Source organism: Streptomyces sp. NBC_00028, from assembly GCF_045041065.1.
GTDB lineage: Bacteria > Actinomycetota > Actinomycetes > Streptomycetales > Streptomycetaceae > Streptomyces.
Window position 1 is genome coordinate 2695646 of sequence record NZ_CP108293.1, and the last position, 57671, is coordinate 2753316.

Consider the following 57671-nt stretch of genomic DNA (forward strand, 5'->3'; position numbering starts at 1 on the left):
TCATCTTCGCGGTCGGCGCCGACCTCAAGGGTGTCGAGCTCCTCAAGGAGCACAAGGACGCGCTGGCCATCGGCAAGGGCGGCCACGAGGTCTTCAAGCGCCTCGCCGGCATCGCGGTCCCGACCTTCGCGTACTACAACGGTGCCGCCATGGGCGGCGGCGTCGAGGTGGGTCTGCACTGCGAGTACCGGACCGTCTCGAAGGCGCTCCCGGCGTTCTCGCTGCCCGAGGTCTTCCTGGGCCTGGTCCCGGGCTGGGGCGGCTGCACGATCCTGCCGAACCTGATCGGTGCCGACAAGGCCGTCTCGGTGATCATCGAGAACAGCCTGAACCAGAACAAGCAGCTCAAGGGCCAGCAGGTCTTCGACCTGGGCATCGCCGACGCTCTCTTCGAGGGCGCGGACTTCCTGGAGCAGTCGCTGATCTGGACGGCGAACGTCCTCAAGGGCGACGTCAAGGTCGAGCGTCCGGTCATCGACCGCGGTGAGGCCTGGGACCAGGCCGTCGCGCGCGGCCGGTTCATCGCCGACTCCAAGGTGCACGGCGCGGCCCCAGCCGCCTACCGCGCCCTGGACATCATCGCCGCCGCCAAGAACGGCGACCTCCAGCAGGGCTACGACGCCGAGGACATCGCCCTCGCCGACCTGATCATGGGTGGCGAACTGCGCTCCGGCATCTACGCCTTCAACCTGGTGCAGAAGCGCGGCAAGCGTCCCGCCGGTGCGCCGGACAAGTCGCTGGCGCGTCCGGTCACCAAGGTGGGCGTCGTGGGCGCCGGCCTCATGGCCTCGCAGCTCGCGCTGCTCTTCCTGCGCCGCCTCGAGGTCCCGGTCGTCCTGACGGACATCGACCAGGAGCGCGTCGACAAGGGTGTGGGCTACGTCCACGCCGAGATCGAGAAGCTGCTCGGCAAGGGCCGTATCAACCAGGACAAGGCCAACCGCCTCAAGGCCCTGGTCACCGGTGTGCTGGACAAGGCCGAGGGCTTCTCCGACGCCGACTTCATCATCGAGGCCGTGTTCGAGGAGATCGGCGTCAAGCAGACGGTGTTCGCGGAGGTCGAGGCGGTCGCCCCGGCGCACGCGATCCTCGCCACGAACACCTCCTCGCTGTCGGTGACCGAGATGGCGTCGAAGCTCAAGAACCCCGAGCGGGTCGTGGGCTTCCACTTCTTCAACCCGGTCGCGATCCTGCCGCTCCTGGAGATCGTGCGCGGCGAGCAGACCGACGACGCCTCGCTGGCGACCGCCTTCGCGGTGGCCAAGAAGCTGAAGAAGACCGCGGTGCTGGTGAAGGACGCTCCGGCGTTCGTCGTGAACCGCATCCTCACCCGCTTCATGGGCGAGATCCAGAACGTCATCGACGAGGGCACGCCGGTCGAGGTCGCGGAGAAGGCGGTCGAGCCGCTGGGTCTGCCGATGTCGCCGCTGGTGCTGCTTGAGCTGGTCGGTCCCGCGATCGGTCTGCATGTCTCGGAGACCCTCAACCGGGCCTTCCCGGACCGCTTCACGGTCTCCCCGAACCTCGCCGCCGTCGTCAAGGCCGGCAAGCGCGGCTTCTACGTCTACGACTCCGGCAAGCCGGAGCTGGACCCGGAGGTCGCCGCGCTCCTCAAGCAGGGCGACTCCGTCCTCACCGAGGAGCAGGTCCGCGACCGTGTCCTCGACGCGGTGGCGCAGGAGATCGGGCTCATGCTCGACGAGGGTGTCGTCGCCGAGGCGCAGGACATCGACCTCTGCCTGATCACGGGCGCGGGCTGGCCCTTCCACCTGGGCGGCATCACGCCGTACCTGGACCGCGAGGGTGTCTCCGAGCGCGTGAACGGCAAGAAGTTCCTGGCGCCGGGCGTGGCGAGCGTCCCGGCGTAACGCTCAGCTGTGAACGGCGGTGCCCCGCAGGCCGGTTGGCTTGCGGGGCACTCGCGTGTCAGCGGGAGGGCCTGCTGGGTTGCCTCAGCGGGCGTCCTCCACATGCACGACCTGGAGGTCCGTGCCGTCGCGGTGGCGCTTGCTGCGGCCGTGGAGGCCGACGGCGAGGTTCGACGGGTCGGCGGGCTCGTCGGAGCCGACGTAGGTGACGACGTCCGGGTGATGGCCGGTCACCAGCCAGCCGGTGCCGTCCTTGAGCGTCTGGGTGCCGAAGTCACCGGCGGGGCCGCCTGCGCGCACCGGGCCGTACTGCCGGAGGATCCCCACGGCCTGCCCGGCGAGTTCGCCGTCGGGCTCCTTCAGCAGCACGCACGTGCCGTTCTCGAACAGCACCCAGGAGACCCCGGAGGGCGCCAGGATGCGCTGCCAGACCTCGACGAGATGTTCGGTGTTCACCCGGTCATGTTCCCGCAGCCGGCCTTGAACGGTCCTCCCATTTACGCCGGTTCACGTCTCCCGCCAGGCCTCCAGCGCGAGCCCCGGTTCGTCCTTGCGCCGGGTGAGCAGGAGTTGACCGGTCGACGGGGACAACGTTGCCGCCGCGACCCGGCCGTCCTCGTCGGTCGCGAGTGACACCAGGGCGTCCGCCGGGAGTTGGGGTCCCGACTCCGTCCACCACGCCCCCGCGGCCTCCTGTTCCGTCGGGTACGCGGCGAAGGCGACCCGGCCGCTCGACGAACGCTGGGCGAGCAACGTGCAGTCGTGGCCGTCGAGTTCGCAGCGGACCGCGGAGACCGGGCCGGGGCCGGCCGAGGCCAGGAGGGCGACGGGTTTGCCTCCCGCGCGCCAGGCACACAGGTCGCCGGAGTCGTCGGTGTAGAAGAGCGTGGTGCGGTCGGCGGAGGTGGCCAGGGCGCGGAGGGTGCCCGGACGTACGGGGGTCTCGACCGCCTCCTCCAGGACCGGCTGGGCGCCGGGATTCTGCTGGCGCCAGTGCAGCAGGCCGCCGGGGACGGCGGCGTACAGCTCCACACGCCCCGACTCGCCCGTCACCGCGGCCAAGTCCGCTGCCACGTCAGTCCCCTTGAGGTCCCGCCACGGCTCCCAGCCGCCCTTCTCCTTCTGCGCGACCATGCTCACGCCGCCGCCCTTGTTGCGGACGAAGACATGGGCCCGCCCCTGGGCATCGACGGCGACGGCCGGGGCGCCGGTGCGGTCGCCGGTCTTGTCGGGGTGGCCGACCGGGGCCCAGTCGAGGGCGGCGAGCCGGGGGCGGAAGTGCGTGGAGTGCACGAGCCCGGCCTCGCCGGGTTTGGTGGGCCGCCAGGAGACCAGATGGGCGTAGTGGTCGGGGCCCTGGCCGAGTGCCAGATCGGCACGGGGCATGTCGTCAGCGCTCTGGCCGAGCGCCGGGCCGGGGCGAAGGTTCAGGTCCGCGCCCTGGCCGGGCGCCGGGCCGGGCCGGAGTTTCTGATCGCCGCCCACCTTGCGCGGGGGCGACTCCCAGGGGCCGCCGGGACCGAGCTCGGCCCGGCACAGGACGGCGTCGCCGGAGGGCAGATAGACACTGAGCCGGCCGTCACGGCCGCGGAGAAGCCAGTCGCCGTTCACCGGTTCACTCTAAGCGGCGCCTTTCGCGACCCGCCCCCTCACCCCCCGCGTCTACCGTGGAGGACATGACAGACAAGCTCACCGTCACCGTCCTGGGCACCGGCATCATGGGCGCCGCCATGGCCCGCAACATCGCCGGCGCCGGGCACACCGTGCGCGCCTGGAACCGGACCCGCGCCAAGGCCGAGCCCCTCACCGCCGACGGCATCCGGGTCGCCGACTCCCCCGCCGAGGCGGTGGAGGGCACCGACGTCGTGCTGACCATGCTGTACGACGGTCCCGCCGCCCTGGCGGTGATGGAGGAGGCGCTGCCCGCGCTGCGGCCGGGCGTGGTGTGGGCGCAGTCGACGACGGCCGGCCTGGAGGGGCTCGCCGAACTCGCCGCCTTCGCCGCCGCGCACGGACTGGTCTTCTACGACGCCCCGGTGCTCGGCACCCGGCAGCCCGCGGAGGCCGGTCAGCTCACCGTGTTGGCGGGCGGGCCCGAGGCCCACCGCTACTCCGTGGCCCCCGTCTTCGACGCGGTGGGGGCGCGGACCGTATGGACCGGGGAGGCGGGCAGCGCGACCCGGCTGAAGCTGGTCGCCAACAGCTGGGTACTGGCCGCGACCGCGGCGACCGGGGAGGTGCTGGCGCTGTCCGAGGCGCTCGGGGTGGACCCGCAGGACTTCTTCGCGCTGATCGAGGGCGGTCCGCTGGACATGGGCTATCTGCACGCCAAGGCGGGGCTGGTGCTCGACGGGAAGCTGTCCCCGGCCCAGTTCGCTGTCGAGACCGCCGCGAAGGACGCCCGCCTCATCGTCCAGGCGGGTGCGGAGAACGGCGTACGTCTGGACGTGGCCGCGGCGAGCGCGGCGCGGCTGGAACGGGCTGCCGCGCAGGGGCATGGGGACGAGGACATGGCGGCGGCGTATTACGCGAGCTTCGAGGAGAAGGCCGAAGGCTGACGGAGTGCGTGAAGTCCGGAACCCCGGGAGCTGACACCCTGGGCTTATGAACGCCGCAGCCCCTCTTCTCGTAATAGTCGATGCCGCCAACGTCGTCGGGTCCGTGCCCGACGGCTGGTGGCGTGACCGGCACGGGGCCGCGGAGCGGCTGCGGGACCGGTTGGCGGCGGACGGGGTGCCGGGGCACGAGGGCCCCGTGGAGCTCGTCCTCGTCGTGGAGGGCGCGGCGCGGGGTGTGGAGTCCGTGCCGGAGGTCAGGGTCGAGGCGGCGCGAGGGAGCGGGGACGATCGGATGGTGGAACTGGTGGCCGGGGCGGTCGGGCGTGATGTCCTGGTCATCACGGCGGATCGGGAACTCCGCCGACGGGTGACAGAGCTGGGGGCGGACGTCGCGGGGCCGCGGACGGTGCGTGGCTAGAAGGCGTCTGGAGGCCACCTGGAGACCGGAGCGCAATGACCTACTTGTCCCGATATAGCAGCCACCCAAGCTCGGCCGAATCAGGGAAATAGGCATAAGCTAGCCGGGTTCGGTCATGATTTCGACATTCTGGTCGCTTTCCCGTGACGGAATGACGCCGACGCGAGACGCTGGCTCGGTGGTGCCCGTCGTTCTGATCTGAGAGGATTCCGGCACCCTTGACGGCCGGTGGACGGGAGGCAGGAGTGGCGCGTGCCGCTCACAGCAGAGACGGGCGCGAGCTCGTGTTCGATTCATGGGGTGATCCTCAAGGGCATCCCGTTTTTCTGCTGCACGGAACTCCTGGCAGTCATCAAGGGCCACGCCCGCGGTCGATGGTGCTCTATCAGCTCGGCATCCATCTGATCGCCTACGACCGCCCCGGGTACGGCGGTTCGACCCGCAAACGGGGCCGCACGGTGGTCGACGCCGCCGAGGACGTCGAGGACATCGCCGACGAGCTCGGACTCGACGAGTTCTCCGTCGTCGGCCGGTCCGGCGGCGGTCCGCACGCGCTCGCCTGCGCCGCGAAGCTGCCGAAGCGGGTGCAGAGCGCGGCCGTGCTGGTGAGCCTCGCCCCGTGGGACGCGGAGGGGCTGGACTGGTTCGAGGGGATGACGGAGTCCAACGTCCGCGAGTACCGCAACGCCCGCGAGAACCAGCAGGTGCTGCAGAGCACCCTCGTACAGAACGCGGACGCCATGCGGGACAACCCGATGGCCGTACTGAACGACCTCGACGACGAGATGCCCGAGGTGGACCGGCAGATCGTGGCCGACGCCGGCATCCGCCGGATGCTGCACAAGAACTTCGAGGCCGCGATCGAGAAGACCGCGTACGGCTGGATCGACGACGCCCTCGCCTTCAGCAGGGGCTGGGGCTTCGACCCGAAGGAGATCACCGTGCCCACCCTGCTCTGGCACGGAGAGAAGGACGTGTTCTCCCCCGTCGAGCACTTCAACTGGCTCGCACGCAGGATCAAGGACGCCACCGTGGTGCTCCAGCCGTCGGCGGCGCATTTCGCGGCCGTCCCGGTGCTGCCCCAGGTGCTCGGCTGGCTGCGGGACCAGACGGAGGCCGACGCCGCCGCGACCACGACGGCGTGACCTCGGCTCCCGCCTCCGTCAGATCGGGTGCGGGTCGAGCTCCAGTCCCACCCTCCGGCCGTTGCGGAGCCTGACCACCTTCGAGTGCTTCGCGCCGAGCTTGGCGCCGAGCACGTCGAGAGACTCCCGGGCCAACTGCTCGGCCTCCGCCGTCCGGCCCATCTCCTTCAGCAGGACCGAGAGGTTGCCCCGGCAGGTGAGGGCGGTCGGATGGTCGGAGCCGAGCCGGTCGCACAACTCCCGGTACGCCTGGCGGTAGTTGTGCTCCGCCTGGGTCGCCTCACCGAGGGCCGCCTCGGCGTTCGCCAGGTTCATCTGGCAGTTCATGCTGAAGGGGTGTTCCGGGCCGAGTGTGGTGCGCAGCGCGGACCGGGCCTCCTCGCACACGTCGCGAGCTTCTGCGAACCTCTCCGTCGACAGCAGGTTGATGCCGTGGTTGACCGCGCACGCGAGCGTGTTCGGGTGGCTCTCCCCGAGCGCGGTGCGGAACCGCTCCAACAGGTCGGCGGTCTCCTCGCAGGCGTCCTCGTGGCGCTCGGCTGCCGCGAGATGACCGGCGTGGCCGAGCCGCACCACCAGCGTCTCCGGCGAGTCCTCGCCCAACCGCCGACGGCAGATGTCCAGCACCTGCCGGCTGATGTCCATGGCCTCGTCCAGCCGGTCGAGCCGACGCAGTGTGATGGCGAGCGCCTTGGCCGCCTCCAGTGCGGGCGGTTGCTCCGGTCCGAGCTCCACGGCCGTCTCGTAGACACCCCGCAGCGTCGCCTCCGAGGCCTCGTACTCACCACAGGAGCGCTGGTCGCGGCCAAGGTTGATCTGGGAGAACAGGGTGTAGGGGTGACTGGGCCCCAGGGTCTGCGCGCGCTGCTCGCAGTTCTCCTTGTCGACGCTCTGCGCCTCGTAGCAGTCCCCGGCCATCCGCATCGACACGGCCAGGTTGTTCGCCGCGAACAGGGTCCGGGCATGGTCCTCACCGAGGAGGTCGACGGACCGCTCGTAGGTCTCCCGGTCGATCTCCAGGGCCCTGCCGACCTGTCCGACGGCCCGCAGGTCCGCGGTGAGGCCGCCCGCCGTCATCAGAGCGTGGTCGTCGTCGTCCCCCAGGGCCTCGCGCTGCCGCTCGTACACGTCCTGGTCGATCTCCAGCGCTCTGCTGTACCAGCCCTGGAAACGCAGCACGTTGGCCATCTCGAAGCGCAGATGCAGAGTCCAGCGGTCGTTGGGGCCCGCCTCCTTCTGCCAGATGACCAGCAGCTCCTCGGCGAGCGACATGGCCTCCGCGTACTCGCCGCGGGCCCGCAGGTACCGCAGCCACTCCGTCATCAGCTTACGGATCCGGTCGTCCAGCGAGTACCTGGTCCACGGGGTCTTGAGGTGAGGCCAAATGGTGTTGTAGCGCTCCCAGTTCTCCGGCCGTTCCACGTCGCCCTCGGACGGGCGGGCTCCGGAGAGCACATTGCGGACGGCGCGCAGGGCCGACTCCTGCTCGTCGGTGGACATCGACGAACGCACCGCGGCCTGCACCAGACGGTGCACCTGGATGCTCTTGGTCTTGCGGTCGACCTTGGCCAGGGAGTAGCGGTGCAGCTGCTGGATGGCCCGGGAGACCAGCGCCGTGCCACCGCTGCTCGGGTGGACCTCGCGCAGGGCCTCGCCCATCTCCTTGCCGTGCACCAGGTCGAAGGAGATGGGGTCGGCGCCGAAATGCGCACACAGCTCCAACAACCGCCGGGCGACGGGCGAGTTGAGTTGCTGGATGGAGATGTCCCAGGTCGCGGCGACCTGGCGCGGGTACTCCGGGGCATCGGAGACGGCCTTGAGCGTCGCCAACTTCGTTTGCAACAGCTCCAGATAGTCGGCGGCGTCCTGGCCCGTCTCGTTGAGCCAGGCGGCGGCGTGGTCGACCGCGAGCGGCAGGTCACCGAGGGCGTTCGCGACCCGGTCGGCGTCCTCCGTGCTGATGGCGGAGACGCGGCGCAGCAGGTGTTCGACGCTCTCGTTGCGGTCGAACACGTCGACCTCGACCCTCTCGCCGACCTGGGACCAGCCCTCGTTGCGGGTGGTGATCAGGACGTGGCCGGTGGGGCTGTTGACCAGCAGCCGCTCGATGGACTCCGGGGTGGTGGCGTTGTCGAAGACCAGCAGCCACCGGTCGTACTGGGTGCCCCGGCGCAGGGCGTCCCGGACCCCCTCGGCCGTGGCGGTGATGCTGTCCCGCTCCTCCACGCCCAGGTGTGGGGCGAGTTCGGAGTACTGGCGCAGGGCGAGGTCACCGAACTCCGCCTCGATCCACCAGACGACGTCGTAGTTGCCCCGGTACCGGTGCGCGTACTCGGTCGCCAGCTGGGTCTTGCCGACGCCGCCCATACCGTGGAGCAGTGTGGCGGTGCCGGTGTCCGTGAGCCGCTCCCGCAGGTCCTCCAGCAGTTCGGAGCGTCCGGTGAAGGCCGCGTTGCGTCCGGGCACGGACCACACGGGAGGTTCCGCGCCGGGGAAGCGGGGTCCGCCGGCGCCGGCGTCCGCGGGATGCTCGCCCTGCACCGACTGGGCGTCCAGGGCCCGCAGAAGGGCGCTCTTGGCCTGGGTCTCGTTCATACCGCTCAGATGGACGGGCATCCGGTCCGAGAACGGGTGGGCCAGCCGTGCGTCACTGACCCGTACCGGAACGAGGGTCCGACGCGAGCCCATCGGGTCGGCGGCGGCCACGGCCTCCCAGACCGCCCTGGCCTCCGGGGACTTCTGGTAGTCGGCGGAGAGCACGGCCACGGTGCGGGCGGCGCCCCGCACCTTGCTGTCGGTGTCGTCGCGCAGCGGGACGCCCGCCGCGGAGCCGTCCTCGGAGCGGGCGTCGGCCACGGTGAAGCCGGCCTCGCCGAGGACCCGTCCGATCCACTCGGCCCACATCCGGTCCTGGTGGACGTAGCTGAGGAACACATGGGTGGGGTCCGGCGGCCTGCGACGGACGACGGCCTTGAGGTAGTTCTGGCGCTCCTCGTCGGTCATGGGGACGAGGGACCTCACCTCGCCCTCGGTGATGAAAGAGGTCAGCCGTTCGCAGGCGGCGAGCAGTGAGGCGGGGGTCTCCGGCTCGTCGCGGAAGGTCGCCAGCATCTCCTCGTACGCGTAAGGGGACTTGAACGGCACCTCGACGCTGCCCCAATAGCTGCGCGGATCGATGTTCCGGGTGCGGACCAGCAACTGGTCGAAGGAGAGCCGGACCTTGGCGCGCGCCGCCTCCAGCCGGTCGGCCTCGGAGTCCACGACCCGCATGGGCACCGGCAGGATACGGATGCGCCGCTGGCCCCTGGTGTCCTGCACCCGGCGGGCGACGGCCGCCGCGCCCTCGATGCTCTGGTCGTTGTGGGTGAAGCAGTTCACCAGCACATCGGGGAAGTGCAGGGTGCAGATGTCGGAGATGTCGCTGAGGCCGGTGCGGCTGTCGACGAGGACGTAGTCGTAGCCCTGCCGGAACTGGTCGCACAGGGCGTCCAGGAACTGGCCGCCGTACTGCTCGTCGTAGAAGCGGTTCCAGTTGAACTGGGAGAAGATCGAGGAGTAGTTGCGGTCCTGGCGGCCCGCCGAGATGAAGTCCAGCCGACCGTCGCCGCGGAAGTTCCACTGCAACGCGTTCACCGCGCGGCCGATGTCGGCCTGTTCGACGATCCAGTCGGCCTTGATCTTGGTGTCCTGCAGATGGTCGACCTTCAGGACGTAGTCGTTGATGAGTTCCAGTACTCCGGGGCGGTCCCGTAAGGCGCTGGGCTCCAGGAACGGGTGGAGGAAGCGGTCGAGGCCGGGTGCTTCCAGGTCCCAGTCGACGACCAGGACCCGGCGGCCCTGGGAGGCCATGATCCAGGCGGTGTTGGCCAGCGCCATGGTGCGACCGCTGCCGCCCTTGTAGCTGTAGAACGTGACGATCTTGCCGCCGTCGGGGCGGGATTGCACGCCGGTCACGGTTGGGCCTCCTGGTCACCCTGCGAATCGGCCGACGCCGAGGGGCTGGTCGAGGATCGTAGCGGACGGTTGAGATACTGCTGGGCCGCGCTGTCGGCCAGTTCGACGAAGCGGGAGTTGAACGCCTCGGAGTGGTCGAGACCGGCGACCGCCCAGCGCTGGATGGCCCGGCCGCGGCTGAGCCGCCGGGGCAGCGCCGACTGGAGCAGCTCGCCGAGCTTCTCGCGGGACCGCCGGGTCTGCGGGTCGTCGGCGAACGCGGTCAGCACCGTCACCCACGGCAGGTCCTGTGCGTCGAAGGCCCGCAGCCGCTCCACGGCACCGCGGTCGTGCAGGGTCCAGGGGTCGATGATGAGGACCCAGGGGCTGTCGGCGTCGCTCCGGCCGAGGAAGACGTCCTCGGCCTCGTCGTAGGTGCGGATCTCGGGAGCGAAGCCCAGATTGCGGGCGAGTTCGGCGGTGCGTTCGACCAGCGGGATGCTCAGGCCGTCGCTGAAAGGCTGCCAGTCCCGGGGCTCATGACCGTACTTGGTGTCGCTGCGGCCGGGTGGCAGGTGGTGGATGTCCGGGGCGAGCACCGCGATACCGAGCCTGTGCCAGGAGGTGGTGGCGAACGCGTCCGGCACGTCGAGCTCGGCGAACTCGGCCTCGCCCGGAGCGGGTTCGGGTGACCGATGGGCGGCCTGCACGATGCACTGGGCGATCCTGCGGACGCACTGGTCGTAGTAGTCCGAGCCACCGGGGTACTGCCGCAGGCCGTACAGACCGCCCTCGGTGTAGCGGCGCAGCGCCTCGGCCTCGACCTGCATCGGTGCCACCGGTCGGCCGGGTGCCGGCAGGTCCAGGTCGACGGGGAGCGGGAGCGCGGTGGTGGGGACGGGTGTCCACAGCACCGGGATGCGGGCGCCGCGGCGGGAGCGGGTCTCGAAGGCGGTCCACTGGCGGCCGCAGTAGCCGTCGGTGAAGTAGCGGGGGGTGATCAGCGGCACGAAGCAGTGGCTGCGTTGCAGGGCCCGGGCCATGGCGGGGCCGCCGCGGTCGGTGGCGTCGAGGTAGCCGAGGGAGGGGGGCGCGAGGGAACCGCTCAGCCCCGCGACCGCCCTGATCAGATCGGAGTGGAACTCCTCCACGTCCTTGTCCGGCTCAAGCTCCTCGGCCTCCGTGTCGCCGTTCGTCACGGGTGCGGGGGCATAACTCAGGAAGAAGTAGGGCGCCTTGCCGCGCACGCGTCGTGCGGAACGGCTGTCATGCATCGTGTTCCTCCCCAGCCGAGCCGTTCATGGAGTCGAAGAGGTCGTCGAAGAGGCCAGGGTCGCAGGGTTCCAGCCGGGCCATGACCGCTACGCGGGCGATTGTCTGCGCCAGTTGGAAAGCGATCCCGTTGGCGGTCGTGTGCCGGCCGAGGCTGTACAGGCCGAGCAACCCCAGTTTCTGGTAGTCGGCGTGGAAGTCCTGGTGTGTGTACTGCATCTCGGAGTAGGGCGGGGGGATCTCGTCGGGCCGCAGCGGAGCCCACAGGACCGGGACGATGGCGTCGCGGATGAACGTCCCGCGGTCACGCTGGAGTTGCTGTCTGCGTTCGAAGCACTCCCATTCCAGGGCGCACCACTTGCTGCTGAACAACCGTGGGGACAGGGCCGGTACGAGGACCTGGCAGCGGGCGAGCCGGTCCTTCAGTACGTCCTTCCACGCGCTGCCGACCGGGATCTCCTTGTCGAGGTAGACCGCGTCGATGCCCGCGCGCAGGTCGGTGAGCTCCCTCAGATGCCTGGACAGTCGGCCGCGGAAGCGCACCAGCAGCTCGTCCGGCGGCTCGTAGCTCTCCGGTGACTCGGGGTTGCGGCCGTAACTCAGGAAGCCGTAGGGCTCCTGGACCATGGCGCGGGGCGTGTAGTCAGGCACGGTCGGCCTCCGCGGGGAGGTTCCCGCACCGGGAGCGGTGCTCGGCCAGCCAGTCACCGGCCGCGTCCACCGCCCACCGCAGCGGGAACAGCCTGCTGTCCGCGGTGCCGATCCGCCCCCGGACGATCGCGGCGTCCGCGTCGGCCTCCAGGTCACGACCGAGCACACCGAAGTCGCTGTCGTCCAGGTCGACGTCGACATAGCCCCGCCAGCGCGGGCCGTCGTCCGTCAGCACCCGGCAGTCGTAGCGCCGACGGGGCGGGCGGGGTCGGCGGTACTCGGCGAGATGGAAGGCCGAGCAGGTCTCGTAGCCGACGCCCAGCAGCAGGACGTACGCCTCCTCCTCGTAGAGCCTGGCCAGCGGGGAGCGCTCGCCGAGCAGACAGTCCAGGGCGTGGCCGCTCGTGATCCGGGCGGACCCGGGTCCGAGCGCGGCGAAGGACGCCTGCGGGTGTGTGCTGCGCATGGCTCCCGGAGTGACCCGCACCTCCTCCGCCAGCCGTCCCATGCCTTGCGAGGGCGTAGAAGCCGCGCAGAAGGGCTCCATGTGTTCACGGTAGGACAGAAGTTGATGTCGTGTCAGGTCTCGCGTCATGTGGAGATAAGCCCGTGATGTCAGCGAATTTCCCTCGGTGAACGTGGGCACCACCAGCGTGCCCTCGGGGCCGAGCGCGTCCAGGAGGGCGCGCAGTACCGTAGGGCCGCCGCCGCGCACCGGCCCTACGGACCGCAGGGAGGCGTGCAGCAGCAGCGTCATGCCCTTCTCGACGCCTAGTTCACGGAGTTCGGCACTGAGCAGTGAGGCTGTGGTCATCCGCCGTCAGCCGCGCAGCCGAGCGGCCATCCGGCGGCCGGCCGCGGTGAGGCCGTCGTGCGGGATCGCCCGGGCCGGGAGGCGGTCCAGGTACGCGGACCGCAGCCCCTCCTTGGTCTCGTCGTCGCCGGCGAGGTCGAAGAGGTCCGACAGGGCGTTGAACTTCATCTGCTGCACTCCCTCCACGATGAGGCCGGCCAGCGCCACGGCGGTGTCCGGCAGCGCCACTCCGAGGGCTCCGAAGGCGTGCGGGTCGGCGGCCACCTGTCCGTGGGGGCCGCTGCTCCGTAACGGGGTGCACGCGGTGAACAGGGCGCGCACTCCGGGGCCCCGGCCCGCGTTGCGGGCGCGCAGATGCACGGCGGCCTCGGTGAACAGGCGGAGCCAGCGGGCGTGTTCGGCATCGTCGAGCGCGGGTGCGGGTGCGGGGGTGGGGGAGGCGGGCAGGCCGTCACCGTCCAGACCGCCGCGGAAGCCGTCACGGTAACGGTCGGTGTCCTCGACGAGGACGGTGAACTCCCTGGTGGCCAGGCGTCGTACCGGGCGCCAGACGTAGCCGGAGTCGGCCGCTTCGGTGAGGGGGCGGGGCGGTTCGTCCGGCCGGGCGGCGACGAGGAGGCCGCCGGCGCGTGCGAGCAGGGCGACCGGTCCGGGGGTGTCGGCCGGGAAGGTCAGGTGTCCGGTCCCCGGCAGGTGGGCCTGGTCGGCCTCCTCCGGCAGGTCGACGCTCAGTTCGATGCCGGCCCTGAGCGCCGCCGCCAGGGCGATCTCGCCGAGCCGCTGCCGTACGGCGGCCGTCGGCAGCCGCCCTTCGATGCCGAGCACCGCCCAGGTACCGAGATAGGGGTGGCGGACGGTCCGCGCGGTCTGTCGGGGCCACTGCCGGTCGAGGTGGGCCAGGGCGCTCGCCTCGGGGCCGGGATACCGGGCGCACAGGGCGGTGAGAAGCAGCCGGCGGACGCTGGCCTCGGCGTCGGTGAGGGCGCGCAGGGCGGCGGTGTCGCCGTCGCCCGCCGCGAGGGAGTCGAAGCCGTGGGCGGTCAGCGTGTGCGTCCGACGCGTCGGCCGGGGGCGGGGGGCGTTCAGCACATGGCCGATCAGCCGGAAGAGGTCCTCGCAGTAGACGGAGGGGTTGTCGAAGCCGTTGGCGGCGCGGTGGCGGTGCCCGTACAGTCCGCCTCCGCAGATCCGGACCACGGAGCACTCCCGGCACTGGTGGCTCAGCGCCTCCGCTCCCCCGCCCTGGGCCAGGAAGCCGGGGTGTGCGGCGGCCTCGTCGAAGGAGTTGCGCAGCACGTGGAACCCGGTGGCGGGCGCTCCGGGTCCCGCGGTCTTGAGCCAGTCGGCCTGTTCGATCTCGCCGTCGGTCTCGACGACGACCAGGTCCGGGCTGCCGAGCCCGAGCGCCTCGGTGAAGGACTCCCGGCCGTCCCGGCCGGCCTCGATCGAGTCGAAGAGACGGACCGGGAAGGGCCTGCCGTCGGCGGTCCAGCGGTCGTGGACGGCAATCAGCCAACGAGCGTGGGCGAGGCCTCCCGGCGGTGGCCGGTCCCAGGTGGCGTGCGGAAGCAGGAAGTCCACCCGAGGCGGATCCAGCGCGGCGAGGGCCTCGTACACGGCGGCCGGATCGTTCTGTACGTCGATGGTGCACAGCAGCCCGGCGAAGGCACTGCGGTGCTCGGGCGAGCCGAGGAGGCGCACGGCCCTGACGACGGAGTCGTACGACCCGGTGCCGTTCGCCCGCTTGCGGTGGCGGTCGTTGGACGCGCGGTCGCCGTCGAGGGAGATGCCGGTGCTGATCCGCTCGCGCACCAGCATGCGGCACGTCGCCTCGTCCAGCAGCAGGCCGTTGGTCTGCATGCGCAGGTCCAGGTCGCACACACCGTCCAGTGCGGCGCGCAGGTCCTGTGCCGTGCGGGCCAGTCGGTCGGCTCCGGCGAGCAGGGGTTCGCCGCCGTGCAGGATGACGTGCACGCGCGGGAGTTCGGGGTGGGCCCTGGCGTGTTCGGCGATGCGTGTCACCATCGCCGCCGCCACCTCGTCCGGGACGACCTGCGGCCGGCGCCGCCAACTCTGGTCGGCGTGGCGGTAGACGTAGCAGTGATCGCAGGCCAGGTCGCATCTGCTGTGCATCTTCAGGACGAACTGGCGGAATGCTCTTGTCCCTGCGGTCATCGGCCTTTGGTGTCCGTGACGGTCAGATACTGGAGTTGAAACCGGAGTCCGACTGCCCGCCGGACGGCAGCAGCCTGTTCAGCAGGTGCCGGTCGATCTCACCGGAGTCGTCCAGGGCGACGTCGCCCCAGTCGGGGACCTCCGTGGCCAGCGGCGGGGTCACCGCTCCTAACTCGTCCAGAAGTGCGCCGGACGCCTCTGCGCCGTTCGTCATTGCGGTCTCCTTCGCCGGTCCGCGCATCGCGCCGGTCGGATCGTCACCGAGTGGAATTCGCACTGAGCAGTCGCGAGGTGGCTCGTCGTCACCACTCCCCCATCATCGTGGCCGCTTCCGGTCGGACACAAGGGCGGTAAAGGTACCTTACGAGCCAGCTTCTCCACGGCAAGAGTCAATTCCGGTCAGCCTGGGGCGGGTTGCGAACAGGGCGCGGCCCCGCGCAACGCGCCGAAGCACATCGCACAGGGCCGGGACACGCGGTTACTCCACGCCTCCGTTCGGCGGCTTCGCCGCCGAGCCCGACCCCGCCTTCTCCCCCTGCGCCAGCCGGCTGTGCGAGCGGCCGTACAGGAAGTACACGACGAAGCCGAGGACCATCCAGATCGCGAACCGCAGCCAGGTCTCCGTCGGCAGGTTCAGCATCAGCCACAGGGAGGCGAGGACCGACAGGATCGGGAGGACAGGGACCCACGGGGTACGGAAGGAGCGGGGCAGGTCGGGGCGGGTGCGGCGGAGGATGATGACGCCGATCGCGACGACCACGAACGCGAACAGGGTGCCGATGTTGACCAGTTCGGCGAGTTCGCTGAGCGGGGTGAAGCCGGCGACGATCGCGATGATCACGCCGAGCAGGATGGTTGGGCGGTGCGGGGTCTTGAAGCGGGGGTGGACCTGGGAGAAGAAGCGGGGCAGCAGACCGTCGCGGCTCATGGCGAAGAAGACACGGGTCTGGCCCAGCAGGAGGATCATGCAGACCGTGGTCAGGCCGACCGCCGCGCCGAAGCTGATGAAGCCCGCGTACCAGGGGTGTCCGATGGCCTTGAAGGCGTCGGCGAGGGGGGCCGTGACGGACAGTTCGGTGTAGTGCTGCATGCCGGTGACGACGATCGACACGGCCACGTAGAGCGTCGTGCAGATCAGGAGCGAGCCGAGGATGCCTCGTGGCATGTCCCGTTGCGGGTTCTTGGTCTCCTCGGCCGCCGTCGCCACCACGTCGAAGCCGATGAAGGCGAAGAACACCACGGACGCCGCCGTGAAGATGCCCATGACGCCGAAGTTGGAGGGCGCCCAGCCGAACATCAGCTGGATGAGCGGCGCTTGGAGGTCACCGCCCGCGTCCACCGGCTGGGACTTGGGGATGAACGGGTCGTAGTTGTCGCCCTTGATGAAGAAGGCGCCCGCGATGATCACGACAAGGACGACGGTCACCTTGATGGCCACGACGATCGACGTCACGCGCGCGGACAGCTTGGTGCCGAGGACCAGGATGCCGGTCAGGACCAGGACGAGGGCGGCGGCGAGGATGTCGAAGCCGAAGCCGTCGGCCCCGTCCCGGCCGCTGAGCGCCTCCGGCAGATGCCAGCCCGCGTTGTCGAGGAGCGAGGCGATGTACCCGGACCAGCCGACGGCGACCACCGCCGTGCCGAGCGCGAACTCCAGGACCAGGTCCCAGCCGATGATCCAGGCGGGCAGTTCACCGAGCGAGGCGTACGAGAAGGTGTACGCCGAGCCGGCCACCGGGACGGTGGAGGCGAACTCGGCGTAGCAGAGCGCGGCGAGCGCGCAGACGACCCCGGCGACGACGAAGGCCAGGGCGACCGCCGGTCCGGCGTTGTTCTTGGCGACCGTTCCGGTCAGGACGAAGATGCCGGTGCCGATGATGACACCGACGCCGAAGACGGTCAGATCCAGCGCGGAGAGGGATTTCTTCAGCGCGTGCTCTGGCTCCTCGGTATCGAGGATGGACTGCTCGACTCTCTTCGTCCGGAAGAGTGTGCTGCTCACGGGCGTACCTCCCACGCTGTGTCGTCCTCGACATGATCGAGAGGGGGCGTACTGCGTATGCCCCGGCGCGTGGGGATTCACGCAAATGGGCCGGTCCTACCACCCTTCACGGTGGTACGACCGGCCCATTCAGGCGTGTCAGTCGCGCGCGGGCTCCGGCTCCTCGGCCGCCGCGGCGCTGCTGTACTTCCCGTCCAGCTTGGAGACCAGACCGGTGACCTGCCGGGCGATGTCCGGCGCGGTCAGCCCGATCTCCGCCATCACCTCGGCGCGCGAGGCGTGGTCGAGGAAGCGCGGCGGGATGCCGAAGTCGCGCAGGGGTACGTCGACGCCGGCGTCGCGCAGGGCCTGGGCGACCGCGGAGCCGACGCCGCCGACACGGGAGTTGTCCTCGACGGTGACGACCACGCGGTGCCGCTCGGCGAGCGGGGCCATCGCCTCGTCCACCGGCTTGACCCAGCGCGGGTCGACGACGGTGGTGGTGATGCCCTGCTTGTCGAGGAGCGAGGCGATCTCCAGGCACATGGGGGCGAGGGCACCCACGGAGACCAGGAGCACGTCCGGGGTGTCCGTGCCGGGCTCGCGCAGCACGTCCATGCCGCCGACGCGTCCCACGGCGGGTACCGCGGGGCCCACGGCGCCCTTCGAGAACCGTACGACCGTCGGCGCGTCGTCGACCTGGACGGCCTCGCGGAGCTGCGCGCGGACCTGGTCGGCGTCGCGCGGGGCGGCGAGGCGCAGGCCCGGGACGACCTGGAGGATCGACATGTCCCACATGCCGTTGTGGGAGGCGCCGTCGGTGCCGGTGACGCCGGCCCGGTCCAGGACGAAGGTCACGCCGCACTTGTGCAGGGCGACGTCCATCAGGACCTGGTCGAAGGCTCGGTTGAGGAACGTGGCGTACACCGCGAAGACGGGGTGCAGTCCGCCGGTCGCCAGGCCCGCGGCCGACACCGCGCCGTGCTGCTCGGCGATGCCGACGTCGTAGATCCGGTCCGGGAAGGTGTCCGCGAACTTCTTCAGGCCGACCGGCTGGAGCATGGCCGCGGTGATGGCCACGATGTCCTGGCGCTCCTTGCCGAGCCGCACCATCTCGTCGCCGAAGACGGAGGTCCAGTCGGCGCCCGAGGCCTTGACCGGCAGACCGGTGTCGGGGTGGATGGGGCCGATGCCGTGGAAGCGGTCGGCCTCGTCCTGGAGGGCGGGCTGGTAGCCGCGGCCCTTCTCGGTGAGGACGTGGACGATCACCGGGCCGCCGAAGCGCTTGGCGCGGGCCAGCGCGGACTCCATGGCCTCGATGTCGTGGCCGTCGATGGGGCCGACGTACTTCAGGCCGAGGTCCTCGAACATGCCCTGCGGGGCGATGAAGTCCTTGAGGCCCTTCTTGGCGCCGTGGAGGGTCTCGTAGAGCGGCTTGCCGACGACCGGGGTGCGCTCCAGGAGGTCCTTGCCGCGGGCCAGGAAGCGCTCGTAGCCGTCCGTGGTGCGCAGGGTCGCCAGGTGGTTGGCGAGGCCGCCGATGGTCGGCGCGTAGGAGCGCTCGTTGTCGTTGACGACGATGACCAGCGGGCGGTCCTTGGCGTCGGCGATGTTGTTCAGCGCCTCCCAGGCCATACCGCCGGTGAGGGCGCCGTCACCGATCACGGCGACCACGTGGTCGTCGCGTTTCTGGATCTGGTTGGCCTTCGCGAGGCCGTCGGCCCAGCCGAGGACCGTGGACGCGTGGCTGTTCTCGATGACGTCGTGCTCGGACTCGGCCTGCGAGGGGTAGCCGGACAGGCCGCCCTTCATCTTCAGCCGGGAGAAGTCCTGGCGGCCGGTGAGCAGCTTGTGGACGTAGGACTGGTGTCCGGTGTCCCAGAGCACCTTGTCCTTCGGTGAGTCGAAGACACGGTGCAGGGCGATGGTGAGCTCGACCACGCCGAGGTTCGGGCCGAGGTGGCCGCCGGTCTTGGAGACGGCGTCGACGAGGAAGGTCCGGATCTCCTCTGCCAGCTGGTCCAGCTGCTCCAGGCTGAGCCGGTCCAGATCACGCGGTCCCCTGATGCGGGTCAGCAGCGGCACCCGTGCCTCCTTGCAGTAGAGCTGTTGCCGGGCTTGTCGAGTCTAATGTTCCGCCTTTGCGGACGGCGCCCGGGAGGTGCGTCATACATCACGCGATCGGCTGTACCCACGATCCGTCGTTCGTACGACATGAGAACGGCCCGGCGCTGAGTTCTCAGCGCCGGGCCGTTCTCGGACGTGCTAGCCGCGACCCGCGGCCTTCTGGGACTTGCGCGACACCGAGTCGATGACCACGGCGCCGAGAAGGACGCCACCGGTGATCATGTACTGGATCGACGTGTTCATGTTCAGCAGGTCGAGACCGGTCTGGATGGACTGGATGACCAGCATGCCCAGCAGGGCCGACCACACGTTGCCGCGACCGCCGAACAGCGACGTACCACCGATGACGGCCGCCGCGATGGCGAGCATCAGCGTGTTGCCGCCACCGGCGTTCAGCGTCGCCGACGCCGTCTGACCGGCGAAGAACATACCGCCGATGGCCGCGAAGCCACCGGAGATCGCGAAGACGCTGATCCGGACCATCGGCACGTTGATACCGGCACGACGGGCCGCCTCGATGCCGCCGCCGACCGCGAAGACCTTGCGGCCGTACGTCGTACGACGCAGCACGAAGTCCACGATCACCAGCGAGGCGAGGAAGATCACCAGCGCGTTGGAGACACCGGCGGCGTTGTTCAGCACGACCGCCGCGGCGAAGGCCGCGACCGCGAGGGCTCCGACGCGGATCAGGATCTCGCTGGTCGGCCGGAAGGGCACACCCGCGGCCTTGCGGCGGCGCTGGTCCATCAGGGAGCCGATCAGCATGGACGCGACGGCGAGGCCGGCCAGGAGGTAGGCGCCGACGATGGCCTGGTCCATGAAGAACGAGCTCTGGCCGAGCAGCTGGATCGGGCCGCTGTCCGACGGGATGTTGATCGTGCCGCTGTCGCCCAGCAGCCACAGCATCAGACCGTTCCAGCCGAGGAAGCCGGCCAGGGTCACGACGAACGCCGGGACACCGATCTTGGCGAAGAACCAGCCGTGCAGGGCGCCGATGGCGATACCGGTCAGCACGGCGAGGATCAGGGCCAGCCACTGGCCCATGCCGTGGTTGACCACGAACACCGCGAAGATCGTGGACGCCAGACCGCTGACCGAGCCGACCGACAGGTCGATCTCACCGAGCAGCAGCACGAACACCAGGCCGATGGAGAGCATGCCGGTGGCGGCCATGAAGTAGCTGATGTTGGACAGGTTGTCCGCGCTCAGGAACAGGTCGTTCTTCAGCTGGAAGATCGTCCAGATGACGATGAGGCCGACCACGACCGGCAGCGAGCCCAGCTCGCCGCCCTTGACCTTGCGCTTGAACTCGGTCCAGTAGCCCTTGAGACCCTCTTCACGGATCAGCAGGCGCGGGTCGACGACGGTGACCGGGGCGGCCGTGGGGTCGTCGGCGGGGGCCACGGTGGACTGGTCCGCCACGACGCCGTCCGTCTTCTCTACCTTCGACGTGTCGCTCACTTTGCCGCCTCCGTGCTGCGACGCCCCGCACGACGGGTCACGGCGTTGTCCGTGGCGCCCGTGATGGCGGCGATGATCTCTTCGTGGGTGGTGTCCTTCACGGAGAAGGAACCGTTGTTCTTACCCAGGCGCAGCACGGCGACGGTGTCGGCGACAGCCTTCACGTCGGCCATGTTGTGGCTGATGAGGATGACACCGAGGTTGCGCTCGCGCAGCCGCTCGACGAGGTCGAGGACCTGCGCGGTCTGCTCGACGCCGAGCGCGGCGGTGGGCTCGTCCAGGATGACGACCTTGGGGTCACCGATCAGGGCGCGCGCGATGGCGACGACCTGGCGCTGGCCACCGGAGAGGCTCGCGATCGGGATGCGGACGCTCGGGATGCGGATGGAGAGCGTGGACAGCAGCTCTCGGGCCTTCTGCTCCATCATGACCTCGTCGATGACGCCGCGGTGCAGCAGCTCGCGTCCGAGGTAGAGGTTGCCGACGACATCGAGGTTGTCGCACAGCGCGAGGTCCTGGTAGACCGTCGCGACGCCGAGTCCCTGGGCGTCGTGCGGCTTGTTGATGCTGACCGGCTTGCCGTCCCACTCGATGACGCCCTCATCGATGGGGTGGACACCGGCGATCGTCTTGACCAGCGTGGACTTTCCTGCGCCGTTGTCGCCGACCAGGGCGACCACTTCTCCGGCGTGGACCTCCAACTCGACGTCGGTGAGTGCCTGCACCGCACCGAATCGCTTGGAGACTCCGCGCAACGCCAGCACGGGCGTAGCGGACACGTGAACCATCTCCTTCGCCGCCTGACCGGCGGGGATGCCGCGCTTGGGGTAGGCGCGGAGGGTTGTGCTCAGAGCACGATTTACCAGATGAACTTGCGCGCAGCCCGGCCCAGTTGGCAACGGGCGCGTACGCGATGCTTCCGTCCGGCGCCCACCCCGCAGCGGGGTATGTGGGCGAGGCGGGCGCCGGAGGGGCTTGGATACCTGCCGACGGGGCGTGCCGTGACTCAGGCACGCCCCCGAAGGCGGGTGGTTACTGCAGACCGGCCTTCTTGCACGCGGCGGCGTAGGCCGAGGTGCAGATCTGGTCGACGGTGTACAGCTTGTCCTTGATCACCGTGTCCTTGATGTTGTCGACGGTGACGGAGACCGGGGTCAGCAGCTGCGACGGGACCTTGTTGCCGGAGCCGTTGGTCATGGTCGTGGTGGCGAGGTCGTCGATGCTCTTGCCCTCGACCAGGTTGACCGCGAGCTGGGCGGCGGCGTCGGCCTCGGGCTTGAAGGCCTTGTAGACCGTGCTGGACTGGGTGCCGGCGACGATGCGCTGGATACCGGCGAGCTCGGCGTCCTGGCCCGTCAGCGGGATGCCGGAGATGCCGGAGCCCTTGAGGGTGTTGGCGATACCGCCGGCCATGCCGTCGTTGGCGGCGTAGACGCCCGCGATGTTCTTGGCGCCCAGCTGGGTGATGGCCGCCTTCATCTTCTGCGCGGCGACCGAGTCCTTCCACAGGCCGGACTGCTCGTAGGCGATCTTGACCTTGCCGTCGAGGACGCTGTGGGCGCCCTTCTTGAACAGCGCGGCGTTCGGGTCGGCGTCGTCACCGTTGATCATGACGACGTTGGCCTTGGGGGTCGCCTTGGAGCCGAGCGAGTCGAGCAGGGCCTGGCCCTGGAGCTGGCCGACCTTCTCGTTGTCGAAGGAGACGTACGCGGAGACCGGGCCCTGGGCCAGACGGTCGTACGCGATGACCTTGACGCCCTTCTTGACCGCTGCCTCGATCGAGGACTTGATGGCGGCCGAGTCCTGGGCGGAGACCGCGATGACCTTGACGCCCTTGGTGACCATGGTGCTGACCTGCTGGGCCTGCTTGGCGGCGTCGGCTCCGGCGTTGGCGTAGGAGACGGTGCAGTCGCTGCACAGCTCCTTGACCTTGGCCTCGAACAGCGGCTTGTCGAACTGCTCGTACCGCGTGGTGACGCTGTCGGGCAGGAGCAGGCCGATCGACTTGTTGCCCGAGCCGGCGCTGCTGCCGCTGTCGGAGTCGTTGTCGTCGCCGGCCTTGCCGCACGCGGCGGCCGTGAGGGCGAGGGCCGAGACCAGAACGGGTACAGCCGCACGACGCATAAGCGTGTTCACTTCAGAAACCTCCCTGACGAGGCCGCGTCGTTGCGGCCGAGGTGGCTGGAAGTCAACTCGGCCACACGTGCGACGTCAAGAAGTAAATACTTAACGGGTTGGCAACGGCGGGTTTCGTTCTCTAAGTGAAGGCAGGAGCCGCTGAGTGCAGCGTGCCGTCCAAAAGGGTCGAATCGCCCATCTCGCTGAGTGCGAGGGCAAGCGCTCCGAGGACCTCCGCACGGCCTCCAAGTGCCCCTGGGAGAACGGTGAGTTGACGTGCCGCGCTGGGAATGGCGTAGCGGCTGACGGACTCCCTTATGGGGCCAAGGACCAGCTCGCCGGCCTCCGCGAGATCACCGCCGAGGACCACCCTGCTCGGGTTCAGGAGATTGCAGAGATTGGCGACTCCACTGCCGATGTGTCGGCCGACGTCGGCGATCACCCGACGGCAGCCAGGGTCTCCGTCCCTGGCCAGCCGCACGACGCCTTCCATCGTCAGGTCCGTGCCGTGACTGGACTGGAGCAGCGGCAGCACATAGCGCGCGGCCGCGAAGGTCTCCAGGCAGCCCCGGTTTCCACAGCGGCAGACCGGTCCGGATTCATCAAGAGTAATATGCCCGATTTCTCCCGCTGTGCCACCCGGGCCCCGGTAGATCTTGCCGTTGATGACCAGGCCGGCGCCCACACCGCTGGCGACCTTGATGTACGCCAGGTCCCTGACGCCCCTGCCGCTGCCCCAGACCATCTCGCCGAGGGCGCCCAGGTTGGCGTCGTTGTCGACGTGCACGGGGACGCCCAGACGGCCTCCCAGCTCCTCGGCGGGCTTGGTGCCGATCCACCCCGGCAGGATCGCGGAGGAGCCCAGGGAGCCGGATTCCAGGTCGATCGGGCCGGGAACGCCTAGACCCACTCCGGCGATCTTCGAACGGTCCACGCCGGTTGCCTCGATCAGGCGGTTGACCAGCTCTTCCGCCCGGTCGAAGCCCTGTGTGGAGGAGGCGTCCACGTCCAGTGGCTCGGACTCCTCGGCCAGCACCTGGTGGGCCAGGTTGCCGACCGCCACCCGCAGGTGCGTATGGCCGAAGTCGACGCCGATCACGATGCCGGCGTCGCCGCTGAGCGAGACGCTGCGGGCCCTGCGGCCACCGGCCGACGTGGGCGTGACCTCGACGGTTCCGCCGTCCTTCAGCTCCCGGACGATGTTGGAGACGGTGGCCGCGGACAGACCCGTGGTCCGTGCGATCTCCGCCTGGGTGAGCGACCCGGCCAGCCGGACGGCCCGGACGACCCGTTCCAGGTTGGCTCGGTGCAGCGACGACTGCGACCCCGGAGTCTCCACGACGACCTCCTGCGCGCGGGACCGCATCGACGAGGCCCCGTTCATGTCCAACTAGTGAACTCTAAGCTGAGCCGTTCGGGTCGCCTCCCGTCAAGAGGTTGAACAGTATCCGGGACTCCGCGCACGCCTCGGCGCACCGTCACCAGGGGCGGGGACGGTGCGCTCACGGGCGCTCTCGGAGCGCTACTTCAAGGTCGCGGACGTAAGGCCCGCCTGCACCTGGCGCTGGAAGGACAGATAGACGACCAGCATCGGGATCATCGCGATAGTCACCCCCGCGAAGAGCACCGGGAGGTCGGAGGCGTACCCCTGTTGCTGCTGGAGCTGGATGAGCCCCTGGGTGAGGACGTAGCGCTCGGGATCGTCACCGCTCTGCGGCTGCATGAGGACCGTCGGCAGGATGAACTGGTTCCACTGGCCGAGGGTGTTGAAGATGCCGACGCTGACCAGTCCGGGCTTCGCCATCGGCAGCATCACCTGGAAGAAGGTGCGGCTGTGCGAGGCCCCGTCGAGGATCGCCGCCTCGAAGACCGCCGTGGGCAGGGTCCGGAAGAAGGCGTGCATGAAGAAGACGGTGAACGGCATCGAGTAGGCGACGTACACCAGGATCAGCCCCTGGTAGGTGTTCAGCATGTCCAGCCGCTTGACCATGAAGAACAGCGGGACCAGGGCCAGGAACACCGGGAACATCGCGCCGGCCACGAAGAAGTAGTACAGGAAACGGTTGCCCAAGAACTCGTAGCGGGCCAGCACGTACGCCGCCATCGAGCCGAACAGCATCGTCAGCGGTACCGAGAAGACCAGCACGATGACGGTGTTCAGGAAGTAGTCGCCGATGCCCTTGTCCCAGGCCCGGCCGAAGACGTCCAGCGACCAGTTCTGCGGCCAGCCGAACGCCGAGCCGCCGATCTGGCCGTCGGTCTTGAAGGAGCTCAGGACCAGCCAGAGCAGGGGCAGGATGATCAGCAGGGCCCACAGGGCGAGGAAGCCGTGCGAGAAGACGTTCAGCACGACGCCTTCGCTGCGGTCGTCGCCGGGGCGGACCGGGGTCTTGGCCACGGGGCGCCGCACGGGGGCGTCCGCGGTCTCCTTGATGGGGGCGCTCATCGTCGTATCTCTCCCGCTCAGAACTCGACGCGGTCGCGGCGGGTGGCACGCAGCATGACCACGGACAGGACCAGGGTGAGCAGCAGCATGACGACGCCCATCGCGCAGGCGTATCCGCTCTTGCCGAAGTACTGGAAGTTGCGCATCATCACGGTCGACATCACGTCGCTCTTGTGATCGGGACCGCCGCCGTAGGCGCCCATGTTCTGGGTCATCGAGGAGACGAGGACGAACATGTCCATCGCGACGATGCCCAGGTACACCCAGGCGGTCTGCACGCTCTCCCAGAGCAGCGGCAGGGTGATGCGGAAGAAGGACTGGTTGCGGCCGGCGCCGTCGATCAGGGCGGCCTCGTAGATGTCCTTGGGGATGGACTGCATGGCGGCCGAGAACAGCACCAGATAGAAGCCGACGCCGTGCCAGACCACGGCGATCATCAGCATCCACAGCACCAGGTTCGGCTCGTTCAGCCATTCCATCGGATTCTGGGCGTCGACCAGTCCGAGTTTGATCAGGAAGCCGTTGAGGAGACCGCCGCCGTCACTGCGGTACACCGCGTTGAAGAGGACGGCGACGATCGCCAGTGACAGCACCTGCGGAAAGAAGTAGACGATTTTGTAGAACGACGATCCGGCGACGCCCGAGACCCCGCCGGCCCGGCTGCGTCCGCCCGCGTTGAGCATGAACGCGAAGAACAGGGCGAGCAGGATCGTGATGGCCGGGATGAAGATCAGGAACAGGATGTTGTGCCAGATGGCCTGCATGAAGACGTCGTCGTCGAAGAGCGCCTTGTAGTTGTCCAGGCCGACGAACTTGAAGGTCTGCGACTGTCCCTTCCAGTCGGTCAGCGAATAGCCGAACGTCTGGATGTACGGCCAGATCACGAAGATCAGATAGAGCGCCACGGGAACGAACAGAAATCCCGCGACGAACCGGTGCTGCCCTTTACGCATTGGCGTTCCCTGCCCCTGGTGTCCTTCCCCGGGCCGGATCTCTCCGGCCCGGGAAACGGCGTGGTGGTTCAGTTCCGGAGGTTCAGTCCCGGTGGTTCTTCTTGGAGTTCGGGTCCTTGGCCTGCTTGTCGACCGCGGCCTGGGCGCGCTTCAGCCACTCCTTGGGCTGGATGCGCTTGGCCATCAGCTCGTTGGACGCGGCCTCGATGGCCGCCCCCATCTCGCTGTACCAGTCGACGTACAGGTAGCGGAAGGTGTTGTCACCGGCCGCCTTGGACGCCTCCACCGTGGACTGGGTCCCGGGGCGCAGCTGGACGCCGCTGTCGACGCCGTCCTTGAGGATGGTGAGCGAGTTCGCCTCCTTGGCGAACTGCGTGGACCACTCCTTGGAGAGCATGCGGCGCATGAACTCCTTGGCCCCGGCGAGGTTCTTCGCCTTCACCGGGATGATGAAGGGCTCGCCGGCGCCGGCCCGGATCGCCTCGAAGGGCAGCTTGCTGTCGGGCAGCACCGGCATCGGCAGGAACTTCATGTCGAAGTCCGCCGGTGTCGTCTTGAGCTGCTCGTTCTCCAGCCAGGAGCCGCTGGTGATGAACGCGGCCTTGTACTGGTTCCAGCGGGTCTGCGACTCGGTGTGGGTCAGGCCGTTGGTGCCGGGCATCAACAGGCCCTTCTCCACGACCTCGTAGATCGCCTCGACGCCCGCCTGGGCGGCGTCGGAGCCGACGAACGCCTTGGGGTCGAGGTTGTCGATCGCCTTCATGGCGTCCAGGCCACCGGTCTTGGCGATCAGGTCCATGATGGCGACGTTGATGTAGTACGGGTACTTGCCCTGGTGGGCGAGGCCCCCGATGCCCTGCTTCTTGGCGTCCGTGCAGATGGCGAGGAAGTCGTCCCAGGTCTTGGGCGCCTCCCAGCCCTTCTCCTTGAAGAGCTTGCCCGAGTACCACAGGCCCCAGACCGTGTAGATGTAGTTGAGGGCGACGACCTTGCCCTCGAAGGTGCCCGGGTCGAGGGTGCCGGCGATGAGGGTGTCGCGGACCTTCTTGGAGGGGTCGTCGACCGACGGAGCGTCCAGCACCTCGGCGAGATCGAGGAGCTGGCCGTTCTTGTTGAGGACGTCGACCTTGATCTGCTGGGCGCCGGAGTCGTCCACGATGTCCGGCGGGTTGCCCGCGTTGAAGCGGGGCTGGAGCTTGCCGGTGATCTCCTGGGTGCCGGTGTGGGTGGAGGTGATGCCGAGCTTCTTCTGGAAGTCGGCCTCCCACACCTTGGCGTAGTTGTCGCCGTAGCCGCCCTTGAAGATGACGACGTCGAGCTTGCTGCCCTTCTCGGCGCCGAAGGGGTTCTCCTTGGTCGTCTTGCCCTTGGGGGTGTCGTTGCCGGAGTCGTCGTCCCCGCCACCGCTGGCACACGCGGACAGGAAACTCATCGTGGGTACGGTGATCAGACCGAGTGCGGCGGACCGCTTGATCACATCACGGCGGCCGACGGAGCCTTTGTCGTTCTCGGCGGAAGTGGATCCCATGCTCAAGTCCTCGCCTTCTCCAGGACTCAGGCGGTGAACCGGATCCTCGCCGGCACCGCGATCGGGTCACGCTGGGTCGTGCAGGAAGTGCGAACGTGCGGTTGAACGGATCGGTGAATCGCCGACAGGTATAGTCCACTTCCCGCCAGCGGAGCAAGATCGAATGCAAGGTTGGCCATGGGTCTTTTCCGAGTTGAGACCTCCCGGAAATATGTGCGGCCTGTGTACCGGCGGACGGAAATATGCCCGCCATTACCCCCGAATGCCACACCCAACACCCTTGACATCACTGTGCACTTGGGCCCCTACTGATCCTTGCGCATCGAAGCTGACAACGTTGTCCGCGATGGCAGGGAGGCACTGCTGCATGTGGCTCAGGACTCGGCACAGACATGGTCCGACGGTCGTCCTGACGGCCGCCTTCGCGTTGGCGGTGGCCTCCCAGGGGGCCGCGGTCGCCCTGCCGGAGGCGCCCGCCGCCGACCGGGAGTTCGCGTCCTCCTTCGAGACGGACGACCCCGCGCCCGACTGGCTGAGCACCCCCGAGCGCGCCTCGGGCGTCGACGGCGGCTACAGCAGCGGCATCCCGGGCACTGTCACCGACCATGTCACAGACGTCCGCGCGAGCGCCGAGAACACGGCCGGCGGCGAGGTGAAGGAGAACCTCGCGGACGGCGAGGCCGGCACCAAGTGGCTGGCCTTCGCGGCCACCGGCTGGGCCGAGTTCGACCTGGACAAGCCCTACCGAATCACCACATATGCCCTCACCTCGGCCAACGACTACGCCGAGCGTGACCCCAAGGACTGGACGCTCCAGGGCTCGACCGACGGAAAGGACTGGAAGACCCTCGACACCCGCTCCGGTGAGACGTTCGACGAACGGTTCCGGACAAAGTCGTACGACATCGCGGAGCCGGCCGAGTACCAGCACTTCCGCCTCGACGTGAGCGCGAACAACGGCGCAGAGGGCATCCTCCAGCTAGCCGACGTGCAGCTCTCCACGGGCGGCGGCGGTGGCCCGGTCCCCGCGGACATGCTGTCGCTGGTCGACCGCGGCCCGAGCGGCTCGCCGACCGCGAAGGCCCGCGCCGGGTTCACCGGCAAGCGGGCGCTGCGGTACGCCGGACGGCACACGGCGGACGGGCGGGCGTACTCGTACAACAAGGTCTACGACGTGGATCTCGCCGTCGGCCGGGACACACGGCTGTCCTATCGCGTCTTCCCGGCGATGGCGGACGGCGACCGGGACTACGACGCCACGAACGTGGCGGTCGACCTGGCCTTCACCGACGGCACCTATCTGAGCGACCTCGGGGCGAGGGACCAGCACGGGTTCGGGCTGTCGCCGCGGGACCAGGGGGCCGCGAAGGTGCTGTACGTCAACCAGTGGAACAGCGTGGCCTCGCGGATCGGCACGGTGGCGGCCGGGAAGACGGTGGACCGGATCCTGGTGGCCTACGACTCCCCGCGCGGCCCGGCGCGATTCCGTGGCTGGCTGGACGACGTGCGCATCGAGACCGTCGCGCCGGAGAAGCCGAAGGCCCATCTGTCCGACTACGCGCTGACGACCCGCGGCACCAACTCCAGCAGCGGCTTCTCGCGCGGCAACAACTTCCCGGCGACGGCCGTGCCGCATGGCTTCAACTTCTGGACGCCGGTGACCAACGCGGGCTCGCTGAGCTGGCTGTACGACTACGCGCGGGGCAACAACGACGACAACCTGCCGACGATCCAGGCGTTCAGCGCGAGCCATGAACCGAGCCCCTGGATGGGCGACCGGCAGACCTTCCAGGTGATGCCGTCGGCGGCCTCCGGCGTCCCGGACACCGGTCGCGAGGCGCGGGAGCTGGCCTTCCGGCACGAGAACGAGACCGCGAAGCCCTACTACTACGGCGTCCGGTTCGAGAACGGCGTGAAGGCGGAGATGGCGCCGACCGACCATGCGGCGATGCTCCGCTTCAGCTACCCGGGCGACGACGCGAGCGTCCTGTTCGACAACGTGACGGATCAGGCGGGGCTGACCCTCGACAAGGCGGCGGGGGTGATCACCGGCTACTCGGACGTGAAGTCCGGGCTGTCGACGGGGGCGACGCGGCTCTTCGTCTACGGCGTCTTCGACCGGCCGGTGACGGAGGGAGCCTCGGAGGGGGTCAAGGGATACCTCCGCTTCGACGCCCCGACGGTCACCCTGCGCCTGGCGACCTCGCTGATCAGCCTCGACCAGGCGAAGGACAACCTGCGCCAGGAGATCCCGGACGGCACGGGCTTCGACACCGTACGGGGCCGCGCCCAGCGCCAGTGGGACCGGCTGCTCGGCAAGGTCGAGGTCGAGGGAGCGACACCGGACCAGCTGACGACCCTGTACTCCAGCCTGTACCGGCTGTATCTGTATCCCAACTCCGGCTTCGAGAAGGTGGGTTCGAAGTACAAGTACGCGTCCCCCTTCTCCCCCATGCCCGGCCCCGACACCCCGACGCACACCGGCGCGAAGATCGTCGACGGCAAGGTGTACGTCAACAACGGCTTCTGGGACACCTATCGGACCACGTGGCCGGCGTACTCGCTGCTGACGCCCGGTCAGGCGGGTGAGCTGGTGGACGGTTTCGTGCAGCAGTACAAGGACGGCGGCTGGACCTCGCGCTGGTCCTCCCCCGGCTACGCCGACCTGATGACCGGCACCTCCTCGGACGTCGCCTTCGCCGACGCCTATGTCAAGGGCGTCGACTTCGACGCCGGGGCGGCGTACGACGCGGCCGTGAAGAACGCGACGGTCGTCCCGCCGATGTCGGGCGTGGGCCGCAAGGGCATGGAGACCTCGCCCTTCCGCGGCTACACGAGCACCGAGACCCACGAGGGCCTGTCGTGGGCGCTGGAGGGCTACCTCAACGACTACGGCATCGCGCGGATGGGGCGGGCGCTCTACGAGAAGACGGGTGAGAAGAGGTACGCGGAGGAGTCCGCGTACTTCCTCAACCGGGCCCGGGGGTACGTGAACCTGTTCGACCCGAAGGCGGGCTTCTTCCAGGGCCGGAACCTGGCCGGTGACTGGCGGGTGGAGTCCTCGGCGTACGACCCGCGGGTCTGGGGGTACGACTACACCGAGACCAACGGCTGGGGGTACGCGTTCACCGCCCCGCAGGACTCGCGCGGCCTCGCCAACCTGTACGGCGGCCGGGCAGGGCTGGCGGAGAAGCTCGACACGTACTTCGCCACACCGGAGACCGCCTCCCCCGACCTCGTCGGCTCCTACGGCGGGGTCATCCACGAGATGACCGAGGCCCGGGATGTGCGGATGGGCATGTACGGGCACTCCAACCAGGTCGCCCACCATGTGAACTACATGTACGACGCGGCCGGTCAGCCGTGGAAGACACAGCGGGGTGTCCGCGAGGTGCTGTCCCGGCTGTACGTCGGCAGCGACATCGGGCAGGGCTACCACGGCGACGAGGACAACGGCGAGCAGTCGGCCTGGTACCTGTTCTCCGCGCTGGGCTTCTATCCGCTGGTGATGGGGAGCGGTGAGTACGCCGTCGGTTCCCCCCTGTTCACCAAGGCGACCGTGCATCTGGAGAACGGCAAGGAGCTGGTCGTCCGGGCGCCGAAGAACAGCTCCCGCAATGTGTACGTCCAGGGACTGAAGGTCAACGGCCGTTCCTGGCAGTCGACTTCGCTCCCCCACTCGCTGCTCGCGAAGGGTGCGGTACTGGACTTCGACATGGGTCCGCGGCGGTCGGCCTGGGGCGCCGGCTCGGCGCCCGTGTCGATCACCCAGGACGACAAGGTGCCGAGCCCGCGCGGCGACGTACTGAAGGGTACGGGGGCGTTGTTCGACGACACCTCGGCGACGGATGCCTCCGTGACCTCGGTGGATCTTCCGGTGTCCGGGCCGGTCAAGGGTGTTCAGTACACGGTGACTTCGGCCGGGGACCGCGCGAAGGCGCCGACGGGCTGGACGCTCCAGGGATCGGCGGACGACGGGACCACCTGGGAGACCCTCGACCGGCGCTCCGGGGAGTCGTTCGCCTGGGACCGGCAGACACGGGCGTTCACCGTGGGGTCTCCGGGTACGTACGGGAGGTACCGCCTGGTGATCGACGGCGAGGCGGTGGTCTCGGAACTCGAACTGCTCGGCTGAGCAGGGGTGATGGAGGGGTCTCATGCGAGGTGTCGATCCGGCCTGGCTGCCGGACGAGGTGTTCCGGCCGATCGGCACCCGGCGGACGCTGGTCCGCGGCTCGGGTCCCCTGGTGGAGACGGTCTACGGGGAGGTGGCGGCGGCCTGCGCACGGTACGGGGGCGGTGTCTCGCGGGAACCCGGCTCGCACGACCTGCTGTTGGAGCTGACCGCTGACGACGGCTCCGAGTCGTTCACCTACGCACGCGGGGACGGCCTGACGACCGTCACCGCGTCCGGCGCCCGCGGGCTGCTGTACGGCTTCTTCCATGTCGTCCGGCTCGGTGAGGACGCGTTCCTCCCCGAGCCGACGCGGGAGACACATGAACCGGCCGTGGGGCTGCGCATGCTGGACCACTGGGACAACGTGGCCGTGCACCCGGTCATGGGCCAGGTGGAACGGGGTTACGCGGGCGGCTCGTTGTTCTGGCAGGACGGGCGGGCTCGCGGGGATCTGGAGCGGGTGGCGGCGTACGGCAGGCTGCTGGCGTCCTGCGGGATCAACGCGGTCGCCGTGAACAACGTCAACGTGCACGTGGCGGAGGCGCGGCTGCTGACCGACCGGATCGGTGAAGTCGCCGAACTGGCAGGGGTGTTCAGGGCCTACGGCATCCGGACGCATCTGTCCGTCACCTTCGCGGCGCCGGTCGTGCTCGGCGGGCTGTCCAGCGCCGACCCGCTCGACCCGGGGGTGCGGGCGTGGTGGGCGGAGGCGACCGCACGGGTCTACGAGGCGATACCGGACTTCGGCGGGTATGTGGTGAAGGCCGACTCGGAGGGGCAGCCCGGCCCGTTCGCGTACGGCCGCAGTCACGCCGACGGGGCGAACCTGCTGGCCGCCGCGCTGGAGCCGTACGGCGGCACGGTCCACTGGCGGGCCTTCGTCTACAACCACCACCAGGACTGGCGGGACCGTACGACCGACCGGGCGCGGGCCGCGTACGACCATTTCACCCCGCTGGACGGGGAGTTCGCGGCGAACGCCGTGCTCCAGGTGAAGCACGGGCCGATGGACTTCCAGGTACGGGAACCGGTCTCGCCGCTGATCGGCGCGATGCCGGGGACACGGCTCGCGGTGGAGCTTCAGGCCACGCAGGAGTACACCGGGCAGCAGCGGCACGTGTGCTGGCTGGGGCCGATGTGGAGCGAGGTGCTGCGCTTCGAGCAGGAAGAGGGCTCGTCCGTCGGGGAGTTGGCGCGCGGCGGGCTCGTCGCCGTGTCGAACGTCGGCGACGACCCTTTCTGGACCGGGCATCCGCTCGCCCAGGCCAACCTCTACACCTTCGGGCGGCTGGCCTGGCGGCCGGACGCGGACGCTCTGGAGATCCTCGACGAGTGGATCCGGCTCACCTTCGGGGCGGGCCCCGCGGCGGGGGTGCGGGCGGTGCTGGCGGGGTCGTGGCGGACGTACGAGAAGTACACCGCTCCTCTCGGGGTCGGCTTCATGGTGCAGCCCGGGCATCACTACGGGCCGAGCGTGGACGGATACGAGTACAGCCCGTGGGGGACCTATCACTTCGCCGACCGGGACGGGGTCGGGGTGGACCGCAGTGTGGCGTCCGGTACCGGGTTCGCGGGGCAGTACGGCAAGCGGTGGGCCGAGGTGTACGAGACGGTCGCTTCCTGTCCCGACGAGCTGCTGCTGTTCTTCCACCATGTGCCGTACGGGCGGGAGTTGAAGAGCGGCAAGACCGTGATCCAGCACATCTACGACACGCACTTCGAGGGAGTCGAAGAGGTAGAGGAGGCTCGGCGGGTGTGGGGCTCGCTGGCCGGGCTCGTCGATCCGGTGCGGCATGCGCGGGTGGCCGAGCTGTTCGAGGAGCAGCTGCGGGGTGCGCGGGAGTGGCGGGATCAGATCAACAGCTACTTCCTGCGGAAGTCGGGGGTCCCGGACGAACGCGGGCGGATTATTCACTGACAGATCTTGTCCGGGGTGCTTATGATGCCGCCGATGAAGAACTTCTCCTCGTTTGGATTGGGGGACTCGTTCGCTACAGGTGAGTGCTGATGGCAGCCCACCTCGCGAACGGGATTCCGACCCGCCTGTTGATGTGGCAGCGCGTACGTGAGTACGCCGTGCCACCGTCCATGATCGAGACCTCGACGGCCCGGCGTACCGCCGGTGACTGGGCGGGCGCCTGCGCCGCCGCCCGGGTCGACGTCGATCTCGATCTGCGCGCCGTACGTCAGCGTCACGGCACTGAAGTCACCGCTCGGCTCCGGGCGGATCTGCGCCGGCTGGCGCCGGATCTGCTGCGCTGGCACATGCCCAGGATCGCCCCCGACGGGCGGCTCCGGCCTGGTCTCACGCTCTCCCTGGCCCGGTACCGGGCCGCCGGCGACCTGCCGGTGCAGTTGGTGGTGCGGACACCGCCGGCCTGGGCGGACGCCGGTCAGCGGATGTCGCTGGCTCTGTGGGAGGAGTCCGGGGCCAGCCCCGCCGGGCACCATCCGCATCCGCACCCCGACCGGCGCTTCCGGCTCGATCTGCACCGGCATCTGTGGGACGCCGGGCGCAGTGGTGAGCTGGCGCGGCGATCCGCCGTGGACCTGGACTCGTCGTGGGCCAGGGCGCGTTGGGCCGCCGAGGCGGAGTTGCTGTGCCACGCCGAGGGCCGGACTCGCGGGGCGTTCACGGTGCGGCTCGACGCGCGTCGTCGTGCCGTACTGGAGCTGGTCGCCCCCGACGACAGCCATGCGCCGACGTTCCGGCCGCTGGCGCGGGAGCTGCCGACGCAGGAGGTCGCAGGGCTTCCGGTGCTACCGGAGGCGGCGGCCCGGGTCCTGCCGGACCTGGAGCTGCTGCGGGCCGGGCTGATCTCGGTCGGTCGGCTGCATCCGCTGGTCGGCGCCGCGCTGCCCAAGTACGGCTCGGGACCGGCTGCCTCCGTCCCCGTCGCCGGGACGCGCGATCCGCATCGCGTGGAGTGCCGCGGCGAGGTCCATCGGATCGCGCTGCGCGACGGGGTGCTGTCCGCCGTCGACCACGACCCGGCCCAACTGCGCCGTGAAGAGCTGCTGGTGGCGCTCGGAGGGCCGCCCTTGCCCTGTCTGCGGGCGATCGACGCGGTGCATCGCACCCCGGAGGCGCTCCCGGCGGTCCGCGATCGGCTGCGCCACGGAGATGTCGTCGGGGCGCTGGACGTCGTCGAGGGGCTGCTCGGTCCCGGGGCCGTGCTGCGCGACGGACCGCTCCGGGAGGAGCTGGAGTCGGCTGCGGTCCACCGTATCGATCACGGGCTCTATCGGTCGGGGCTGGTCGACGAGCACCCCGCGGCCGAAGTGGCCGAGGAGGGGCGCCGACCACGGCTCGACCGTCGGATGCCTCATGAGATGCGCCGCAGGCTGAACCGTCGCACCCGGCCGCGTACCGGTCTGCACTTCTGATCCCCGTTCCCCCTTTTCCGTGGTCCCGTTCGGGACCCGCTCGCACCCCTCAGGTGATGCCCATGACTTCGCACGCCCCTCTGCCCGCCAACCCCCAACTCGCGCTCGCCGACGACCTCCTGACACTGCTGCGCACCACCAACACCGAGCCCCGCCCCGACGGCCAGCTCGAAGCGCTCACCCTGGCCGTCGCGGCGGACCTGCCCGTGCTCCTGTGGGGCGAGCCGGGCATCGGCAAGACCGCGGCGCTGACCCAGCTCGCCGACTCGCTCGACCTGCCCCTGACGACCGTGATCGCCAGCGTCCACGAGCCCACAGACTTCTCCGGGCTGCCCATCGTGGGCGACGACCCCGCGGTGCAGGGTGTGCCGATGGCACCGCCGCAGTGGGCCGTCGAGCTGGTACGCGCCGGGCGGGGACTGCTCTTCCTCGACGAACTCTCCACCGCCACCCCGGCCGTGCAGGCCGCCCTGCTGCGGGTCGTGCTGGAGCGCAGGGTCGGCGCTCTCCAACTGCCCCCGGGGGTACGGATCGTGGCCGCCGCCAACCCGCGGGCGTCGGCGGCGGACGGATGGGAGCTGAGCCCGCCACTGGCCAACCGGTTCGTGCACCTGTACTGGGTGCACGACCGGGACGTGGTGGTGCGGGGGCTCGGCGGGGTGTGGCCCCGGGCCGAGCTGCCCCGGCTGGAGCCCGGACGGCTGGCGGAGGCGGTGGAGTTCGCCCGGCGCGCGGTCTGCGGCTTCCTGCACGCCCGGCCGACGCTGATCCACCGGCTGCCCAGCACGGAGACGCGGCGCGGCGGAGCCTGGCCCTCGCCGCGCAGCTGGGAGACGGCCCTGACGCTGCTCGCCTTCGGCACGGCGGCCTCCGTCTCCCGGGAGGTACTGGCGCTGCTCGTGCGGGGCGCGGTGGGCGACGGGCCGGGCCTCGAACTGCTCGCCCACCTCGACCGGATGGACCTCCCCGACCCGGAGTCACTGCTGGCCGACCCGCCCACCGCCGAGCTGCCGGAGCGCGGCGATCTGCGGCAGGCGGCGCTGGAGGCGGTGGTCGCGGCCGTCGGAGCACGGCCGGAACGGGACCGGTGGGAAGCGGGCTGGGCGGTGCTGGTCCGGGCGATGGAGACCGGCGCCCCGGATCTGCTGGTCGCCCCGGCCAAGGCGCTGGCGGCGCTGCGGCGCGACGACTGGGAGGTTCCGGCGGCGGTGGAACGGCTGGCCAAGGTCGTCGGCATCGCCGACCGGGCGGAACGGTCGGTGGAGCGAGTGAAGGCCGGGCTGGGGGTGGGTCGATGACGGGGGCGGTGAAGCGACCGGTACCACGCCCCATGTCGCCGCCTCCTCCACCGCGCCCGGTGCGGGCCACGCTGCCGCACCCGCCTCGCGGCTCGGGCGGGGACTCCCAACTCCCTCTGGACATGGAGAAATTGCTGGCCGCCCGGCTGCACGCCGTCAAGGTCCGCCCGTATCTCGCGGTGGCTCTCTTCGCGCTGCACATCGTCGAGGACCGGTCGGTGCCGACGATGGCGGTCGACGCGCACTGGCGCTGCTACGTCTCGCCCGCCTTCGTGGCGAGCATGCCGGTGGAGGAGTTGGCGGGCGTCTGGGTGCACGAGGTGTCCCATCTCCTCCGGGACCACCACGGGCGGGGCGAGCGCCATGCGCGGGAGCACGAGGAGTACGGCCCCGGGGAGCGGTTGCGGCGCAACATCGCCGCCGACTTCGAGATCAACGACGACATCTACGGTGACGGTCTGCTCCGCCCCACCGGGGTGGTTCTGCCCTCCCTGCTGGGGTTGAGCAACGGCCTGCTGATGGAGGAGTACCTGCGGACGTCGTCCATGTCCGGGCTCGCCGCCGACCTGGCCTGGCTGGACTGCGGCAGCGGCGCCGACGGACAGGCGCGGCCCTGGGAGCTGGGCGCCGACGGGGCGAACGGGCTGACCCGGCAGCAGCGGGACGCGGTGCGCTTCCGGGTCGCCGAGGGGATCAAGGGCAAGCCGGGTGACGCCCCGGACGGGTGGCGGCGCTGGGCTGACGAGGCGTTCCATCCGCCGCAGCCGTGGCGGCAGTTGCTGGGTGCGGCGATCCGCTCGGCGGCCGGTGCTCCGGGGGTCGGCGAGAACCACACGTACCGGCGTCCCTCCCGGCGTTCGGCCGCCGTCCCCGGGGTGCTGCTGCCGAGTCTGCGCCGCATTCCGCCCCGGGTGTGCGTAGTGATCGACACCTCCGGGTCGGTGAGCGACGCCGAGCTGGGCAGTGCGCTGCTGGAGGTGGCGGCGATCGCGCGGGCCGTGGGCGGGCGGCGCGATCTGGTGTCGGTGATCTCCTGCGACGCGGCGGCGGGGCTCGCCGCCCCGCTCTGCCGGGCCGAGGACATCGAGCTGATCGGCGGTGGCGGGACGGATCTGCGCTCCGGCTTCACCCGGGCGCTGCGCTCCCGGCCCCGCCCGGACGTGATCGTCGCCCTCACGGACGGCCAGACGCCCTGGCCGTCCGAGCCGCCGCCCTGCCGGACGGTCGTCGGGCTCTTCCCGCGCCACGGCGGCACGGTGGACAAGGACGACCCGGACTACGTCCCGGACACCCCGCCGGCCTGGGCGCGTGTCGTCACCATCAACTGAGCGGACGCAGTACCGCCACACCGAGCGGGTCGAGGGACAGGGGTTCGCCCTGCTCGATCCGCTTCCCGCTGAGGAGGTCGGTGGCCGTGGCATGGGCGGTCAAGTGGGCTGTTTCGGCGGCGTGGTTGAGGAGGAAGTGGAGGCGGGTGCCGTCGGGGGCGACACGGGTCGCGGTCTCGACGGCGCGGTGGCCGGCGTACGGGCCGAGCAGGTCGTGGCGGGTGAGGACGCGGCGGATCACCTGGTCGACGCCGGGCTGGTCGAGGGCGGTGGCGACGTACCAGCCCTCGCCCTCCCCGAAGGCGTTGCGGGTCACCGCCGGAGTGCCCGCGTAGAAGTCGCCTCCGTACGTGGCGACCGGCTCGGCGCCGCGCGGCTGGACGATCTCGAAGACCAGGCGGGCCTCGGCCCCCAACTCCGGTATGGCCTGGGCGACTTCCGCCGGACGGGAGTCCCACTCGTCCACCCGCACGCCCATCAAGGGCGCCAGCGGCCCCGGCACGTCGGTCAGGAACGCGCGGTCGTGTGCGTCACCGCGGCCCGACAGGAAGGTGGTCAGGACGGTGCCGCCGCGCGCGGCGACGGCTTCGAGGCGGTCGGCGAGGTCGTCCTTGACCAGGTGGAGGACCGGTGCGAGGACCACGTCGTACGGGGTGAGGTCGGCGCTCTGCGGTACGACGTCCAGGTCGGCGCCGGCCTCGCGGGCGGCCCGGTAGTAGGCGTGCACGACGTCCTGGTACTTGACCAGCCGGGAGGGGCCGTCGGAGATCTCCAGGGCCCACCAGCTGTCCCAGTCGAAGATCAGGGCGGTGCGGGCGGGGGTGCGGGCGCCGAGGGTGACGGCGCCGAGTTCTGTGAGTTCCCTTCCCAGGTCGGCGACTTCGCGGAAGACCCGGGTGTCGTCCCGGCCCGCGTGGCCGATGACCGCCCCGTGGTACTTCTCGCAGGCGCCCCGCGAGGCGCGCAGCTGGAAGTAGAGGGCGGCGTCGGCGCCGTGGGCGATGGCCTGGAAGGTGGCGAGGCGCAACTCCCCCGGTCTGCGCAGCGGGTTCACGTCCCGGCAGGCGGTGGTGGACGGGGTCTGCTCCATCACCCAGAAGGGGGCGCCGTCCTTGAGGCCGCGCATCAGGTCGTGGGCCAGGGCGGGCCAGGTCGGCGGGGCGTCGAGGGGCGGGTAGCTGTCCCAGGACGCGAAGTCGAGGTGGGGTGCCCAGCGGTGGTAGTCGAGGGGGCGAAACATGCCCATGAAGTTGGTGGTGACGGGGGTCTCGGGGTCATGGCGCCGGATCACCTCCTTCTCGGCGAGGAAGCAGCCGAGCAGTGCGTCGGTGGTGAAGCGGAAGTAGTCGAGGGTGATGCCCTGGAAGGCGGTGTGGTCGGGGCCCCGCCAGTGCTCGGTGAGGGCGCTCGGCGGCTCGATCTCGGCCCAGTCGGTGTAGCGATGCGACCAGAAGGTCGTCCACCAGGCGTCGTTGAGGGCGTCGAGGGTGCCGTACCGGTCGCGGAGCCAGTCCCGGAAGGCGTCCGCGCACAGTTCGCAGTAACAGACGCCGCCGTACTCGTTGTTGATGTGCCAGGCGAGCAACGCCGGGTGATCGGCGTAGCGTTCGGCGAGGTGTCCGGCCAGCGCGGTGGAGAGTCTGCGGTACACCGGTGAGCTGGGGCAGAAGTTGTGCCGCTGGCCGTAGCGGTGCCGGCGGCCCTCGAAGTCGGTGCGGTTGACCTCGGGGTACTTCTTCGCGAGCCAGGGCGGGAGGGCGGCGGTGCCGGTGGCCAGACAGACCCGGCGGTCCTCGGCGGCGGCGCGGTCGAGGATGCGGTCGAGGAGCGTGAAGTCGTAGGTGTCCTCGGCGGGTTGGGTGAGCGACCAGGAGAACACGCCGACCGTGAGGGTGTCGATGCCGGCCCGGCCGAAGAGGCGGTGGTCCTCGTCCCAGACGTCCTGCGGCCACTGTTCGGGGTTGTAGTCGCCGCCGTACGGGATCTTGCCTGTCATACGGTGAAGTCCCTCTCGGTCTCGGCGATCACCGCGCGGCTGCCGTGCAGCAGGGACAGCAGCAGCGGGGCGGCCAGCAGGGCGGGCAGGGCCTCGGTCAGCAGGGCGGTCCCCGCGGCGGTCAGGACGAGCAGCGAGGCGGCCGCGAGGGTGGCACGGCGGTGCCGGAACAGGAAGTACGCGGCGAGCCGGGCGGTGTCGCGGGTGCGGAAGCTGAACAGGGAGGTCAGGACGAGTGCGTGGGCGCCCCAGAGGAGGGAGCCGAGACCGACCGCCCCGAGCAACACCGCCCACCAGCCGGGCAGCCCGGTCGCGGGGAAGTGGGTGAGCGTGAAGGCGATGACCGTGAGCCAGGCGAGCAGCGGCGCCCAAAGCCGCAGCGCGGGGAGCGCGTTGAGGCGCCAGCCGCGCCAGTAGGTGCGGGCCGGGTGGAGGTCGGTCAGGTCGCGGTCGCGGTGGTGGAGGGCGTAGAGGGCGGCGGCGCAGGCCGGGCCGAGGGGGAGGGCGCAGACGGCGGCCAGAGGGAGGTTGGCCGGGTCGGGCCCCAACAGGAGGAGGCCGGTCAAGCCGGGTGCGGTGGCGAGCAGGAGAAGGGCGCCGACCGTGACGAGGGTGTGGATGAGGGCGGCGGCACGGGAGAGGGGGCCGATACCGAAGGCGGTAGAGGGGGCGGGGGAGGTCATCGGGGCTCCTTTCGCAAGGGTCCTGGTGAACGCAGGTGCGCTGTCGCGCCCCGAAAGGGGCGCGGGGCTGTATCGATTTGCGGCTCCGCCGCGGGGCGCGACCAGCCCCCACCGGCCCGCGGACTAATCACGGCTCTTCCACTGACGTGCCCAACAGACGCCGCTCATCCGACCAAACCGGCGCCTCCTCCACCACCGCACTCACCTCGACCAGCGTCACCTCATGGCGACTCAACGTCAGATCCAGCTCCACCCGCCCATCCGCCACCGGCAGCCGCAGATGCCGTCGACCGGGCTCAGCGGCCTCATGCAGTACGTCAAGCTGCCCCGCCCGGGGTGACCGAGGGCTCCCCATCCGCTGCCAGGCCGTACGAGCGTTGCCGTACTCCTCATCCACGATGGACCGCCGCACGAACGCCTCCCCCGCGCCCTCCAGCGGCACCGACAGCCTGACCCGGTGCTGTGCCGGCCCTGGCGTCTCCCCACTCGCGTCGACCGGCGCCCAGGCAAGGACGGTGACACGACCGTCCGCGTGCCGGGTGACCAGGTGATCGTCACCGCGCCCCAGCAGCTGCTCCCCCATCCGCGCCATGAACGCGTACAGGTGATAGGTCGGCTTCTTCACCTGCCGGTGGGTGAGCAGCCCGAAGCCGCCGTGGAAGAGGGCGGTCGGCGGACCGGCCTCCTCGAACATGTCGCTGAAGGTCCAGTAGGAGAAGGAGTCGACGTGATCGCCGCCGTGCGCGAGGACGGGTGCCAGGTAGGCGGCGTGGAAGGCGGTGTCGTGGACGGGGTTGTCGGGCCGGTAGGAGGAGTTGAACTCCGTGATGTGGACCGGGAGTTCGGCGAGCCGCGTGCCCTTCAGGAGGTCCCTGGGCGTGGCGAACTGGTCGAGGAGGTGCTGGGCGGGCGCCAGCGTCTGATGCGTGCCGAAGGGCACGTGCCGTGCCGGGCCCGAGGTGTAGGCGTGCTTGGACACGAAGTCGACCGGCACGTCGCGCCGCTCCGCGAACTCGGCGAACCGGCCCAGCCATTCGTCGGCACCGGGCGAGATCGCGGGGCCGCCGACCTGCAACCCGGCGTCCACCTCCTTCACCGCCGCCGCGGTCACCTCGTACAGCCGGTGGTACGCCTGTTCGTCCGCGTTCTCCCAGAAGTCGGGCAGGTTGGGTTCGTTCCACACCTCGATGGGCCAGGTGCGCACCTCGTCCAGGCCGTAGCGGTCGACCAGGTGGGCGACGGTCGCCCGGACCAGGTCGGCCCACTCCCCGTAGGACCGGGGTGGGGTGACGTGACCCCGCCACCAGAAAACCGTCTGCTGCCCGGACGCCAACTCCTCCGGCATGAAGCCGAGTTCGAGGAAGGGCCGGATGCCGAGGGCGAGGTAGGCGTCCACGACCTGGTCGACGTAGGTGAAGGAGTGGTGGACGTGCCGGGCGCCCTCCCACTCGTAGGGACGGTGGACCGCCATGCCGTCGCTGAGCAGGCCGTGCCCTCGGATGTACCGGAAGCCGATGTCGTCCTGGAGCAGCTTCAGGGAGTCCTGGTAGTCGCGGCGCAGGGCGAGTTCGATGCGGCCGGTGCCGACGCAGTGGCGCCAGGCGTCGGAGAGCCGGCCGGTCGCCTCGGCGGGGACGCGGATCACCCGTTCTCCTTCTTGAACCGGTCGTACGCCTTGTTGTGCAGGTCGACCAGCTGCTGCATGTTCTTCGCCTTCAACTCGGAGACGTGCTGGTCCCATTCGGACATCGGGCGCTTGCCGAGGACGAACTGGAGGGTGTTCTGGATGGCGGTGTCCTTGAGCGGGGTGTCCCACAGGGTCGCCTGTTCCTGCTCCACCGACTGGAGGGGGTGGGCGGGGTCGATGGGGAGCTGGGTGCGCTGGGCCATGGCGTCCTGGAACTTCTTCTCGTCCGGGCTGAAGTTGGAGGAGACCAGGGCCCAGCTGCCGCCGTAGGTGAAGACGCCGTTGAAGAAGCCGAAGTCCTTCTGGAGGTCCTTGGGGGCGTCCGGGTCGGAGCCCATGAGGGTGATGCCGGGCTTCAGCTGGAACTGGTCGCCGGAGCGCGTGTACGTGGTGCCCTCGACACCCCACTTGCTGAAGGTCTGGCCCTCGTCGGAGTACCAGAGCCAGTCCACGAACTGCATCATCGCGACGAAGCTGTCGCTCTTGAGCGCCTTGCTGGAGACCATGATGCCGTTCTCCAGGCGGGCCCCGCTGAGGACGATCGGTCCCGCCGGGCCGAGCGGCACCGGGATCATCTCGATCTTCGAGCCCTTGACCTGCTTCTCCAGGTTGTAACGGTAGTTCTGCACCAGCTCCTGCGGGTTGGCGCTGATGACGTAGGACTTCTCGGCCAGCAGCTTCTGCACGGCCTGGTCGTCCTGCTGGGTGAAGCTCTCCGGGTCGAGCAGCTTCTCGGCGACGAGCTTTCTCATGAACTCGACCATCGCCCGGTAGTCGTCCTGCGCGGCCGTGAAGACGAACTTCCGCGCCTTGGTGTCGAAGGAGATGTTGTCGTAGTTCCAGCCCGCCTTCACGCCGTAGGCCTGACCGAGGTAGCCGAACAACGCGCCGCACGGGAAAGGGGTGTTGACGCTCCAGCGGTCGGTCCACGGGTATTTGTCGGGGTACTCCGACTTCAGTGCCTTCAGGACGTCGTAGACCTGGTCCCAGGTCTCCGGCAGGGTGAGGCCGAGCTTGTCGAGGGTGTCGGTGCGGAAGGACATCGAGTAGCCGGACTTGACCTTCTCGTGCAGGCCGGGCAGGAGGTAGTACTTGCCGTCGGACTGGCGTATGGAGTCGAGCTCGGGTTCGAGCTTCCACCTCTTCACCTTGTCCTGGAAGTTGGGCATCAGGTGCACGTACTCGCTGACCGGGAGGATCGCGCCCGAGGAGACGAAGGGGACCTCGCCGGGGTGGTAGGTCTTCGGGATGAGGAAGGGGGCGTCGCCCGCGCCGATGAGGACGCCGCGCTTCTTCTCGTAGTCCGCGAGCGGGACGTCGACCGGCTTGATGGTGATGCCGGTGCGCTTGGTGACCTCCTTCCAGAACAGCCAGCTGCTCTTGTACGGGTAGTTCGGGTTGTTGTTGTGCAGCATCGAGAAGGACAGCGGCTTCGCGGCCTTGAACCGCTGGCCGGCGCGGTACTCCTTCATCGCGCCGTTCTGCTTCTTGGAGAGGTCCTTGCCGTCCCCGCCGTCGTCACCGCTGCCGCAGCCGGTGAGGGTGGCGAGACCGATGAAGCCGGCGGCGGCCAGGATCTGACGCCGTGACAGCTCTCCTGCGTTCTTCACGGGAACTCCCTTGTTTCCATGGGTGAGTCGGGGGGATCAGCCCTTGACGGCGCCGAGCATCACGCCCGAGACGAAGTAGCGCTGGACGAACGGGTACACGCAGAGGATCGGCAGCGAGGTGAGCACGATGGTCACCGCCTGGATGTTCGCGCCGACCTGGCTGAGCTGCTCGGTGCCGGCACCCGCGTTGGAGCCGCCGGTCGCGCCCAGGATCATGTTCCGCAGATAGACGGTGACCGGCATGAGGTCCGAGCTGTTCATGTAGAGGAACGCGCTGAACCAGGAGTTCCAGAACGACACGGAGTAGAAGAGCACCATGGTCGCGACGACCGCCTTGGACAGCGGCAGCACGATCCTGAGCAGGATGCCGTAGGTGCTCAGCCCGTCGATCTGCGCGGCCTCCTCCAGCTCGGTGGGCAGGCTCTCGAAGAACGCCTTCATCACCAGGAGGTTGAAGACGCTGATCGCGTTGGGCAGCGCGATGGCCCACACGCTGTTCTTCAGCCCGAGGCTGGTGATCAGGACGTACTGCGGGATCAGACCGCCGGTGAAGAACATGGTGAACACGGCGATGCCGACCAGCGCGGTGCGGCCCTTGAGCTGCCTCTTCGACAGGACGTACGCGTAACAGGTCGTCAGGATCATGGCCACGGCGGTCGAGACGACCGTGTAGAACACGGTGTTGCCGTAGTTCCGCCAGAACATCGAGTCCTGGAACACGATCTTGTACGTGGTGAGGTTGAACCCCTTGGGCCACAAGGTGACTTCACCGGCCCTGATCTGACGTTCCCCGCTGAAGGACCGGGCGATGATGTTGACGAAGGGGTACAGGGTCACCAGCACCACAACAGTGAGCACCACCCCGTTGACGCCCTGGAACACCCGGTAGGAACGGCTCGGCTTCACCACAGGCTGGTCCCCACTGTGCGGCGCGAGAGCTGGTTGGCGGTGGTGATCAGCACCAGGCCGATGATCGCCTCGAAGAGTCCGATGGCGGCGGCGTAACTGAAGCTGCTGGACTCGACGCCGGTCCGGTAGACGTAGGTGGAGATGACGTCGGCGGTCGGGTAGGTCAGCGGGTTGTACAGCAGCAGGACCTTCTCGAAACCGACCGCCATGAACGTGCCGATGTTGAGGATCAGCAGCGTGATCATGGTGGGGCGGATGCCGGGCAGGGTGACGTGCCAGATCTGCTGCCAGCGGTTGGCGCCGTCGATGCGCGCGGCCTCGTACAGGTCCTCGTCGATGGTGGTGAGGGCGGCCAGGTAGAGGATCGTGCCCCAGCCGGCGGTCTGCCAGATCTCGGAGCCGACGTAGATCGTCCGGAACCACTCGGGTTCCTGGATGAACCGGATCGGTTCGTGGCCGAACCAGCCCAGCACGTGGTTGACGGGGCCGTCCGAGGCGAGCATCTGGAGGGTGATGCCGGCGACGATCACCATCGACAGGAAGTGCGGAAGGTACGACACCGACTGCACGAAGCGCTTCAGCGAGCGCCGGCGCACCTCGTTCAGCAAGAGGGCGAGCACGATCGGGATCGGGAAGCAGAAGACGAGGGTGAGTCCGCCGATCCACAGCGTGTTGCGGAACACCTGCCAGAACGTGGGGTCGCTGAGGAACATGTCGACATAGCGCAGGCCGACCCACTGCTCGCCGAAGATCGAACCGCCGGGCTCGAAGCGCCGGAAGGCGATCACATTGCCGAGCATCGGCAGGTAGCGGAAGACCAGGAAGAACAGCAGCGGCACCAGCGCGAGCGAGTACAGCTGCCAGTCGCGGCGCAGCGCCCGTCTCCAGGTGACGCGTACGGCGAGCTTCCGCGGCGGAACGGGTGCGGGTGGTTCCTGGGTGCCGGGCGGAGAGGCCGACTTGGTGGACGTGCTCATGCTCGGTCCTCTCAGGAGGGGCAGGAGGGGGGAGCTGAACCGAAACTTTCGAACCCTTACCGGTAACTTCGCGGCAACTTAAGGGCAGTCAGAAAGCGCTGTCAATGGGTGTAGCAGCGGCCTCTTGTTGCTCGTGCGTGGAGTTGAAGTCGTCCGCGACCGGGGTAGAACCCGGAAGCCACGCGCAGTAATCTCCGCAAGTTTCCCTCTGTCGACCGACTCCTGCGAGGTGTCCCGTGCCCGCGTTCGACCTGCCGCTGACGGAACTCGTGCACTACCGCCCGCTCCCCGAAGAGCCCGCCGACTTCGAGGAGTTCTGGCGCGAGACCCTCAAGGAGGCGGCCCAGGAAGAGGTGTTGGTGTCGGTACGGCCGGTGGAGACCGGCCTGCGGCTGACCGAGACCTGGGACGTGACCTTCCGGGGCTTCGCGGGCGACCCGGTGCGCGCCTGGTTCAGCCGCCCGGCCGGGGTGCCAGAGCCCCTCCCCGCCCTCGTCGAGTACGCGGGCTACGGCCGTGGCCGCGGCCTCCCGCACGAGCGCCTGACCTGGGTGAACGCCGGCTATGCGGTCCTGCTCATGGACAACCGCGGCCAGGGCGACCAGTACGGCAACGGCGGTGCCACCCCCGACCCGCACGCCCAGGCGCCCGGCGGCCCCGGCCCCATGACCCGCGGTCTGCTCGACCCCCGCGACTATCACTACCGCCGCCTCATCACCGACGCCGTCCGCGCGGTCACCGCGGTCCGCGCCCTCCCCGGCGTGGACGCCTCCCGCACGGTCGCGGTCGGCAACAGCCAGGGCGGCGGCCTCGCCCTGGCTGTCGCCGGACTCGTCCCCGACCTGGCCGCGGCCCTGATCACCGCCCCGCTCCTGTGCGGCGTCCGCCGCGCCCTCGACCTCACCGACGCCCACCCCTACGGCGAGATCGGCACCTACCTCTCCGTGCACCGAGGCGCGGAGGAGGCCGCCTACCGCACCCTGTCCTACGTCGAGGGCATCTCCTTCGCCCGCCGCGCCCACGCCCCCGCCCACTTCGGCGTCGGCCTGCGTGACACGGTCTGCCCGCCGAGCGGCGCGTACGCCGCCTTCAACCGGTACGCCGAACTGTCCGGCACCGACCCGCGCACGGAGCTCCACGCCTACCCGTACAACGGCCACGAGGGCGGCGACGCGGTCCAGGTGCGCCGCCAACTCGACTGGCTGGCCGAGCTGTTCAGCGAGTCGCCAGCGTGAACACGTGCAGGTCCGGATCGCGGGGCAGCCGCACGCGCGCGATGTGCTTCCCCTCCGGAGCACTGAACGGCTCGGTGGCGAACACGTACGTGGCGACCGGATCCCGACCCCCGCCCGCGACGTTGCGGTACGCGGTCCTCGCGACGACCTCATTGCCGTACTGGACGCTGCCGCCGCCCCCGTCGAGCGTCCAGTCGGTGAAGGAGAGGTCCACGGCGCTGGTGCTGCCGTCCGTGTAGGTGACGGTCGCGCGTCCCTGTCGGCCACCGTTGACCGCGCTGCCGACGAAGGACAACTGGCGGGCGGGGGCGTCGAGTTCCAGCGTCTGCCCGGCCGCGGAGGCGTTGTCCGGCCGCCCGTCCGGCGAGGCGGGCCAGCGGAAAGCGAGCCCGCCCCGCACCTCCCCGTCCCCACCCGGGCTCAGGCCTGCCGCGGCGAGGGCCTGCCGCGAGTAGCTCCAGCCGCCTTGGTCGAAGTCGGCCTCGTCATGCTCACCCGCGTCGTCCGAGACCCCGATGGAGTCGTAGGCGGCGAGAAGGCTGCCGGGCGCGGCGACGGTGAGGAACACGGGCTGCTCGTACGAGTCCACGCTGACCTTCACGTCGTAGAAGCCCTGCTCGGCGTCCTTCGCGGTCCTCAGAGTGATCTCACCGGACCCGTCAACGACGCTTCCCGACGCGGGAGTTGCTGCGACGCCGCCCGGGGTCTCGACACGGAAGCGGACCTCCGGACCCGCCCCGCCGCTCAGCGCGAGTGCGCGGATGCCGACCTTCACGCTGCCGCCCGGGGCGAGGGTCGCGGCGGTGGGACCGATGCCGACCTGGTGCGGCTGCTCGCCGGCCCGGAAGGACGGCGGGGCGGCGTCGGCTGCGGCGCCCCACGCGGGGTCGGGCGTGCCGGAGAGCGTGTAGGCGAGGTGGCCGCCGTCCCGCACGAAGGCGGCGGACAGCCAGGGCCGGTCACTCACCCGTCCGTCGACCCGCAGGGAGCGGATGTACGGCGTGTCCGCGGCGGCTCCCGCCGCGCTGATGGAGATGTCGTTGCCGTCCGGCCGGCTGATCTCGACGCGCGGGAACAGCGGTGAGGCGAGGACGAGCTCGGCCCGGGAGGGAACCTGCGGATACATGCCGAGCGCGGCGAAGACGAACCAGGAGGACATCGCCCCGAGGTCGTCGTTGCCCGGGATGCCATCCGGCCGGGTCGACCACAGCTGCCGCAGGGCGGCGCGGACGGTCTCCTGCGTCTTGTAGGGGGCGCCCGCGTAGTCGTACAGATAGGGCACGTTGATCGACGGCTCGTTGTCCAGCTCGGACTTCTCGCCGCCGCTCCCGGTGAAGGCCCAACTCCCGTCATCCTTGTGGAAGAAGGAGTCGAGCCGGTCGAGCGCCTTGTCCTTCCCGCCCATCGCGGCGAAGAGCCCGGCCGGATTGTGCGGGACCATCCAGGTGTACTGCGCCGCCGTCCCCTCCACGAAGCCGTTGCCCGTGGCCGGGGTGAACCCGGTGACCCAACTCCCGTCGGCCTTGCGGTTGGCGATGTGTCCGCCGGTCGGGTCGGCGGCGATGTTGAAGTTGTTCTGCCACCACTGCGCGCGCCGGGCGAAGTCGGCGGCGATGCCGTCCTCCCCGGCGGCCGAGGCCAACTGCGAGAGAGCGAAGTCGGCGCCGGACATCTCCAGCGTCTCGGCGGCACCGCCCCAGGCGTTGGAGAGCGACGGCATGTAGTGGTGCTTCAAGTACAGGTCCAGGGACGGCCGTTGACCAACCGAGAGGACGGGACGCCCGGCGGCGGACAGATCCTTCGCGGTCGGTACGGTCGCCGCCCGCACGAGCGAGTTCAGCGCCCCGGGCAGATCGAAGTCCCTGCCGCCGAAGGCGTGGATGCCGGCCAGGGCGACGGCGGAGGGGTCGCCGTTCATGACGTGCGTCCCACTCGCGCCGTGCAGCCAGCGGTCCCAGATCCCGCCGTTCTGCTGGGCGAGTTCGTACAGCGACTGGGCGATGTCCGAGCCGGTGCGCGGCTGGAGGAGCGTGAGCAGCTGGACCTGGTCGCGGTAGACGTCCCAGCCGGAGAAGGTGCCGTACTGGGCCCGCCGACCGGTCCTGTGCACCTCGCCGTCCGGGCCGCGATACCTGCCGTCGGCGTCGCTGATGACGTTCGGGTGGAGGAGGGAGTGGTACAACGCCGTGTAGAAGGTGGTGCGTTCGGCGTCCGTGCCGCCGCCCACCCGGATGGCGGCGAGGTCGTCGCGCCAGGCACCGCACGCCGCCTGCCGCACCTCGTCGAAGGTGCGGTACGACGGGTTCTCCGCCGCCAGGTTCGCCTCGGCGCCGGCCCGGCTGACGTACGAGATGCCGACCTTGGCGTTCACCGGCCCGGCCCCCGGCGCGAACTCGACGTATCCCCCCGCCCCCTTGCCCGCGACGGGCCGCCCCCTGTCGGCGAAGCCCCCGCTGCCGCCGCTCGCCCGCAGGGACCCGGGGTCGAGCCGGTCGTCCCGCCAGGTGCCGACAGCCTTGAAGGCGCGGTCGAAGCGGGCGGTGAAGTGCAGGGTGTAGTAGGCGCGTTGCCCTTCGGGGTCGAGGTGGCCGCAGAAGTTGCCGGAGGTGACGGAGCCGGAGACGGTACGGGTGCCGGGATCGATCTCGACCGTCGAATCGGTGGAGCCGACCTCGGAGTTGGCGGTACGGATCAGCAACGAGGCGGGGTGGCCCGCCGGGTAGGTGAAGCGGGCCGCACCGGTGCGGGCGGTGGCCGTGAGGTCGGCGGTGACGCCGGAGGCGAGGGCGACCTTGTAGTGGCCGGGCTCGGCGGTCTCGTCGGCGTGCCGGAAGTCGGCGGCGTACACCGTGTCCCCGGTGTCGCTCGCGGGCGAGGACGTGACCTGCCCGGCGTACGGGAAGAACGGAATGTCGCCGCTGCCGCCCGCGCACCCCGTCCCGGACATGTGGGTGAGGCTGAAGCCCCGGATGCGGGGGGCGTCGTAGTGGTAGCCGCCGGGGGCCGCCGCGCGGGTGGCGTCGCCCCGGGTGTTCTCGGGGCTCCAGGAGAGCATGCCGAACGGGGTGACCGCGCCGGGAAAGACATTGCCGCCGTTCCTGGTGCCGATCAGGGGGTCCACGTAGGGGGTGGGGTCGTCGACGAGATCGAGGGGTGCGAGGGGCGCGGCGGGACCGGGGGCGACACCGGCGAACGCCAGGGCCAGGGCGGCGGCGAGCATCAGGGACTTCACACGCGCCAGCCGTACCACGGGGTGCCCCGGACGCTGCTCCGACGGCGCCGAGGAGCCACTCGGACGGGTCAAGCCAACTCGGTTGACGTCGCGGTTCGTTGACGGGGTAGGGTGAGGTTCAGACCACCCGACAACGTTGTCCGACCGACACGTCGTCGCCGTCTTCAGCCACTCCACACCCGGGCAGGGACTCCCCCTCACCTGCCCGGCTCGCGGACCCGGTGGGGGTGTCCACCGGGTCCGCACGGGAGCACTCGCCGGACCTCAACCCTGCTCGGCGAGGACCTCGGCGACGACCTCGGCGACCACCCTCTCCGCCCGCTGCACCGGCACACCGACGGCGATCAGGCTCGCGACCGCCGCCTGCCGCGCGTCGCCCTGCCAGGAGCCGGTGTTGACGCTCTCCAGGAGGCCGAGGGTGTACGCCTCCATGGCGGCGTTGAGCACGGGGGCCGGGAGCCGGTCGTGGAAGACCCCCGCTCGCTGGCCGCGCTCCAGGATCGCCAGGGCCGCCGCACGGGCCGGCTCCAGCGCCTCCGTCACCCGCTCCTGCCCCAGGTCCTGCGTCGCCAGCGACAGCAGCAGGCGGTAACGGTCGCCCTCGGGCCACACCGCGAGCACGAACCCGGCGAAGGCCCGCTCCGGGCTCTCCGTCACGTCCGGCCACCGCTCGGACACCGCCCGCAGAGCCGCCGAGGCCTCCGCCGCGAGGGCCTCCAGGAGCGCCGCCCGCCCCGGGAAGTGCCCGTGCACCGTACGCCGGACGACCCCGGCCGCCTGTGCGATCTCCTCCAGGGTGGCGTCCGGGTTCTGCCCGAGGAGCTCACGCGCGGCGGCCAGAATCTTCGCCCGGTTGGTCCGCGCGTTGCGGCGGATCGGCTCACGGGGCTCGGACTTGGACATGGCGGCGACCTCGACTGGCAGAACGGGGCAGGGACGTACGGCCATCCTCACACGGCCGGGGACGGGGCCACCGGAAGAGGGGGTGCGGCGTCACCGCCGGTCGGCGCGGTGGTGACGGCGGGTCGGCGTGGGCGGCTCCGGTCCTTCACGCAGGTGCGCCACGCCGGCCCGTCACACCGACCCGCCCTCCGATGCTTCGCGCCCGCGTGACAGTGGCCGTCTCGGGTCCGGAAGCGGCTCCTCGCGGCCCCCTGCCAGTCGACGGCGCCACCACAGGTCGGCCTGCCACTGGCGCTCTGCGGCGAAGGGATCGGGGAGGGTACGGCGCAGGTACGTGGCGTCCAAGTCGGCGATCAGGCCGGCGAGTTCGGCGCGGGGGCGGGGCGGCAGCCGGGAGAGGGTCTCGTCCAGTACGTCGCGGGCGTGGCGGACGTCGTCGAAGGAGCAGCCACGGCACGAACACTCCGAGTCCTGCGGATAGCGGGGGCGCCGGCCGTCGGGGCGCAGGAACTGCCGATAGCGCCGCAGGGCCCGGTCGGTGGCGCCGGAGTAGACGTAGTAGTCGTCCGGGAGTCCTTCGACGCGGGCTACGGCCAGGCTGGTTCGGGCGGAGAGGCCGTGGATACGAGCCGGGGGAAGGTCCCATCGCAGTGCGCGAGGGGGTCGAGCGGCGCGCAGCGCGCCGGGGCGCCTACGCGGCATCGCCCTTTCGCGACGCGGAGAGGGAGGTGATGGGGGTCATGAATGTCATGCACGCCATCATGTCATCGCCGACGGACCCGGCGAGCGGCGTTTTCGCCGTCCGCCGGGCCCGCCCGCCCGTCAGCCGACCCGGCAGGGCAACGTGGTCGCCGTATCACCGCCGGAGCCGGTCACGACGTACCCGAACGTCGCGCTCTGTCCTGGGCTCAAGGACCCGTTCCAGTCGGCGTTGTGGACCATCACATCCTGGCCGGTGTAGGTCGCGTTGCCGTTCCAGAGGCTGTCGACCTTCTGACCGCTCGGGAGGGTCCAGTCGACCATCCAGCCGAGCATGGGGACGTCGCCGGAGTTGGTGACGGTCACCTCGGACTGGTAGCCGCCGGACCAACTGCCGGTCGTCTTGCGGGTGGCGCTGCACGTGCCGGGGACCGGGTCGGTCGGGTTGCCCGGCTCGTGGATGCCCGTCACCTCGCCGTTGCCGCCGTCGAAGACGACGTCGGAGCAGGAGTAGAAGGTCTCCGCGCTGTCCGAGCGCTGCCAGACCATGTAAATGATGTGGCGGCCCGACTTGTTCGCCGGAAGCTGCCCGGTCCAGGAGTAGTTGGCCTCGACCGTGCCCGGGCTGCCGTTGAGCGGCGGGTGGTCGACGGAGAGGAAGGGCCGGTCCTCCATGTCGTTCCAGGTGAGGGTCTTGGTCGGGTCGAAGCCGTCCTTGGTGACGTAGACGTAGAACCAACCCGGGTGCGCGGCCCAGGCGTTGTAGGAGAAGTCGACGGTCTTGCCCGAGGTGAGGTGGGTCAACGGCCAGTCGCTGCGGGCGGCGTTGAAGCCGGTGAAGTTGGTGTTGCCACCGCTGCACAGCTCGCCGTCCGGGACGAAGCCGCGGGTGCGGCCCGCGCCGTCGGAGCGGAGCACCGAGAACCAGTTGTAGAACGGGGTGGTGCCGCTGACCGCCTGGGCGTTCTTGCAGGCCGGGTTGACCGGCTTGATCTCACCGGTGTCGGTCAGAGCGTCCTGCCAGCACAGGAACGTGCGGCTGGCGGGCTTCATCGGGGTGCCGTGAGCCTCCGCCGGTCCGCCGGTCGTCATGACCAGGGCGACGGCGGGGACGGTGGCGAGCAGGGAGACCAGGACGAGAAAGAGGGCTCTGGCGCGGGTGGGGAGCGCTAATCGGCGACCTGGGGACGCCGCTGATTTTGTCAGGATCATGACAGTCCAGTCCGTTCCTTGAGGTACGGGCCGTGCGGATGCGTGTGCGGATGAGCGGGGTGGGTGGGTTCCCTTCGGGCAGGTTCCGGTCCACCCGCATGGGAGCGCTCCCACCCCGCCTGTGGCGGAAGGTAGCGCGAATGGGGACGGGTGTAAACGGTTGGCGCGGGAGGGTTGGGGGTCAACGGCGTGCCATGGTGTCACTGGATCGGGTGGCGGTACCTTCGTACGTACGATCACGCCGCGTGTCGGCGTCCACACTGGCGTCCATGGGAGCAGTGATGACGACACCCCAGCGGGGACCGGCCACCGAGGAGACCTGGATGTTCCCGCCGGCCGACGGCTGGACCTTCGACCAGGTCAAGGACTTGGAGCTGCCCTTCGACTGGGAACTCGTGGACGGACAGATCGTGGTTCGAGGACAGACCAAGTTTTGGCACAACCAGGTACGGGACGGCGTGCTGGGCACCTTGAGGACCGCCTACACCGAGCCGTACAAGGTCGTGGCCGAGCAGTGCGTGATGGTCGACGCCCAGAACACGCCCAAGCCCGATGTGATCGTCTTCGACCCCCGAGAACTGGACTTCTTCGAGCTCGAATGTGTCCCGGTGGGGAAGGTCGCCCTCGTCGTGGAGGTCGTCTCTCCAGGCTCGCGCCAGGACGATCGCGTCCGCAAACCCGCGCTGTTCGCCACCCACAAGGTCCCGTACTACTGGCGCGTCGAACTGGACCGCGACCAGAAGCTCGCGGTCCACGAGTACTGGCTCAACGCGGACACCCTCACGTACTTCCCCGCACCATCGCACCCGGTGCACCACGACAAGCTCATCACCGAGCTGCCCTTCCCCATCGAGATCGACCTCGACGCGCTCCTCGGCTTCTAACCCAGGCGGGCGCCCCGCTCACACGGGATACGCCCCCTGAAAGGCGAGCCGCTCCTCCGCCCCCTCCCCCACGTCCGTCAGCAGGTCGTCGAGGTCGAGGAACTCCTCCCACGCCGTCCGTCCGCTCGCCTCGGCCAGCGCGCCGACCACCAGGTCCTCCAGCTCCGTTACCCGCTTGTTCTTCCACGCCTTGTCGGCGAGGCTGACCAGCAGATCCTCGATGGTCACGTCCGGTGCGGTCCAGCTCGCGTGGGTGGCGGCGAAGCGGGCCAGGTGCGGGGCGACGCCGTGGGCCAGCAGCAGCTCACGACCGGCTTCCTCGTGCGCCGAACCGGGGCCGGACAACTCGGCGGTGTGCACCGTCTTGCCGATGTCGTGCGTGGCCGCGCCGAACAGCACGGCCTCACGATCCAGCGGGAGGTGAGGATGCCGTCGCTCCAGCCACTCCACCAGCCCGTACGCCACCTCGTGCACCGCCCTCAGATGCGCGGCCAGCCGGGGCGGCGCGTCCAGCGCGCGCAGCAGCTCCGCCGCCCGGTCCGGCAGCGGGCGCAGGGGTGGGTCGCCGGGGTCGTGCAGGGCGCGGTGGAGGAGGTCGGGGGAGGTCACGCGGAAAGGGTACGGTGCGGGACCGTGAACTGCGGTTCGGTGGCGACCGGTTGAGCCGGGGCGCCGAGCGCGGCGGACCAGAGGCTGAGGCGGCTGGCCTCAATCGGCGCCCAACCAACTCGCCCGGCCACGCTCCCCACCCACACACCCACCCCCTCAAACCACCTGCCCCGCCCGCGCCCCCTCCCCCCGGAGCACCGCCGGTGCCGGCTCCTCCTGCGCCAGCGGCAGTCGTACCGTGAACTCCGTGCGTCCCGGCGCGCTCTCGACGTCGATGCGGCCGCTGTGCGCCGCCGTGATCGCCGCGGCGATGGCGAGGCCGAGGCCGGAGCCTCCTGACTTGGGGTTGGCGCGGGCGCGGGAGGCGTCGGCGCGGGTGAAGCGTTCGAAGACCGTCGGGAGGAGGGCGGGTGGGATGCCGGGGCCGTTGTCGTGGACGCGGACGAGGCAGTGGGCGGCCCCCGTCTCCACGACCGCGACGACCCTTGTGCCCGGGGGCGTGTGCACGCGTGCGTTGGCCAGCAGGTTGGCCACCACCTGGTGCAGGCGGGCCTCGTCGCCGGTGACCAACGGGGCCGCGTCGAGGCGGAGTTCGAGCTGCCAGTCATGGCTGTCCCCGGCGGCCCGCGCGTCCCAGACCGCCTCGGCGACCAGCGCGGCGACATCGACCTCGGCGGAGTGCAGCGGGCGGCCCTCGTCGAGGCGGGCCAGCAGGAGCAGGTCCTCGACGAGTCCGGTCATGCGCGCCGACTCGGCGGAGACACGGCGCCAGGCCGTGCCCGGTTCGATGCGGTCGGTGCCGCGGTTCATGAGTTCCGCGTAGCCCGCGATCGAGGCGAGGGGGGTGCGCAGCTCGTGGCTGGCGTCGGAGAGGAAGCGGCGCATCCGTTCCTCGGTGCGCTGGCGTTCCGTGAGGGACGACTCCACATGGTCGATCATCCGGTTCAGCGCGGCGCCGACCTGGCCCGCCTCGCTGTCTGGGTCGGTGTCGCGTTCGGGGACTCGGGTCAGCCCACCGACCTCGCCGCTGCCGAGCGGGGCGCGGGAGACCTCGACGGCGGTGCCGGCGACCCGGCCGAGGGGCCGCAGCTGACGTCGGATGACGACCGCGCACACACAGCCGGCGGCGGTGAGCCCCACGCCCGCGATGGCCACCTCCGCGACGAGCAGGCCGCGGATCATCCGCTGCACGTCGTCCATCGGGATGCCGGCGAGGACCCGTACGCCGTCCTTGTCGACCGCGGTGATCCGGTACGTGCCGAGCCCGGGGATGGTCCGGGTGTGCATCGACCCGTCGGCCTCGATGCCCGCGAGGGCGGCGCGCTGGTCGGCGGTGAGCCGCTGGGTCGTGTACTCGCGGGCGACGACCGCGGCGCTGAGGATGTCGCCGTCGTCGTCGAGCCGGGCGGCGACCATGCCGGTCGGGTGGCCCTGTTCGTGCAGGAAGCCGAGGTCGTCGGCGAGTTGGGGCTGTAGCGCGGCGCCGCCGAGGCAGCGGGCGACGGAGTTCTCGACGCGGTCGTCCAAGTTGCCGTACAGATAGGCGCGTTGGACGAACGCGGTGGTCAGTGCCATGGCCGCGCAGACGGCGACCAGGGCGAGGGAGATGAACAGGAGCAGGCGCGAGCGCATCGAGCGCAGTCGCCGTCGGGCGGTCATCTGCCGTCCTCCGCCGGCCTGATGGTGTAGCCGAGACCGCGCACGGTGTGGATCATCGGCGCCCGGCCGCGGTCGATCTTGCGGCGGAGGCTGGAGATGTAGACCTCGACGAGGTTGCCGCCGCCGTCGAAGGAGGTGCTCCAGACATGGTCGATGATCTGTGCCTTGCTCAGTACCTGGCGCGGGTGGTCCATCAACAGGCTGAGCAGGTCGAACTCCTTGGCGGTGAGCTGGATGAGCCGGCCCGCGCGGTGCACCTCGCGGGTCTCCTCGGTGAGGACCAGGTCGCCGAGGACGCGTACGGATTCGTCGGGCCGCGCGTGTTCGGCGCCCGCCCGGCGCAGCAGACCGCGCAGCCGCAGCACGACCTCCTCCAGGGAGAAGGGCTTGGTGACGTAGTCGTCGGCGCCGGCGCCGAGTCCGTCGAGCCGGTGCTCCAGGGCGTCGCGCGCGGTGAGCATGAGGACGGGCAGTTTCGGGTTCTCGTACCTCAGGCGGCGCAGCACCTGGAGGCCGTCGAGGTCGGGCAGCATCCCGTCGAGGACGACGGCGTGCGGGGCGCAGCCGCGGGCGACCTTCAGCGCGCTCTGGCCGTCCAGCGCCGGGTAGGCCCGCCAGCCCGCCTCCTCGACGGCCACGGAGAGCACGTCGGTGAGCGCGGGCTCGTCGTCGACGATGAGCACGCGGACGCGGCCGTTTCGGTACCGAGCGCTGCCAGTCATGTCCCGATCGTGTCCCGGTCCGCTGAGGGAATCCTGTGTTCCACCTGAGGATGGGTGATGACCTGGTGTTTTCACGAGCGGGTACGGCGAAGGGCCGTGCCCCCGTCACCGGGAACACGGCCCTCTCACAAGCCTCGCGGAAGCCCTGGAGACTAGCCGCGGATCAGGCTGCGCAGCACGTACTGCATGATGCCGCCGTTGCGGTAGTAGTCGGCCTCACCGGGGGTGTCGATGCGGACGACCGCGTCGAACTCGACGCCCGTGTCGGTGGTGACCTTGACCGTGCTCGGGGTGGTGCCGTTGTTCAGCTCGGTGACGCCGGTGATGGAGAAGGTCTCCTCGCCGGTCAGGCCGAGCGTGTCGGCGGACTGGCCGGCCGGGAACTGGAGCGGCAGGACGCCCATGCCGATGAGGTTCGAGCGGTGGATGCGCTCGTACGACTCGGTGATGACGGCCTTGACGCCGAGGAGCGCGGTGCCCTTGGCGGCCCAGTCGCGGGACGAGCCGGAGCCGTACTCCTTGCCGCCCAGGATGACCAGCGGGGTGCCGGCGGCCTGGTAGTTCTGCGAGGCGTCGTAGATGAACGACACCGGCGCGTCGGCCTGGGTGAAGTCGCGGGTGTAGCCGCCCTCGGTGCCCGGCGCGATCTGGTTGCGCAGACGGATGTTGGCGAACGTACCGCGGATCATGACCTCGTGGTTGCCTCGGCGGGAGCCGTAGGAGTTGAAGTCACGACGCTCCACACCGTGCTCGGTGAGGTACTTGCCGGCCGGGGTGTCGGCCTTGATGGCACCGGCGGGCGAGATGTGGTCGGTGGTGACCGAGTCGCCGAGCTTGGCCAGGACGCGGGCGCCCGTGATGTCGGAGACCGGGGTGGTCTCCATCTTCATGCCGTCGAAGTACGGGGGCTTCCTGACGTACGTCGACTCGGCGTCCCACTCGAAGGTGTCGCCGGTCGGGATCGACAGGGCCTGCCACTGGGCGTCGCCCGCGAAGACGTCCTGGTAGGACTTGGA

General features: G+C 70.0%; 42 protein-coding genes (2 of these 42 running past the window's edge). 11 read left to right on the forward strand and 31 right to left on the reverse strand.

Annotated features, from left to right (window positions below):
• Positions 1 to 1868, forward strand: the 3' portion of a protein-coding gene (locus OG885_RS11875) for a 3-hydroxyacyl-CoA dehydrogenase NAD-binding domain-containing protein (RefSeq protein ID WP_399950647.1). The gene continues 262 nt to the left of window position 1, outside the view; 1868 of the gene's 2130 nt are visible here — the last part of the coding sequence; the start codon falls outside the window, past its left edge; the stop codon is at positions 1866 to 1868.
• Between the two features lie 84 nt (positions 1869 to 1952).
• On the opposite strand, the gene OG885_RS11880 is transcribed toward OG885_RS11875, so the two are convergent.
• The gene (locus tag OG885_RS11880; RefSeq protein WP_405730173.1) at positions 1953 to 2324 is read right to left on the reverse strand and encodes a hypothetical protein; all 372 of its coding nucleotides are present in this window, start codon (positions 2322 to 2324) and stop codon (positions 1953 to 1955) included.
• A 51-nt stretch (positions 2325 to 2375) separates the two neighbouring features.
• A complete protein-coding gene (locus tag OG885_RS11885; RefSeq protein ID WP_405730175.1) occupies positions 2376 to 3479 on the reverse strand; it encodes a hypothetical protein in 1104 nt (367 codons plus the stop codon).
• 65 nt (positions 3480 to 3544) lie between these two features.
• Between OG885_RS11885 and OG885_RS11890 the strand changes: the two genes are divergently transcribed.
• From OG885_RS11890 to OG885_RS11900, 3 genes are all read left to right on the forward strand, one after another.
• Positions 3545 to 4426, forward strand: a complete 882-nt coding sequence (locus OG885_RS11890; protein WP_405730177.1) for an NAD(P)-dependent oxidoreductase — start codon at positions 3545 to 3547, stop codon at positions 4424 to 4426.
• A gap of 46 nt (positions 4427 to 4472) precedes the next feature.
• Positions 4473 to 4844 carry an NTP pyrophosphohydrolase gene (locus OG885_RS11895; protein ID WP_405730179.1) on the forward strand — a complete coding sequence of 124 codons (372 nt, stop codon included), beginning with the start codon at positions 4473 to 4475 and terminating at the stop codon, positions 4842 to 4844.
• A gap of 245 nt (positions 4845 to 5089) precedes the next feature.
• A complete protein-coding gene (locus OG885_RS11900; RefSeq protein WP_405730181.1) occupies positions 5090 to 5989 on the forward strand; it encodes an alpha/beta fold hydrolase in 900 nt (299 codons plus the stop codon).
• An 18-nt stretch (positions 5990 to 6007) separates the two neighbouring features.
• On the opposite strand, the gene fxsT is transcribed toward OG885_RS11900, so the two are convergent.
• The 15 genes from fxsT to ngcE all read right to left on the reverse strand — a co-directional run bounded on the left by fxsT (position 6008) and on the right by ngcE (position 27448).
• Positions 6008 to 9943 carry an FxSxx-COOH system tetratricopeptide repeat protein gene (fxsT, locus tag OG885_RS11905; protein WP_405730183.1) on the reverse strand — a complete coding sequence of 1312 codons (3936 nt, stop codon included), beginning with the start codon at positions 9941 to 9943 and terminating at the stop codon, positions 6008 to 6010.
• Positions 9940 to 11196, reverse strand: coding sequence for an FxsC protein (gene fsxC, locus OG885_RS11910; RefSeq protein ID WP_405730185.1), 1257 nt, complete (start codon positions 11194 to 11196; stop codon positions 9940 to 9942). The genes fxsT and fsxC overlap by 4 nt, the downstream gene beginning before the upstream one ends.
• The gene (locus tag OG885_RS11915; RefSeq protein ID WP_405730187.1) at positions 11189 to 11845 is read right to left on the reverse strand and encodes a TIR-like protein FxsC; all 657 of its coding nucleotides are present in this window, start codon (positions 11843 to 11845) and stop codon (positions 11189 to 11191) included. The genes fsxC and OG885_RS11915 overlap by 8 nt, the downstream gene beginning before the upstream one ends.
• A complete protein-coding gene (locus OG885_RS11920) occupies positions 11838 to 12659 on the reverse strand; it encodes an aminoglycoside N(3)-acetyltransferase (RefSeq protein ID WP_405730189.1) in 822 nt (273 codons plus the stop codon). Before OG885_RS11920 ends, OG885_RS11915 begins: the two co-directional genes overlap by 8 nt.
• Positions 12660 to 12665: 6 nt before the next feature.
• Positions 12666 to 14834, reverse strand: coding sequence for an FxsB family cyclophane-forming radical SAM/SPASM peptide maturase (locus tag OG885_RS11925; protein WP_405730191.1), 2169 nt, complete (start codon positions 14832 to 14834; stop codon positions 12666 to 12668).
• A 22-nt stretch (positions 14835 to 14856) separates the two neighbouring features.
• Positions 14857 to 15048 carry a hypothetical protein gene (locus tag OG885_RS11930; protein WP_405730192.1) on the reverse strand — a complete coding sequence of 64 codons (192 nt, stop codon included), beginning with the start codon at positions 15046 to 15048 and terminating at the stop codon, positions 14857 to 14859.
• A 264-nt stretch (positions 15049 to 15312) separates the two neighbouring features.
• Positions 15313 to 16836: an amino acid permease gene (locus OG885_RS11935; RefSeq protein WP_405730194.1), complete on the reverse strand. Its 1524-nt coding sequence runs from the start codon at positions 16834 to 16836 to the stop codon at positions 15313 to 15315.
• Positions 16837 to 16974: 138 nt separating this feature from the next.
• A complete protein-coding gene (dxs, locus tag OG885_RS11940) occupies positions 16975 to 18900 on the reverse strand; it encodes a 1-deoxy-D-xylulose-5-phosphate synthase (RefSeq protein WP_405730196.1) in 1926 nt (641 codons plus the stop codon).
• Positions 18901 to 19080: 180 nt separating this feature from the next.
• Positions 19081 to 20403, reverse strand: coding sequence for a sugar ABC transporter permease (locus OG885_RS11945; RefSeq protein WP_399950608.1), 1323 nt, complete (start codon positions 20401 to 20403; stop codon positions 19081 to 19083).
• Positions 20400 to 21191 carry an ATP-binding cassette domain-containing protein gene (locus OG885_RS11950; protein ID WP_405730198.1) on the reverse strand — a complete coding sequence of 264 codons (792 nt, stop codon included), beginning with the start codon at positions 21189 to 21191 and terminating at the stop codon, positions 20400 to 20402. The genes OG885_RS11945 and OG885_RS11950 overlap by 4 nt, the downstream gene beginning before the upstream one ends.
• Positions 21192 to 21435: 244 nt before the next feature.
• Positions 21436 to 22527 carry a sugar ABC transporter substrate-binding protein gene (locus OG885_RS11955; protein WP_399951921.1) on the reverse strand — a complete coding sequence of 364 codons (1092 nt, stop codon included), beginning with the start codon at positions 22525 to 22527 and terminating at the stop codon, positions 21436 to 21438.
• Positions 22528 to 22660: 133 nt separating this feature from the next.
• Complete coding sequence (locus OG885_RS11960; RefSeq protein WP_399951918.1) at positions 22661 to 23860, reverse strand: ROK family transcriptional regulator; 1200 nt, start codon at positions 23858 to 23860, stop codon at positions 22661 to 22663.
• Positions 23861 to 24043: 183 nt separating this feature from the next.
• Positions 24044 to 24967, reverse strand: coding sequence for a carbohydrate ABC transporter permease (locus OG885_RS11965; RefSeq protein ID WP_405730200.1), 924 nt, complete (start codon positions 24965 to 24967; stop codon positions 24044 to 24046).
• A 17-nt stretch (positions 24968 to 24984) separates the two neighbouring features.
• Positions 24985 to 25920, reverse strand: a complete 936-nt coding sequence (locus OG885_RS11970) for a carbohydrate ABC transporter permease (protein WP_387775424.1) — start codon at positions 25918 to 25920, stop codon at positions 24985 to 24987.
• An 82-nt stretch (positions 25921 to 26002) separates the two neighbouring features.
• Complete coding sequence (ngcE, locus tag OG885_RS11975) at positions 26003 to 27448, reverse strand: N-acetylglucosamine/diacetylchitobiose ABC transporter substrate-binding protein (protein WP_405730203.1); 1446 nt, start codon at positions 27446 to 27448, stop codon at positions 26003 to 26005.
• 367 nt (positions 27449 to 27815) lie between these two features.
• Here ngcE and OG885_RS11980 point away from each other — a divergent pair, with 367 nt between their 5' ends.
• The 5 genes from OG885_RS11980 (at position 27816) to OG885_RS12000 (ending at position 37638) form a co-directional block, all read left to right on the forward strand.
• Positions 27816 to 31583 carry a GH92 family glycosyl hydrolase gene (locus OG885_RS11980; protein ID WP_405730205.1) on the forward strand — a complete coding sequence of 1256 codons (3768 nt, stop codon included), beginning with the start codon at positions 27816 to 27818 and terminating at the stop codon, positions 31581 to 31583.
• Positions 31584 to 31605: 22 nt separating this feature from the next.
• Positions 31606 to 33543 (forward strand): alpha-glucuronidase, encoded by a 1938-nt coding sequence (locus tag OG885_RS11985; protein ID WP_405730207.1) that lies wholly within the window; start codon positions 31606 to 31608, stop codon positions 33541 to 33543.
• Between the two features lie 89 nt (positions 33544 to 33632).
• Positions 33633 to 35012 (forward strand): hypothetical protein, encoded by a 1380-nt coding sequence (locus tag OG885_RS11990; protein WP_405730209.1) that lies wholly within the window; start codon positions 33633 to 33635, stop codon positions 35010 to 35012.
• 62 nt (positions 35013 to 35074) lie between these two features.
• Positions 35075 to 36310: an AAA family ATPase gene (locus OG885_RS11995; RefSeq protein ID WP_405730211.1), complete on the forward strand. Its 1236-nt coding sequence runs from the start codon at positions 35075 to 35077 to the stop codon at positions 36308 to 36310.
• 122 nt (positions 36311 to 36432) lie between these two features.
• The gene (locus OG885_RS12000; protein ID WP_405730213.1) at positions 36433 to 37638 is read left to right on the forward strand and encodes a DUF2201 family putative metallopeptidase; all 1206 of its coding nucleotides are present in this window, start codon (positions 36433 to 36435) and stop codon (positions 37636 to 37638) included.
• Here OG885_RS12000 and OG885_RS12005 read toward each other — a convergent pair.
• The 6 genes from OG885_RS12005 to OG885_RS12030 form a co-directional block, all read right to left on the reverse strand.
• Positions 37631 to 39634, reverse strand: coding sequence for a beta-galactosidase (locus OG885_RS12005; protein WP_405730215.1), 2004 nt, complete (start codon positions 39632 to 39634; stop codon positions 37631 to 37633). The genes OG885_RS12000 and OG885_RS12005 overlap by 8 nt on opposite strands.
• Positions 39631 to 40317, reverse strand: a complete 687-nt coding sequence (locus OG885_RS12010; protein ID WP_405730217.1) for a hypothetical protein — start codon at positions 40315 to 40317, stop codon at positions 39631 to 39633. Before OG885_RS12010 ends, OG885_RS12005 begins: the two co-directional genes overlap by 4 nt.
• 127 nt (positions 40318 to 40444) lie before the next feature.
• Positions 40445 to 41962: a GH39 family glycosyl hydrolase gene (locus OG885_RS12015; protein WP_405730219.1), complete on the reverse strand. Its 1518-nt coding sequence runs from the start codon at positions 41960 to 41962 to the stop codon at positions 40445 to 40447.
• On the reverse strand, positions 41959 to 43614 hold the full coding sequence (locus tag OG885_RS12020) for an extracellular solute-binding protein (RefSeq protein WP_405730221.1): 1656 nt from the start codon (positions 43612 to 43614) through the stop codon (positions 41959 to 41961). Before OG885_RS12020 ends, OG885_RS12015 begins: the two co-directional genes overlap by 4 nt.
• 36 nt (positions 43615 to 43650) lie before the next feature.
• Positions 43651 to 44523, reverse strand: coding sequence for a carbohydrate ABC transporter permease (locus OG885_RS12025; RefSeq protein WP_405730223.1), 873 nt, complete (start codon positions 44521 to 44523; stop codon positions 43651 to 43653).
• Entirely contained in the window at positions 44517 to 45500 is a 984-nt protein-coding gene (locus OG885_RS12030; protein WP_405730225.1) for an ABC transporter permease, read from the reverse strand. The genes OG885_RS12025 and OG885_RS12030 overlap by 7 nt, the downstream gene beginning before the upstream one ends.
• A 236-nt stretch (positions 45501 to 45736) precedes the next feature.
• Between OG885_RS12030 and OG885_RS12035 the strand changes: the two genes are divergently transcribed.
• The gene (locus OG885_RS12035) at positions 45737 to 46735 is read left to right on the forward strand and encodes an acetylxylan esterase (protein WP_405730227.1); all 999 of its coding nucleotides are present in this window, start codon (positions 45737 to 45739) and stop codon (positions 46733 to 46735) included.
• Here the strand turns inward: OG885_RS12035 and OG885_RS12040 are convergent.
• The 4 genes from OG885_RS12040 to OG885_RS12055 form a co-directional block, all read right to left on the reverse strand.
• Positions 46716 to 49955, reverse strand: a complete 3240-nt coding sequence (locus tag OG885_RS12040; protein ID WP_405742702.1) for a GH92 family glycosyl hydrolase — start codon at positions 49953 to 49955, stop codon at positions 46716 to 46718. The two genes, OG885_RS12035 and OG885_RS12040, sit on opposite strands and share 20 nt — an antisense overlap.
• A 276-nt stretch (positions 49956 to 50231) precedes the next feature.
• A complete protein-coding gene (locus OG885_RS12045) occupies positions 50232 to 50870 on the reverse strand; it encodes a TetR/AcrR family transcriptional regulator (protein WP_405730229.1) in 639 nt (212 codons plus the stop codon).
• 171 nt (positions 50871 to 51041) lie between these two features.
• Positions 51042 to 51572 carry a hypothetical protein gene (locus OG885_RS12050; RefSeq protein ID WP_405730231.1) on the reverse strand — a complete coding sequence of 177 codons (531 nt, stop codon included), beginning with the start codon at positions 51570 to 51572 and terminating at the stop codon, positions 51042 to 51044.
• Between the two features lie 120 nt (positions 51573 to 51692).
• Positions 51693 to 52781 carry a lytic polysaccharide monooxygenase gene (locus tag OG885_RS12055; protein WP_405730233.1) on the reverse strand — a complete coding sequence of 363 codons (1089 nt, stop codon included), beginning with the start codon at positions 52779 to 52781 and terminating at the stop codon, positions 51693 to 51695.
• A gap of 269 nt (positions 52782 to 53050) precedes the next feature.
• Here OG885_RS12055 and OG885_RS12060 point away from each other — a divergent pair, with 269 nt between their 5' ends.
• Positions 53051 to 53665, forward strand: a complete 615-nt coding sequence (locus OG885_RS12060) for a Uma2 family endonuclease (RefSeq protein WP_405730235.1) — start codon at positions 53051 to 53053, stop codon at positions 53663 to 53665.
• A gap of 18 nt (positions 53666 to 53683) precedes the next feature.
• On the opposite strand, the gene OG885_RS12065 is transcribed toward OG885_RS12060, so the two are convergent.
• From OG885_RS12065 to acnA, 4 genes are all read right to left on the reverse strand, one after another.
• A complete protein-coding gene (locus tag OG885_RS12065; RefSeq protein ID WP_405730237.1) occupies positions 53684 to 54274 on the reverse strand; it encodes an HD domain-containing protein in 591 nt (196 codons plus the stop codon).
• Positions 54275 to 54430: 156 nt separating this feature from the next.
• Positions 54431 to 55933 (reverse strand): ATP-binding protein, encoded by a 1503-nt coding sequence (locus OG885_RS12070; RefSeq protein ID WP_405730239.1) that lies wholly within the window; start codon positions 55931 to 55933, stop codon positions 54431 to 54433.
• Positions 55930 to 56655 carry a response regulator transcription factor gene (locus tag OG885_RS12075; RefSeq protein WP_405730241.1) on the reverse strand — a complete coding sequence of 242 codons (726 nt, stop codon included), beginning with the start codon at positions 56653 to 56655 and terminating at the stop codon, positions 55930 to 55932. Before OG885_RS12075 ends, OG885_RS12070 begins: the two co-directional genes overlap by 4 nt.
• Positions 56656 to 56807: 152 nt before the next feature.
• On the reverse strand, positions 56808 to 57671 hold the 3' portion of the coding sequence (acnA, locus tag OG885_RS12080; protein WP_405730243.1) for an aconitate hydratase AcnA. It continues 1854 nt past the right edge of the window; the window shows 864 of its 2718 coding nt (coding positions 1855-2718); its start codon lies beyond the right edge, outside the window; it ends in the stop codon at positions 56808 to 56810.

What these genes read in the sequence shown, in the direction of transcription:
- OG885_RS11965 (WP_405730200.1), bottom strand. Translation starts at nt 24,967, where the DNA reads ATGAGCGCCCCCATCAAGGAGACCGCGGACGCCCCCGTGCGGCGCCCC.
- OG885_RS11890 (WP_405730177.1), top strand. Translation starts at nt 3,545, where the DNA reads ATGACAGACAAGCTCACCGTCACCGTCCTGGGCACCGGCATCATGGGC.
- OG885_RS11990 (WP_405730209.1), top strand. Translation starts at nt 33,633, where the DNA reads ATGGCAGCCCACCTCGCGAACGGGATTCCGACCCGCCTGTTGATGTGG.
- OG885_RS11980 (WP_405730205.1), top strand. Translation starts at nt 27,816, where the DNA reads ATGTGGCTCAGGACTCGGCACAGACATGGTCCGACGGTCGTCCTGACG.
- OG885_RS11950 (WP_405730198.1), bottom strand. Translation starts at nt 21,191, where the DNA reads ATGGTTCACGTGTCCGCTACGCCCGTGCTGGCGTTGCGCGGAGTCTCC.
- OG885_RS12075 (WP_405730241.1), bottom strand. Translation starts at nt 56,655, where the DNA reads ATGACTGGCAGCGCTCGGTACCGAAACGGCCGCGTCCGCGTGCTCATC.
- OG885_RS11930 (WP_405730192.1), bottom strand. Translation starts at nt 15,048, where the DNA reads ATGACGAACGGCGCAGAGGCGTCCGGCGCACTTCTGGACGAGTTAGGA.
- OG885_RS12055 (WP_405730233.1), bottom strand. Translation starts at nt 52,781, where the DNA reads ATGATCCTGACAAAATCAGCGGCGTCCCCAGGTCGCCGATTAGCGCTC.
- OG885_RS12060 (WP_405730235.1), top strand. Translation starts at nt 53,051, where the DNA reads ATGGGAGCAGTGATGACGACACCCCAGCGGGGACCGGCCACCGAGGAG.
- OG885_RS12050 (WP_405730231.1), bottom strand. Translation starts at nt 51,572, where the DNA reads ATGCCGCGTAGGCGCCCCGGCGCGCTGCGCGCCGCTCGACCCCCTCGC.
- OG885_RS12045 (WP_405730229.1), bottom strand. Translation starts at nt 50,870, where the DNA reads ATGTCCAAGTCCGAGCCCCGTGAGCCGATCCGCCGCAACGCGCGGACC.
- OG885_RS12040 (WP_405742702.1), bottom strand. Translation starts at nt 49,955, where the DNA reads ATGCTCGCCGCCGCCCTGGCCCTGGCGTTCGCCGGTGTCGCCCCCGGT.
- OG885_RS11970 (WP_387775424.1), bottom strand. Translation starts at nt 25,920, where the DNA reads ATGCGTAAAGGGCAGCACCGGTTCGTCGCGGGATTTCTGTTCGTTCCC.
- OG885_RS11920 (WP_405730189.1), bottom strand. Translation starts at nt 12,659, where the DNA reads ATGACCACAGCCTCACTGCTCAGTGCCGAACTCCGTGAACTAGGCGTC.
- OG885_RS12010 (WP_405730217.1), bottom strand. Translation starts at nt 40,317, where the DNA reads ATGACCTCCCCCGCCCCCTCTACCGCCTTCGGTATCGGCCCCCTCTCC.
- OG885_RS12005 (WP_405730215.1), bottom strand. Translation starts at nt 39,634, where the DNA reads ATGACAGGCAAGATCCCGTACGGCGGCGACTACAACCCCGAACAGTGG.
- OG885_RS11895 (WP_405730179.1), top strand. Translation starts at nt 4,473, where the DNA reads ATGAACGCCGCAGCCCCTCTTCTCGTAATAGTCGATGCCGCCAACGTC.
- fsxC (WP_405730185.1), bottom strand. Translation starts at nt 11,196, where the DNA reads ATGCATGACAGCCGTTCCGCACGACGCGTGCGCGGCAAGGCGCCCTAC.
- ngcE (WP_405730203.1), bottom strand. Translation starts at nt 27,448, where the DNA reads ATGGGATCCACTTCCGCCGAGAACGACAAAGGCTCCGTCGGCCGCCGT.
- OG885_RS11925 (WP_405730191.1), bottom strand. Translation starts at nt 14,834, where the DNA reads ATGACCGCAGGGACAAGAGCATTCCGCCAGTTCGTCCTGAAGATGCAC.
- OG885_RS12070 (WP_405730239.1), bottom strand. Translation starts at nt 55,933, where the DNA reads ATGACCGCCCGACGGCGACTGCGCTCGATGCGCTCGCGCCTGCTCCTG.
- OG885_RS12000 (WP_405730213.1), top strand. Translation starts at nt 36,433, where the DNA reads ATGGAGAAATTGCTGGCCGCCCGGCTGCACGCCGTCAAGGTCCGCCCG.
- OG885_RS11955 (WP_399951921.1), bottom strand. Translation starts at nt 22,527, where the DNA reads ATGCGTCGTGCGGCTGTACCCGTTCTGGTCTCGGCCCTCGCCCTCACG.
- OG885_RS11995 (WP_405730211.1), top strand. Translation starts at nt 35,075, where the DNA reads ATGACTTCGCACGCCCCTCTGCCCGCCAACCCCCAACTCGCGCTCGCC.
- OG885_RS12030 (WP_405730225.1), bottom strand. Translation starts at nt 45,500, where the DNA reads ATGAGCACGTCCACCAAGTCGGCCTCTCCGCCCGGCACCCAGGAACCA.
- OG885_RS11985 (WP_405730207.1), top strand. Translation starts at nt 31,606, where the DNA reads ATGCGAGGTGTCGATCCGGCCTGGCTGCCGGACGAGGTGTTCCGGCCG.